Source organism: Streptomyces sp. NPDC028289 (assembly GCF_055565975.1).
The window spans coordinates 496,855-552,876 of record NZ_JBVHTI010000002.1 but is presented as its reverse complement, the minus strand read 5'-3'; the positions used below and the strand labels follow the sequence as shown (position 1 = coordinate 552,876).

Genomic DNA, 56,022 nt, shown 5'->3' with positions numbered 1-56,022 from the left:
CGATGTCGGCGGCGGCGGGGCCCTCGATGTCGAGTTCGGTCGGGGTGGCCATCAGGCCGGAGGCGCCGAGCTTGCGCAGGATCTGCGGGAAGCGCTGGTAGAGCTTGGGGTAGAGGTTGCGGGCCGCGTTCAGCGGGGCGAAGGCCGGCGTGAGGACCCCGTACTCGTTGACCTCGGCGTCCGCCTCGGCCGCGCGCAGGAAGGCCCGCAGCATTTCCAGGGTGGTGATGACCTCGGCAATGTCCTCCTGGACGTGCTGGAACTGCTCGATGCCGATGGCCTCCGTCAGCAGCGACACCAGGCCGAGGACGTACTCGGTCTTGGCGGTGGTGCGGGTGACGACCTGGTGGGTCATGTGCACCACGGACGAGGTCCGCGAGTAGAAGCCGTTGCACAGCTCGGCGTCGCCGAGGGCGAAGCAGCGCTCGTAGGGCACGTGCACGTTGTCGAAGACGACCACGCAGTCCGACTCCTCGAAGCGGGAGGCGAGGGGGTGGTCGTGGCGCGGGCGGTCGTAGTCGAGGGGCTCGCGGGCGATGTAGCGCAGGCCGGGGGTGTCGTTGGGGATGGCGAAGGCGTACGAGTACGGCTTGTCCTCAGGGGTGCCGCGCAGCACGGTCGAGGGGAAGACGAGCATCTCGTCGGCGAACGGGGCGATGGTGGCGAGCATGCGGGCGCCGTGGATCACGACCCCGTTGTCGTCCTCCTTCACGATCCGCGCGGCCAGCTTGCCCCCGGCCTGCTGGGTGCCGGCCACGGACCGGTTGACCTGCGGCGGGATCAGCGTGTGCGTGCACAGCAGGTCCTCTTCGCGGACCTTCTCGTAGTAGCGGCGGATGTTCTCGCCGAAGGCCGGGTTCGCCTGGGCGAACCAGTCGGCGGCCGAGGCGAGCGCCATGAGCGAGCTGTTCATGTAGTCGCCGGTGCGGCCGAGCATGCCGTTGCTGTGGTCGGCCCACACCTTGAACGCCTTGCGACGCTTGACCAGGTCGTCCGGGGTCTTCGGGGCGAGGAAGGACGTGCCGACCGGCTCGCCGGACGTGGGCGAGGTGTAGGTGAGGACGTCCTTGTGCTCGTCCGAGTGCTGGAGGTCGAACAGTTCGGCGTAGGTCTGGACGACGTTGCGGAAGGCGGGGTGGTCCTGGATGCCGCCGGTGACGGTCTCACCCTGGATGTGGACGGTGGGGCGGGAGGCGGCGAGGCGCTCCAGGTATTCCTTGCCGGTGCGTGCGGCCATGGTGGTTCTCCTGGGGAGGTGATCAGCGGGGTGGCGTTTCAGATGAGGTGTTCGATGCCGTCGGTGGACTCGGCCGCGGTGCCGAAGCGGCTCCAGGCGTAGGTGAGGGCGTCGCCGTCGCGGTGGCCGAGGTCGGTGACGCGGCCGACGACGAGGGTGTGGTCGCCGCCGTCGTACGCCCGCCAGGGCTCGCACTCCACCCATGCCAGGGGATTCGCGAGGCGGGGCACCCGGGCCCCGGTCACCCAGCGGGGCTCGGCGGCACCGTGCGCCCCGGCGAACAGCCGGGCCAGCGGCTCCTGTTCGGCACCGAGGATGTTGACGCAGAAGGAGCTGTCGATCAGCTGGTCGTGGCAGCGGGCGCGTCGGGCGACGCTGACGAGCACCAGTGCGGGATCGGCGGAGACGGACGTGAAGGAGTTCATGGTCGCGCCCCGGGGACCGTCCTCGCCCGCGTACGTCACGACGGTGACGCCGGTGGCGAACCGGGACATGCAGGCGCGCAGGGCGCCGGGGCTGGGAGGGGCGAGGGCTTGGGACATGAGGAGGACTCCTTGAGTCGATCGCCGACTGTGCCCGCCCCGAGAAGCCGGGGAGGGACGGCGCCTGGTCCGGCAGGCCGGGGACGAAGCGCGTGAGATCCCGACCAAAGCAGATAATCAAAGCTTTGACTATTTGGACGGTACTCGCACCGCGCGCTCTTGGGAAGCCCTCCCGATACTAGACGTACCGTTTCGGTCATGCTTTCCTGCTCGCTGTGACGCCCGTCTCGATGGCCGCTTCGTCTACGACCAGAACCTGGGGACGCGCAGAACGACCCTCTCCACGACGCATCACGGTCCTGACCGGAGAGGACCACTGAGCACTGGTCACCTCGTCCGCGCTCTTCGCGCGCTCGCATCGACCCCGTTCCACACCCCGGAAGGCACCCGCTCATGGCCGCATCACACCCCCAAGCCGCCTCCCCCGGCGGCGACAGACCCCTCCGCTCGGTTTTCGGGCTCGCCCGAATCCACCGCCACCATGGCGTCGCCCCACTGGTGGCCCGCACGCTGAGCGGGCTCGTACTGCTCCTCCACGGCCTGCAGAAGATCGTCGACGGGATCTCCGGATTCGCCGCGTTCCTGCAGCAGCAACTCGATGTACCCGATCCCGCACTGATGGCCTGGGTTGTGGCGCTGCTGGAGGCCGCGGGAGGAACCCTCCTCCTGATCGGCCTGGTCTCGCGGCTCACGGCAGCCCTGCTGATCGTGCATCTCGGCCTCGCCATCGCCCTGGTGAACGGGGACGTCGGCTTCTTCACCCCGGCATCAGGCCCGGTCTCCGGCTCCGGAGCGGAGTTCCCTCTCATGGTCATCGCTGCCCTGCTGGTGGTCGTCCTCGCCGGCCCGGGGCCGCTCGCAGTCGACCGCTTCATAGGCCTGGAACGCGGCGACGCCCTGACCGGCCCCGGGCCGGCAGGGGACAGCGAGACGTCACGGCCCGCCCCCGCCCAGCCCCCCGCCGTCCGCGCCGCGGCCGTTGGCGGCCTCATCGGCGGAGTTGTCGGTGCCGCGATGAGCGCCGTCGTCAACTACACCGCCGTCGGCATGCCCAGCGGTGTCGGCGCCAACACGGCCAACCACGCGGTCTCGGGACTGATCAGCGGATTCCTCGCGGGCTTCGTCGGGATCCTGATGCACCAGCGCAGATCGTCCGCACCTGGGGCAACGAACACCACCGCGCATGAGGTATCCGGAAGTTGACCGCAGCGCTGCCGCCGAGCCCACCCGTCTTCCGACACCGCCGGAGGGCGGGTGGGCTCGGACGAACGAAACGATACGTACCGCACATGACCAGGGGGCGGAATGCTGAGCTCCCGCCCGGCGAGATCCCCAGGGGTACGCCGTGCCCGGCCTCCGAAGGCGGGCCGGAGGCCGGGCGGTCGTCCGGCCTACACTCCTGGTGTGAATCACGAGCAGCCGGACAACGAGGACCTGCATTTCTGGTCGTTCATCGATCATGCGGTCAACCGCGCGAGCCGTGAGCTCCCGGGCGTCGATCCGCTGGCGATGCGGCTGGTGCTCACCCTCCACCGGGCCGCGAACATGCTGGTCTACGACCTGGAATCAACCGTCCACCGGCCCCGGGGATGGTCCTGGCCCGGCTTCCGCGTGCTGTTCGCGATCTGGCTGTCGAGCCCCGTCGAGGCGAAGAAGGTCGCCGAGCTGTCCGGCATGAGTCGCGCGGCCGTGTCGGCGCTGGTGAACACGCTGGAGCGGGACGGTCTCGTCACCAAGGCGCGCGCCCCGCACGACGGGCGCGCGGTCAACCTCAGCCTCACCGAGAGCGGTCTGCACGCGATCACCACGGCGTTCCAGGCGCACAACGAACGCGAACAGGAGTGGGCGGGCTCTCTCAGCGCGGACGAACAGAAAACGCTCATCGCACTGCTGGAGAAGCTCACCGCCCACTCACTGCGATTCGAGGTGAAGCAACGGACGTGACGGCGGCTACCTCACGAGGTTGCGCTGCGTGCCGAGCCCGGTGATCTCGCTCTCCATCACATCGCCCGCGCGCAGGAACCGGCCGTAGTGCGAGCCGTTGCCCTGCGGAGAGCCGGTGATGATCATGTCGCCCGGCCGCAGCGTCACCCGGTGTGAGATGTACGAGATGAGGGCGGCCACCCCGAAGATCATGTCGTTGGTGTTGCCCTTCTGCATGACCTTGCCGTTGAGCCGGAGGGTGATGTCGAGGTCCTGCGGGTAGGGGACGAACCGCGCCGGCACGAGGTAGGGGCCCGTGGGGTAGAACGTGGGCTGGTTCTTCGCCCGCATCCAGTCGGTCCCCATCATCGGGATGTCCGGTCGCGGCACCAGGCTGCGCGTCGTCAGGTCGTTGCAGACGGTGTACCCGGCGACGTGGTCCAGTGCCTCGTCACGGCTCACCTCGCGTGCCTCGCGCCCGATGACCACGCCCAGTTCGAGTTCCCAGTCGTGGTTCTCCCCGATGGAGGGCAGGATGACGTCGTCGTACGGGCCGCTGATCGCGGACGGGACGCCCACCCACACGTACGGCTCGCCGTGCGCGGCGCGTTCGTCCATCTCCCGGGCGGCCTGCTCGCGCAGTTCCTCCTCGGTGGCGTCCGCCGTCCCCAGGCGGTGCGCCACGGTGATCTGGATGACGTGCTCGCGGTAGTTGGCCCCGGCGCCGAAGATCTGGCCGGGCGGCTGGACCGGGGCGAGCACCGTCAGCTCGCCGACCGGCCGCCCGTCGCCCTCGGGTGCGTCGGCCAGGGACTGGAGCGCTTCCAGCGACGCTTCCCAGTCAGCCAGCAGGTCCAGTGTGGTCGTGGCCGCGGGCAGGACGGTCCGGGTGTCGTACACCCTGTCGTCCACGACGATGCCGGGGAAGGGACCGGACTGTCCGTCGGCGAACGTTCCCAGCGAGAAGGGGGTCTGGCTCATGGTTTCCTCATGCTTTCCGGCGGGTGTGGGCGAACTCCGCGTATTCCTGGAGCAGCGCGCTGTCGTCCACCGCGCCCAGGTCCACGACGTCGCTCAGGGAAGCTCCCTGCAGCAGGCGCTTGACCGGCACCTCTATCTTCTTTCCCGTGCGGGTGTGCGGGATCCCGCGCATGGGCACGACCTCGTCGGGCACGTGCCGCGGTGACAGCTCCTCCCGGAGCACCTGGTTGACGCGGTGCGCCACCGCTTCGGGGTCGGCGTCCTCCTGGAGGGCGACGAACAGCGGCATGTAGTAGGCGTCCTCGCCCAGTTCGGCGCCCACGACGAGGGCTTCGCGCACCTCGGGGAGCGCCTCGACGACCCGGTAGATGTCCGCCGGACCCATGCGCACGCCCTGCCGGTTCAGGGTGGAGTCCGAGCGGCCGTGGATCACACTGCTGCCGTCGGGCTCGAACTCGATGAAGTCCCCGTGCCGCCAGGCTCCGGCGTACACGGAGAAGTAGCTCTCCCGATAGCGCCGGCCGTCGGGGTCGTTCCAGAAGCAGACCGGCATCGAGGGCATCGGCTGCGTGATCACCAGCTCGCCCCGCTCGCCGACCACGGGCTTGCCGTCCTCGTCCCAGGCTTCGACACGGACGCCCAGGGCGGGTGCCTGGATGCGCCCCACGCGGACGGGCAGTGTGGGGGCGCCGCCGACGAAGATCGAGCACACGTCGGTGCCACCGCTCATGGAGGTCAGCCACACGTCGCCGAGCCGGTCGTGGACCCAGCGGAAACCGTCGGTGGACAGTGGTGACCCGGTCACCTGCACCGTGCGCAGTGCGCCGGGCTCGGGGGCGAGACCGGCCTTGAGGCAGGCGTGCAGGTATCCGGCGCTGACACCGAGTGTGTCGACGTCGTGTTCGTCGGAGACACGGAAGACGCGCCCCAGGTCGGGGCGGACCGGGTTCCCGTCCAGCAGCACGATCGTGGCGCCGACCGCGAGCCCGGAGACCAGCATGTTCCACACCACCCAGCTGGTGCTGGCGACGTTGAGGAAGCGGTCGCCGGCCCTCAGGTCCGAGTGCAGCCGCAGGACCTTGAGGTGTTCCAGGAGGACACCGCCATGGCCATGCACGATGCCCTTGGGTGCCCCGGTGGTACCGGAGGAGAACAGCACCCACAGCGGGTGGTCGAAGGGCAGATCGTCGAACTCCGGCTCGCCTCCTCCAGCCGTGACCGTGCACCAGAGCGACACGGGGCGGTCCGCCGGGGGCAGACTTCCCGGGCGCAGGTGGTCGATCCAGAGCACGTGCTCCACCGACGGCAGCCGGTCGATCACGGTGCGCATCTCGTCCGTGCGCTCGTGCGTGCGTCCGCCGTAGTGGTAGCCGTCCGTGAGCATCAGGACCTTGGGCTCCAGCTGGGCGAACCGCGAGAGCACCCCGTCCGCGCCGAACTCCGGAGAGCACACCGACCACACGGCCCCCACCGCGGCACAGGCGAGGAGCCCTACGACCGCCTCCGCGCGGTTGGGCAGGACGGCGGCCACCCGGTCGCCGTGGGCCACGCCCATCCGGCGCAGCGCGGCGGAGAGGGCGGCGACCTGGCCGCGCAGCTCGGCTCGCGAGAGCTTGTGGGACGTGCCGTCGTCGTCCACGACGACGAGCGCCTCGCCCGGGCAGCGGCGCAGCACATGCTCGGCATAGTTCACGGTTCGGCCGGGAAACCACGTGCCTCCGGGCATCTCCCGGGGAGCCACCGGGCCGGTCGGGGTACCTCCGAGCCGTACGTCCTCGAACTCGGCGACGGACTCCCAGAACCGGCCCAGGTCCTGTGTCGACCAGCGCCAGAGATCCAGGTAGTCGTCGCCGCCGTCGTAGTCCTTCAGCCCACGGCGGTAGCGAGCCAGTTCGCTGCCCTCCTGCCGGGCAGGGCTCGGCGTCCACAGGATGTCGTGCGCGGTGCTCATGAGACAGCGGTGTCGACGGGCAGGGCACCGATGAGGACGAAGGCCACGCGGCAGGTCGAGTCGCCGCGGTTGGACCAGGAGTGGCTCGTACCTCGCTGGATGATCACGTCACCGGCCCTGGCGAGGGTCTCTCCCTCGTCCGTCAGCAGCCATATCTCGCCCTCCAGGACGAGGGCGTAGTCCAGGCTGTCGGTGCGGTGGAACCAGAAGTGGCGGTCGCCGGCGGCGGGGGGCGCGGCGGCGCGGGCGTGTTCGCCGTCGATGTCGTCGAAGAGGGAGTCGGCGGCGGCGTCGGTGTAGGCGCCGTCGGGCGGGAAGCTCGCGATCCGGAAGACCGTTCCTCCGAGCTTGGGGTACATCGGCACCTGGACGTCGGCGGAGGCCGCGTCCTGGTTGCCGTCGTTGCTGACATCGCCCGGTTCGGTCTGCCAGGGGACGATCGCGCCGAATCCCTCGACGGCGTCCGACACGAAGACGTTCGGGGCCGGGCCGTCGCTGATGACCGTGGAGCGGCCGTCGGCGGTGTGGCCGGTGACGATGCGCCGCACCGGCTTGATGGTGTGCGGGTTGGTCATCTGTCCTGGTCCCGTCGTCAGTTCGCCGGCGTACCGAAGGGGTACGGGCGGGGCTCGGGCCACCAGGGTGCCTTGTCCGGCTCGGCGCTCATGCGGTTGCGCAGGACACCGACGCCTTCCAGTTCGAGTTCGACGACGTCGCCGGGCGACAGCCGCCGGTCCAGCTCCAGACCGGAGCCGTTGGGCAGGGTGCCGGAGCCGATGAGGTCGCCGGGCTGAAGCCGGTCGCTGATGGAGACGTAGGCGAGCAGTTCTTCCGGCGTGTAGATCATTCCCTCGGCACTGGTCTCGCTCCAGACCTCGCCGTTGACGCGGACCACACCCTTGAGTCCGTCGACGGAGGGCAGCTCGTCGACGGTCGTGATCCACGGACCGATGCCGTACGCGTAGTCCTTGCACTTCTGCGGGCCCATGCCCATGCCCATCTCGGGCCCCTGGATGTCACGGGCGCTGAAGTCGTTGAAGATCGTGACGCCGAACAGGTGGGCGCGGGCGCCGTCGGGGGTCAGGTTACGGCCCGCGGCTGCCACGATGAGGCCCATCTCCAGTTCGTAGTCGACGAATTCGGAGTAGCCGGGGTAGGGGATCTCCTCGTCGTGGCCGTAGACCACTCCGGTGGATCCCTTGAAGTAGCCGGGAGTCTTGAAGAGTTGGGGGTTGGGCAGTCCGCCGCCCACCTTCTCGGAGAAGCCCTTCATGTGTGCCGGGAAGGTCAGGCCGTCACGGATGACCGGCGGGTCGACGGCCGCCACCCAGGACAGCCCCTCGATCGGCAGCGAGGCGTCGTCGGCGGCCCGGTCCACGGCCCAGTGGGCGGCGTCGAGGAACGCCGGCCCGGCGGCGATCGCGGCGGCCATGCTCGACGGGAAGTGGGCGGCGGCCAGCCGGCGGGCCGCGTCCGGCGTCGCGTGCTGCGCCTGCCTGCCCAGGACATAGGCCCTGGCCAGGTCGATGACCCTGCCCTCGTCGGGCCGTACGGCGACGAGCCTGATCTGCTCGCCGTCGGGGGAAGGTGTTGAGATCCGTCCCAGCTTCATGTTTACAGCTCCTCTACCTATTCGAAACGTTTCGTATCGTATGGCGAACGAATTGCCTTGTCGATCCCCTACTGACATTGGGAGGTGAGGCCGTGCGTGGGGTAGTTTCACTTCGTGGCTGTACGAAGCGAATCGAGTCGTCGAGCGATTCTCGACGCGACCATGGACCTCCTTGTCCGCGACGGCAGGCGCGCCATCACGGTGCAGAAACTGACCATGGAGGCGATCGCCAAGCGGGCCAAGGTCAGCAAGGCGACGATCTACCGGTGGTGGCCGAACAAGGCCGCGGTCGTCATCGACGCCTTCATGGAGAACCACCTGGCGCACACCCGCATCCCCGAAGGGGTGCCGGTGCGCGAGGCCCTTCTGACGCACCTCAAGTCGCTGATCTCCCGCTACGCCGGCCCGCAGGGCAAGCTGGTCGCCCAGATCATCGCCGAGGGGCAGTACGACCCCGAGACGATGGCCAACTTCCGCGCGCGGTTCTGGCAGGAGCGCGCCGCGGCCGTCGAGAAGCTGATGCGCAGGGGAATCGACGAGGGCGTCTTCCGGTCCGACCTCGATCCGGCGTCGGCAGCCCAGATGTTCTACGCCCCGGTCTACTTCCACCTCCTCTTCGGCGGCGTCCCGCTTGACGACACGCTCGCGGAACAGCTCGTGGACCTGGGGATCCGCGGCCTGGCAGCGCATCCGTCACCGGACGAGGAGTCCTGAGCCCCTCCGCCCGGCGGCGTCACGAGCGCACCTCGGGCCTCGGGGCGGTCACACCGGCGGTGCGATGAACACCCCCCGGTCCGGGTCGTTGAACATCTCCCTGGACACGAAGTCGTTCATCGGGTTGGAGGTCCCCCACACGTCCGAGGTCTCCGGGTCGTCGGTGCTGTACAGGTGGGGGTGCCAGGTGTCCTCGTCCAGGGTCTCCAGCTCCGTGGTGTATTCCATGGTGTTGCCGTTGGGGTCGTGGAAGTACGTGAAGGTGTTGTCCCCGGCGCGGTGCCGGCCGGGGCCCCAGACCTTGTGGATCCCGTCGCGCATCAGGCGGCCGCTGCCGCGCATGTACTCCTCCAGACCGCGCATCTCGAAGGACGCGTGGTGCAGCGAGACATGGGGACAGCGCGCGATCGCCATGCTGTGGTGCTGGGGGTTGCAGCGCAGGAACCACATGATCCCGCCGAGCTGCGGGTGCACGTTGGTGTCCGAGAGCCGGAAGTCCAGGTACTTCTCGTAGAAGGCCATCATGCGTTCGGGCTCGGGAGAGTTGAGCACCACGTGGGACAGCCGCACCGGGATGTCCTCGCGCTCCTCGATCCTGCGGTGGGTGCGGGCGGCCACCTCGGTGGAGATCTCGATGGTCCGTCCCTCCACGTCGAAGAACCGGAAGCCGTAACCGCCGCCGGGCGTCTGGAGTTTGTCCGGATCGCTCACCAGCTGCACGCCGTCGGTGGCGAGGCGGGTGGCGAGGCCGTCCACCGTGGCGCGGTCGGCGGCGCCGAAGGAGACGAGGTCGAGGCGCTTGTCCGCGGAGCGACGAACCCGGACGACGTACTGCTCCGGCGAGCCCTCGGCGGCGAAGTAGGTGACGTCGCCGTCGGAACCGACCTTGGTCAGCCCCCACTGCTGCTCGTAGAAGGCGACCTGCTTGTCGTAGTCCTGAACTGCGATGTCGACGTGACGAAGGTGGGTGATGGGCTGGTCGGGCATGGTGAACTCCTGTGGGGGAAACAGTGTCTGCGCGCGGGCCGGTCAGTGCTGTGCGGTGGTCTCCTGGCGCGGCGGGCTCATCTCGCGCCGGGGCTCCAGGGCGCCCGCGAGGGGCAGGAGCCGGAGCAGCGCTTCGAGCTCTTCGGGACTGTGCGCCGTCCCGAGCACATAGCGGTCGGGACGGACCAGGACGGCAGGGGCCTCGACCGACGTGAGCAGTTGGCCGACGTGCTGGGGGGAGGTCAGTACGGCGACCTCGGGCTCCTCCTCCAGCGCCTCGCGTACGGGACCGGGCAGCCCGGCCTGCAGTTCTGGCGTGGCCGCGAGCAGGAACCGGCGTCCCACGAGGTCGTCGAGACGGGTCCCGTCAGGCAGCATCGGCTGCATCGAGAGCCGTCCGCCGTGCGGGTCGGCGGGGCCGGTGTGCACACCCGGGCCCAGGGCTGGTGCGGGCGGGTAGCTGTCGGCCGGATTGGCGCGGATGTGCGCGTCCCGCCGGGCAGCCATCACGGGGTCGGTGGTCTGGACGAGTCCGGCCATCGTCGCCGCCTGCTGGACCCAGTACCTGGCGTGGTCCTTGCGTTCGGACTCGTAGGTGTCGAGCAGGGACTCGGGGGCTCTGCCGCGTGAGACGAGCCGGATCTTCCATACGAGGTTGGCCACGTCCCGCAGGCCGGCACACAGTCCCTGGCCGAACAGCGGAGGGGCCAGGTGAGCGGCGTCACCCGCGAGGAACACGTTGCCGACCCGCCATGACGTGGCCAGCCGTGCACGGAAGGTGTAGATGACGCTGCGGTCAGGTTCGAAGTTCTGCGGCGTGAGAACACCTCGGCTCAACCGGGCGATGCCCGCCGGTGTGGCGATCTCCTCCGGGTCGTCTCCGGGGAGAACCTTGAACTCCATGCGCACCCGGTCACCGGGGAGCCTGATCCAGAGCGCAGGACGGGTGTGCCGGCCGAGGAAGACCATGTCACCCTCGATTCCCGCCGTCCCCCGCAGGTGTCCGTCGACGACGAGCCACGGATCGTCGGTGCCGAGGTTCTCGCCGGATATCCCGAGCGTGCGCCTGACGGTCGAGGTGCCGCCGTCACAGGCGACGACCCATCGCGCGGTGAGTGTCCGTGTCGTGCCCTCCGGGGTGCGGACGATGCAGCGGACCGAGTCGTCACTTTGCTGGATGTCCAGCAACGTGGTGCCGAGCCGGAGTTCCACGTCGGCAAGCCGCGCCACTTCGGTGCGCAGCAGCCCGTCGACCTCGGGCTGATGGAACAGGACCTCCGAGTGCCATGCCTGCGGCCCCATCTGCCCCGTGGCATGAGACACCAGGGTCTCGCCGGCCTCGTTCTCCATGCGGTAGTCGCACATCGGTTTGACCCGGGCGGAGAGTTCCTCGCCCAGGCCCATGGCCTGGAAGGAACGCACGGTCTCACCGTCGAAGTGCACGGCCCGCGCCTGTCGCCACAGCTCGGGCTCGCGTTCGATCCCCACGGCCCGTACGCCGGCGTGGCCCAGCAACGCGAGGGCCATCACCCCGACGGGTCCACCACCGACAACGATGACTTCACAGTCCTGTGACACCTGAACTCCATTAGCGGCTCTGGTACTTGGATGTACCGTTTTGATCTCTGCACCCCCGCGCGTCCGCCGGACGACCCGGGCGCTCGGCATCTGACGACAGGGCCTAGCGACCCGACGCGTGCCCTGACACGGCCGGTCCGTCCACCTCGTCGGTGTCCGCGCCCGCCGGACGGACGCGGTGCTCCTCGTGGCCGGCTCGTCCGGACGAACCGCCTGGGACCGGATCACTCCCCAGCGACGGCTTCTCGTCCGCCACCGCGATCCGCACCCCCCGCCCGCTGAACTCGGCGATGACGTCGTCACCCCGCCGCACCGTGACCTCACAGATCACCGAACGGCCCTTCCAGGAGCGGGTCACCGCTTCGGCGATCAGGTCGTCACCGAGGTGGCCGGGGCGCCGGAAGGCGATGTCCGCGCTCGCCGTGACGACCGGCGGACCGAAGCTGTTGACGGCACAGGCGAAGGTGGTGTCGGCCAGCGCGAACACGAGCCCTCCGTGCACGATCGCGTGACCGTTGACCATGTCCGGCCGGACCCGCATCCCTGCGCGCGCCCGCCCATCGGCTGCCGAATCGACCCGAATTCCGAGGAGTTCGCGGGTACGGTCCTCGCTGAGCATGCGACGCACGCTCTTCGCCACCGGGCCGTCGTCCGTGACGGGTCCCGCGTCATCGCGATGGCCGTCGGACGTAACCAGGTCGGGCGTCATGGACGCAGCTCCAGACCGAGCGGGCGGCCGTCGTACAGGTCGTCGACACCAGGCGCCCGGTCGGGCATCATGCCGAGCTTGTCCCGCATCGTCAGGACGCACTCCAGACCGGCGCGAGCAGGCGCCAGTGAGGCGGGGCGCGTGCGCAGCGCGGCCCGCGCCGAGGCCGGTCCGTACCCGCCTCGCGTCAGCACGTCCACGATCTGTTCGTCCTCGGTGGCGTGCAGCCATTGCCGCGCCCGGTCGAGGGCCGTGAGGTAGAGCGAGAGGTTCTCCCGTCCCGCCTGCCGCGCCGTGGGACCGGCCACGACGGCCTGTCCGGGGAAGTCCGGCACCTCGTCCTCGACCGCGAGCAGCGAGACGAACCCCTCCTGCCGGGCCAGCTCGTCCAGCGGCGGGCCCAGCCACGTCGCATCGATCTGCCGTGAGCGCAGGGCCTCGAAGCGCTCACGCACACCGCCCACCGATTCGAACTCGTACGCGTCGGGCGGGAGGCCGTGGTGGCCGAGGAGATGACGCAGCACGACGGCGAAGCCGTTGTCGGGCGCGTCCACGCCGAGCACGGCGCCCCGCAGGTCTTCCAGCCCCCTCACCGAGGGCTGTGCGACCAGCCGGAGCGGCGTCGTCGACTCGATCTCGGCGACGACCCGCAGGTCGCCTCCGCGGGAGTTCCAGACGACCAGGTTGTCGATGGCCGTGACGCCCACGTCGACGTCGTCGGTCAGCAGTCGGTCACGCTGGTCCGTCGACGACTCGATCAGCACGGTCTCGATCTCAAGGCCGGCGTGAGCGAAGAAGCCAAGCTCGTCGGCGACGACACATACGGGCGGCGGAACGAACACCGCCTGTCGAAAGCACGCCGTCATTGGAGTGCTCCTCTCTGCACGAGGTGCCCACACACTAAGTCAACCGAAACGGAACGTCTAGGATCGCAACCGGTAATTTTTTGCTGTCCGCGGTACACGGCGACACGATCACGCGACAGCACACATCACCGTCCTTGACCTGACCAAACGATGTTCTCGACGCGCACCCCTACCCCTCGGCACGCACAGTCGGAACCCCCCGGCACAGCCCGGGCAACCCTCGCTTCATTCGAAACGGACCGTTTAGCATTCCCTGCAGTGGAGAGCCGCCAAAGAGTCGGCACACCACGCACTCGTTCGCCACCTTGAGAGGTGCATGACATGCCCGAAGCCGTCGTAGTAGCCGCCGCCCGCACGCCCATCGGGCGCGCCGTCAAGGGTTCCCTGAGGGACGTACGCCCCGATGATCTCGCGGTGACGGCGGTCCACGCGGCCCTCGACCAGCTGCCCGCACTGGACCCGACACGGATCGACGACCTTCATCTCGGCTGCGCCGAGCCGAGCGGCGAGCACGGTGCCAACATCGCCCGGCGGGTGGCCGTCCAGCTGGGGCTGGACGAGGTGCCCGGTACCACGGTCAACCGTTTCTGCTCATCCTCGTTGCAGACCGCCCGCATGGCCTTCCACGCCATCAAGGCGGGAGAAGGTCACGTCTTCGTCAGCGCGGGTGTGGAATGCGTCTCCCGCTACCGGCACTTCGGATCCACCGGAGCGGACGCCGACGACGTTGCGAACCCGGCATTCGAGCAGGCCAGGGGCCGCACCGCGGAGGACGCGCGAACCAACCGCCGGTGGACCGATCCCCGCTCCGACGGCCTGCTGCCCGATGTCTACATAGGCATGGGACAGACCGCGGAGAACGTGGCGGGCCTCCGCGGAATCAGCCGTCAGGAGCAGGATCGCTACGCCCTGCGCAGCCAGCAGCTGTACGCCGAGGCCGTCGAGTCCGGGTTCCACGCCCGCGAGATCACCCCTGTCCGGCTGGCCGACGGCACGGTGATCGCGACCGACGACAGCCCACGCCCCGGCACGACGTACGAGGCCCTCGCAGGTCTTGCGCCGGCCTTCCGGCCGGGCGGCACGGTCACCGCCGGAAACTCCTGCCCGCTGAACGACGGAGCCGCCGCCGTGGTCATCATGAGCGATGTCAGGGCGCGGGAGCTCGGCGTCACTCCCCTGGCCAGGATCGTGGCCACCGGTGTGTCCGGCCTGTCCCCCGAGATCATGGGCCTGGGGCCGGTCGAGGCCACCCGACGGGCTCTCGCGCACGCCGGCCTGTCGGTCGGGGACATCGACCTGTTCGAGATGAACGAGGCGTTCGCCGTTCAGGTCATCGCCTCTCAGCGCGAACTCCGCATACCGCTGGACAGGCTCAACGTGCACGGTGGGGCCATCGCGCTGGGACATCCGTTCGGTGCGACCGGCGCGCGCATCATGACCACCTTGATCAACGGGCTGCGGACGCGCGACGCACAGTGGGGCGTGGAGACCATGTGCGTCGGAGGCGGGCAGGGTATGGCCATGGTGCTGGAACGCCTCAGCTGAGTGGCCCGTAGCCTGCGTGGGGTCGCCTGTCGGCCCGACCGGCCTCGGACGGACGCGAGGAGGAAGTCGGTCGGGTCCTGGCCGTCGTGGCCGACGCGACCGGTCCGCCGCAGCAGGCCGGTCGCTTCGGCAACCGGGTCCCCTCTCAGTCGAGGGGCCCGACGTCGTTCTCGGCAGCTGCGCCGACGGATTGCGCGGCCGGCGTGGGCTGCTGCTCGCCGGGCTGTTCGGCTTCCCACAGAGGGTGATGGCGCCTGGCCCAGGAGCGGGACACCAGGCCGGTGCGCAGGCCGGTGCGCGCCTCGGGGTCGTTGGACGCCATCCAGATATGACCGCAGACCAGGGCACCGATGAGCAGGGCCAGCCAGTCGTGGACGAACGTCGCCCCCGTGCGCAGGAACAGCGGGGTGAGACGCGGGAACCACATGATGAGGCCGGTGCCGATCATCACCAACACGGCTCCGGAGATCACTGCCGCGTACAGCTTCTGACCCGCGTTGAACTTCCCCGACCGGTGAGGACGCCGGCGCAGCGTCGCCCGCAGCCAGCCGCGGTCGTGCGGGCCGAACCGGTTCAGGCGGACGAGGTCGGCGCGGAAGGCCCGGGAGACCAGCCCGGCCAGCAGCGGGACCGGCACGGTGACCCCCGCCCACTCGTGCACGGTCACCAGCAGGCTTCGCCGGCCGATGAGCTCCGCCAGTGCGGGCAGGTAGAGGAAGGCGGCGGTGACCAGGGCGGTGCCCATCAGCGCGGCCGTGGTGCGGTGGATCCAGCGCTCCGCGGCGGTGAAGCGCCGTATCAGCTCGGACGGTTCAGCCGGTCGAGTCATCGTCGCGTCCGTTCGACCTGCCGACCCACGCGTCGATGTCGTAGCCGCGCGGCTCCCAGTAGCCGGGTATGACCCGGTCGGTGACCGTGATCCCGGCGAGCCACTTCGCCGACTTGTAGAAGTACATCGGCGCGGCATACAGCCGTACGGGACCGCCGTGCGCGGCGGTGACCGCCTTGTCCTGCATCTCGTAGGCGACGAGCATGTCGGGGCGCCGCGCCTGCTCCAGGGTGAGGCTTTCGGTGTACACGCCGTCGAAGCAGGTGAAGTGCACGGCTTTCGCCTGCGGTTTCACCCCGGCCGTCGCCAGCAGGTGGGACAGCCGTACCCCGGCGAAAGGCGTCTGCGGCACCCGCCAGCCGGTGACGCACTGGACGTCCCGGACCAGACGGGTGCGCGGCATGGCTTTCAGCTGCTCCAGTGTGTAGGTCGCCGGGCGGTCGACGAGGCCGTTCACCGTGAGCCGGTAGTCGGCGGAAGAGCGATGCGGGATGCTGTCGGCCACCGAGTAGAAGCGGAAACCCCCGCCGCCCGGCAGCAGCCCGGTCAGGCCGGTGGGGTCCTTGCTGCTCACCGTGGCGAGCAGGCCGTCCGTCACATCCTGCAGGCGCCCGCCGACGGGCACCGCGACGGCGCCGAGTCCGAGGATGCCGAGGATGACCCGTCGCCCGACCGGCCTGCCCTCGCGGTCCGCGTTCTCGGTCAAGCCCTCTCTCCCGCCCGCAGCTTCCTGACTCCGCCGACGAGGAGGATCGCGCCGACGACGGCCACGAACACCCCGATCACCAGCCACTGGGCCTGCCCGGACATGCCGCTGCCGCCGACCGCCCCGGATCCCTGCAGGCTCCACACCACACCGAAGAAGAGCAGCAGAACCCCGACGACCAACCGTATCCAGATCTTCATACCGTGTGCTCCCAGGAAGCTGTCGAAGACTCACGCGGGTCAGTACGCCGGACCCGACCCCGCCGGCACCGGGCCGGTGTGTCTGGAGCGTGGGTCATGAGGATGTTGATCATCCGCTCACAGTCACGCTATACCGGAAGACGGAGCTCAATAAGTACAACGCTCAACTTCATACGCCAAACTCACCGGTAGCACTGGTCGGCCCACCCCGCGGACGACAACGGCTCAGCACATCAGGTCCGCCTTGGAGATGCGGCCGTGGACGCCCTTGACGATGTCGACCACCTGGGAGACGTGGAAGTCGGCGGCCGCGCTGAGGTAGGCGAGGCCGACGGGGCCGGGGATGCCGAACCGGTCCGTGAGGAGGGTGAGTGCGTCGCGTACGGCGTTGCGCAGGGCCTCGTCGAGGTCGCGGTCGAGGCCCAGCACGATGTGCTCGGTCGGCGTTTCCGCGAAGGGTGCGCGCAGCCGGGCGGCCAGGGAGCGGGTCGCCGGGTCCGTGTGGACGGTGAGGCGGAGGGTGGCGCGCAGGGGGGCCTCGAAGGCGGTGAGGGCGACTTCGCCATCGCCCTGGGAGAAGTGCGGGTCGCCGACGTAGAAGAGGGCCTCGGGGACCTGGACGGGGAGGAAGAGCCGGGCGCCGGTGCCGAGGTGGCGGACGTCGATGTTGCCGCCGTGCGGGCCCGGCGGGACGGAGTGGACGGGGGATTCGGTGGCCGGGGCGACGCCCATGATGCCCAGGAACGGGCGGAGCGGGAAGGCGAGTTGGCGGCCGTCGCCCACCGGGAGCCGCCCCCGGCCGTCCTCGCCCACGGTGGCGACCAGGCTGACCGGCTCGTCCAGAGGTGTCGGCGGGTATTCGCCGGGCAGGGCGCCCTTGCCGTGCCGGTTGCTGATCACTCCGTAGGGAGCGCGGCGGAGCAGGGTCAGGACCTCGACCTCCAGTACGTCGCCGGGCCGGGCGCCGATCAGTGCCACGGGCCCGGTGACGACGTGCGGGCCGTGCGTGAGCGGCAGGTGTTCGCGTGCGGAGGCGGCCAGTTCGACGGCGTCGTGCAGCAGGCCGTTCGCGGCGATGCCGGCCGCCCCGAAGAAGGCGGCCGGATCGCGGCCCTGGTCCTCGAGGATGCCCTCGTGGCTGATGGTGTCGAAGGTGACGGTCTCGCCCGAGCGGACGGTCAGCGCCGGTTTCGCGGTGGCGTTGGGCAGCAGGCCCCAGTGCACGCGGGTCGGGTCGGCGGCGAGGTAGTGGTCACCGTCCAGGAGGCCGAGTCCGGGTTGGAGGAGGTTCACTTCAGGGCCTCCCGCAGGGCTCCGGCGGTGAGGGTGAACCCGAAGCACTGGCGGACGTTGTAGAGGGTGGCGTCCATGCAGTACGCGGGCGAGGTGGTGGCCACCGCGTCCTCCACCATGACGACGTCGTAGCCGAGGTTCGCGGCGTCCATGAGGGTGGCCAGGACGCACTGGTCGGCGTTGACGCCGGCGAACAGGAGCGTGTCGACCCGCAGGTTGCGCAGCACGCTGTCCAGCTCGGTGTCCTGGAAGCCGCTCATCCGGTACTTGGCGACGTGGAGGTCGCCGTCCGCGGTCTCCAGCCCGGCGACGATCGCGGCCGAGGGGCTGCTCCGCTCCAGTACCCGGCCACCCGGGAGCGGGGCGCCGATGCCGCCGCCGATGCCCTCCGGGTCGTAGACGTGCAGTACGCCGGGCGGGAGGTTGGCCCGGTCGGGGCGGTTGCCCCAGTTGAGCCAGATGACGGGGACGCCGGCGGCGCGCAGCGGGGGCAGCAGGCCCGCGATGACGGGGATGGGGGCACGCGCGGCGGTCACGTCCACGCCGATGGAGGCGAGCCAGCCGTCGGGCGAGCAGAAGTCGTTCTGCATGTCGACGACGATCAGCGCGGTCGCGGCGAGGTCGGCGGTCACGGTCTGTGGCAGGGCCTCGACGGTGACCGGGTGCGGGTCGCGGTGCGGGCGGGCCAGGACGACGGCCTTGCCGTTCGCCCGCCAGGCATTGCGGGAGTTCGGCCCGATCAGGCCGTGGGCCTCAGGCATGCGCGGGGTTCCTCGAATCGGTGATGAAGTCCAGCAGGGCTCGGTCGGTGCCCCGGGCGCCCAGCGCGCACAGGCCCACGGGCAACGAGCGCACCCGCAGCAGCGGGGCGACGACCGCCGGGAGTCCGGCCAGGGAGGCGAGGCAGGTCAGCCGGAGGGTGGCGGCACGGACGGCCTCCACCTCCTCGGGCGGCGCGTCGGCGAGCGGGGCGGGGCCACTCGTGGCGGGCAGCAGCAGGGCGGTCCCGGGCGGAAGTACGGCGTCCAGCGCCTTCCGCGCGTCGGACAGGACCTGTTCCGCCTGCGCCCGCTCGGCCGCGCTCACCCGGCGTCCGTTCTCGAAGCGCGCCGCGACGTCCGGGGCGAGCGCGCCCGGGTGACGGGTGATCCACGCGCCGTGCTGCTCCCAGGCCTCAGCGGCCTGGACGGTGCGGAAGGCGGCGAACCACTCCTGCAGGTGCCCGGCGGCTCCGGTGCGGGCATGCGCCAGGGGCAGCGCCGTACGCAGGGTCAGTGCCCGGCAGGCGGCCTCGAAGGAGGCGCGGACCTCGGGTTCCGCGAGCGAGACCAGTTCCTCGTCCACCATGCACTGGGTGATCGGCGCGGTGGTGTCACCCGGTGTCAGCAGCGCCTCGGCCGCCGTCCGCAGCAGGACGGGGTCGCGGGCCAGGAGTCCGGCGGTGTCGAACGAGGGGGCCAGCGCCAGCAAGCCCCCGTCGGGGGTGGCGCCGTGGGTGGGCCGCCAGCCGTACAGGCCGCAGTAGGAGGCGGGAACGCGGATCGATCCGGCGGTGTCGGTGGCCAGCCCCAGGTCCGCCCAGCCGCGGGCCACGGCGGCGGCCGGGCCGCTGCTGGAGCCGCCGGTGATCCGGCCGGGTGCGGCGGGGTTGGCGGGGGTGCCGTAGTGCGGATTGGTGCCGGCGAGGCTGAAGGCGAGTTCGTCGGTCTGGGCGATGCCGGTGAGTTCGGCACCCGCGTCGAGCAACTGCCGCACGGCATCTGCATTTTCGGGCTCTGTGCGGGCCTCGGCCAGCCAGGCGGGGTTGCCCGCGCCGACGCGCTGTCCCGCCACCGCGAACAGGTCCTTCACCGCGAGGCGGACATGGGCGACCGGGCCCTGTTCGGTGGACGCCACGAGCGGCCCGTCGGCGACCCGCCACACCGCCGGGTCCGGGCGGTCGTCCGGCGTCGGCGCGGATACGGCGCTCACGTGCGCGGCGGCGATCCGCCACCCGGCGCCGGTGTGCTGCCACACCTGCGTCTGGAGCCCGCGCGTACCGTCCTGCCGCCGTGTCTCGACGGTCACGACCGCGACCTCGGCCGCCGGACGGACCACGTGCACCCGCTCGACCACCCGGGCGGGAGCCCCTCCCCTCCCCCGCCGGAAGTCGGCGATGGCGGTGTGGCCCACCAGGACGTTGTCGCCCTCGGCGCGCAGGGTGTCGGGCGCGTCGAGGAACCAGTGGTCCAGCCCGGTCAGGTCGTTGGCGGCGAGCGCCTGTTCGTAGGCCCAGAAGGCGGCGAGGAGATCCATGCTCACGGCGTTCCCGCTCGCAGGACGGCCAGATCCTGCTCGTCCAGGGCGGCGACCGGTCCACGCTCGATGAGATCCGCGAAGCCCTCGTCGGGGGCCATCACAGTAAGGGTGTAGAGGCGTTCGGTGGCGGACGTGTTCACGATGCGGTGCTTGGAGCCGACGGGCAGGACCAGGACGTCACCGGGGGCGAGGTCGCGTTCGTGCTCGTCGCTGGCGGCGCGGCCCTGGCCGGCGAGCACGACGAACGTCTCGACGGACTCGGGGTGCCAGTTGAGGGGCTGGGCGCCGCCCGGTTCCCAGACCTCGAAGACGACCGTCGTGGGCGAGCCGTCCCGGGGGCCGGTGAGCACGGCGAGCTTGACGGTGTCGCCGGCGGTGATGTGGTGGGCGGTGACGTTGCGCAGGGGAGTGTGGAGCGGGGGGTTGGCCATGGAGGGCTCCCTCAGGAGGTCAAGGGGCGGTCGGGCAGGAAGCGCGCGCATTCCCGCAACGCGGCGGCGGCCGCGGAGACGGACGCGTCGACGAGCTTGCGGCCCAGTTCGGGCGTGGCTCCCGTGGGATCGCCGATGAGGCCGTTGCCGGTGGCGAAGTCGTCGCTCGTCCAACCGAAGGACACCGGCTTGCCGAAGCCGATGTGCTCGTACGCGGTGAGGTGTTCGGGGACGCTGCGGCGCGCCTGTGTCATGTCCACCAGGTCCGGGTGGAGGTGGAGCATGGCGGCGGTTTCCTTGTGTCCGCCGTGCACGCCCATGCCGAACTCCGCGGCCGGGGACGTGCCGCCCTGGTCGGCGGGGAGGGAGGCGTGCAGCAGGAAGGTGCGCAGGCCGTGGCGGGTGCGCAGTTCGCGCAGGGCGACACCGAGCAGGGCGCTGTTGCCGCCGTGCGCGTTGAGGAAGGCGAGTCTGCGTACGGGGCCTGCGGCCAGGGAGCGGCCGAGGTCGTCGAGGACGGACAGCAGGGTGCGGGCACTGAGCCACAGCGTGCCCGCGGACCAGGCGTGCTCGTCGGACTTGGTGTAGGCGAGGCCCGGCAGCAGCGTGATGTCGCAGCTCTCCCCCGCGAGCCGGGCGGCGCCCTCGGCGACGGCTTCGGCCATGTAGTAGTCGGTGGCGACAGGCAGATGGGGCCCGTGCTGCTCGATCGCGCCGACCGGCAGCACGGCGACGGTGTCCTCGCCGAACCGCTCGATCTCCGGGCCGCTGAGGTCGATGAAACGGGTGAAGGTCACGGCGTCTCCTGCGAGGTGGCGGGAATCTTGCCGGGGTTGAGCAGGCCCAGCGGGTCGGTGGTAAGAGCCGTCTCCCGGACCATGTCCAGACGGCGGTCGACGTACCAGTTGTGCGGGCTGTGCACCCGGACGCCCAGGGCTTCCAGGGCGGCTGTGCCGTCGTAGACGGTCTGTTCGTCCTGGTAGCGGGCCATGAGCATGCCGACCGTGCCGGAGCGCATGCCCTCCAGGTGGAGCAGGGTGTCCGGGAAGACTTTCCGGATCTCGGTGGTGTCACCGAGGAGGACGTCACCGCCGATCTCCAGATGGAACCAGCCGTCCTCGGCCGTCATGAGGTGGTATGTGGGGTGGTTGAAGGACATCGAGCTGATCAGCGCCGGGCCGTCCGGTGCGGGCCGGATGTCGAGGACGCTGCCGCCGTGCGACCGGACGATCGCCCGTGCCTGGTCTACGGCCTCCTCCTCGATGATCGCGCGCACACTCAGGGCCGTGGGGTCCAGCGCCGGGTCGGGCCGGTAGACCCCCACGAGGCCGGCCTCGTCCAGCGAGGCCAGGCGCGGTGCCGGTTCGAGGCGTACGAGTGCCGACAGCGCGGCGGTCGCGGACGCCCAGTCGGCGAAGGCCGCGAACAGGCCCGTCCAGGTGCGGGCGCGCTGGAGCCGTACGGTCGCGGTGGCGATGATCCCGGTGGTGCCGTAGGCGTGGATGTACGGCAGTGCCTCCGCGTCCCGGACGGTGCAGGGCTCGGCGTTCGCCGTGCAGGGCACGACCGTCAACTCCTGCACGAAACCATCGCTGTTGGTCTTGTGCACGAGGGACCCGGTGCCGCCGCTTCCGCCGGAGAGGAAGCCGCCGACCGTGGTGCCGAAGGTGGACGGGAACATCCACAGCTCCTGGCCCAGGGTGCGGGCGTGGCCTTCGAGGTCTGACATCCTCGCCCCGGCCTCGGCGCGGATCCAGCCGTCGCCGGCGTCGAGGATCCGGCCGCAGCCGGTGAGGTCGAGGACTGCGCCGTCGTACAGGGGGATCGCCTGGCCGTAGTTGCCGGTGCCCTTGCCGCGCGGGGTGAGGGGGATGCGGTGGCGGTGGGCCAGGGCCAGGATGCCCGGGATCTGCTCGTGCGCGGTGGGGCGCAGGACGGCCTCGGCGTGTCCGGCGGGAAGTCGCGCGGACAGGATGGGCGACATGTGCGCCCAGTCGCAGGAGGCCTTCTCCCGTGCCGCCGGGTCGCGGATCACCCCGGCGGTGCCGAGGAGTTCGGTGGCCTCGGCGCAGAACTCCTCGATCCCCGGCGTGGGCCGGCGTTCCGTCATGCCCGGAGCCCGTACGTCGTGGACGAGTTCGGTGAGTGCGGACAGGTTCGCGGTCGTCATCACTTCAGTCCGATCGAGTGGTCGATGAACTCGTCGGTCGCCAGGTCCTGCGCGGTCAGTCCCGCCTTGACCTTGGCGCCGCTCTGCTCGACGAGGGGGGTGAAGGTCTTCAGGGCGGAGGCGACGCGCTTCGTGTCGAAGCTCCCGACGCTTCCGTCGGCCTCGTTTCCGAGGATGCCGAGCTTGACCATCTGCTTCGCGGCGAAGGTGCCGGTGCCCTCGGAGTAGACCCAGCCGGTGTTGTACTGCTGGACCAGGTCGGCGATGAGCTTGACGGTCGCCGACGGCTTGGCCGCGAAGTCGGCGGCCGACTGCTGCAGGACGGGAACGAGCTTCTTCAGGCAGGGGCTGAGCGACTTCAGCTCGCCGCTGCGCACCGAGAGGGCTTCCGGGTAGACGTTGTAGCCGACGTCCGCGAGCAGCTGGTATTTGATCGGCTTCTTCCAGGCCGACACCTCGTGCTGGTAGATGTACGGCTCGGCGGTGGCGAAGCCCTGCTGGGCAATGCTCGGGTTGGACACGAAGCGGGCGGGCGCACCGTCGTAACTCCCGTCCAGCTGACTCTTCTTGATCAGGCCTTTGGAGACCAGCAGCGAGGCGTAGGTACTGCCGTCCACGTAGACGACCTTCGCGTTCGACTTTCCGATGTCGGCGATCGTCTTCCAGTCGGGGTGGGTGGCGGGGTCCCACATCAGGACCTGCGGGCTCTTCTTCATCAGTGCGGCGACGGCCGTGACCGGCTGCTTGGCGGACGCCGTGATCGCCACGTCGGTGGTGACCGTGCCGAGGGTGATGCTCTTGTCGACGTACATCTGCGAGGGGACGGTCTGGTAGCCGATGGCGGAGCCGCCGGCCCGGATCTGGATGTCGACGCCGGTGTCCTTGCCGCCGATGACCAGGGGTCCGGTGATCCGCTTCTTGGCGGTGTCGACGGTGTACCCGGGGCCGACGAGGTTGTAGAGGGGGCCGTGTTCGGCCTCGGGCTCCCAGTCGACCTGGACGACGACCGTCTTGGGGCAGACGCCGGCCAGGTTCTGCGCGGCGGGAGCCGCCTGGAGCTTGTCGGCGGAGCCGGTGGAGGCCGTGGAGCCACCGCCGCAGGCGGTGACCGATACCAGGGCGATCACGGAGGAAACGGATACGACTGCGACGCGTCTGGCGGAAGAGGGCATGACTGAACTCCCTGAGGGACGGGCGAGGAGGAGGGAGAGGCGGGAGCGGGCTACGGCCGGTCGGCCGAGGCGTGCCAGGAGCCCACGGCGAGCCGGGCCACGAGGGTGAAGACGGCGAAGACCGCGACGCCGAAGAGCGAGGCGAGGATGATCGCGGCGAACAGGTCCTCGGACTGCAACCGGGAGCGGTAGACGTCGAGCAGGGTCCCGATGCCGGGTTCACCCTGCTTGAAGAACATGTCACCGACGATCGCGCCGATCACGGACAGGCCGGAGGAGGTGCGCAGACCGGTGAAGACCGAGGGGAGGGCGGCGGGCAGTTCGAGCTTGCGCAGCCGGGCCCAGCGGCTCGCCCGCTGGAGGGTGAACAGGTCGTGGTGGGCACGGTCGACCGACTGGATGCCGAACAAGGTGTTGGCGATCATCGGGAAGAGGGCGATCAGAACACAGACGACCACCCGACTGGTGAAGCCGAAGCCGAACCAGAGGCCGATCAGCGGCACGATCGCGAGGATCGGCACGGTCTGCAGAATGACCGCGTAGGGGTACAGGGAGCGCTCCAGCCAGCGGGCCCTGCTCATCAGCACCGCCGCCGTCACCCCCAGCAGGGAGGCGATGAGCAGCCCGACGAGCGCGACCTGCGCCGTGAGCCACAGAGCCTGGAGCATCGGCTGCAGATGGGTCCAGTCGAGGAAGGACACGGTCAGGACCTGCTGCGGGGGCGGGACGAGGAAGCGACGGTCGGGGCTGAGCAGCAGGTAGCTCGCGGCGTACCAGACGCCGATGGCCGCGCCGAGCGAGCCGAGCGGGGTGAGCACGGTGGCGGGCCGGATCCGGCGCCGACGGGCCTGCCGCGCGGTCTTCGTCAACTCCGGTGCCATTACGGCCACTTCGGCCGGGGCGGTGATGTCGGCGCTCACTGGAACCCTCCACGCAGTGCGGCGGAGACCTCGCCGGCGATACGGCCGAACTCGGGGTCGTAGCGCAGCCCGGCCGGGCGGGGATGAGAGAAGGGGACGTCGAAGGAGGCGGTGATCCGCCCGGGGCGTGCCGACATCACCACGACCCGGCCGGCCAGGAAGACGGCCTCGGTCACCGAGTGGGTGATGAACAGGGCGGCGAAGCCGGTCTCGGCGTAGATGCGCTGGAGTTCCTCCTGCATACGCAGGCGGGTCATCTCGTCGAGGGCGCCGAACGGTTCGTCGAGGAGGAACAGCGAGGGCCGCGCCATGAGGGCGCGGGCCAGGGACACACGCATCCGCATGCCTCCGGACAACTGCCCCGGCAACTGCTTCTCGAAGCCCTCCAGACCCACCAGCCGAAGGGCGTCCAGCGCCCGCTCGCGCCGTTCGGACTTGGGGGTCCCGGTGAGTTCGGCGGGGAGTTCGACGTTGGCGAGGACGGTGCGCCAGGGCAGCAGGGTCGGGTCCTGGAACACGTAGCCGACCGAGTCGGTGGGGGCGTGGACCGTGCCGCCGGAAGCGGTGTCCAGGCCGGAGGCGAGGCGGAGCAGGGTGGACTTGCCGCAGCCCGAGGGGCCGACGACGGCGACGAACTCACCTGGGGCGATGGAGAGTTCGAGGCCGGTCAGGGCGGTGGTCCCGTTGGCGAAGTGTTTGTCGACGCTCTCGAATCGCAGCGTCGCGTCGAGCGTCTCTTCAGCGATGGTCGGCACATCAGCTCCCTTCAGTGCCACAGTGCGGAATGTTGATAGCATGAACATTGATTGTTTCCGGCCAGTGTCACGGCCGTATCCATTCGTCAGGACCCGGCGTTGGCCGGCCTCAGTAGTGTTCGCGGACCACCGACGTACGGCTGACCAGCCGCCCGCCGGCGAAGACGAGCCGCTCGGGACAGGACGCGCCGAGAGCCTCCGACAGGGTCTGCGCACGCACCGCCAGAAGATCGGCGACAGCACCCTCGTGCGGTCCCGCCGCAGGCAGGCCGAGGACGGTGCGGGCGCCCGCGGTGACCGCGTACAGCGCTTCGTCCGGGGCGAGATGACCGGCCGTGACCAGCAGGGACGCCGTCTCCAGAGGATCCGCCCGGCCCACGGGGTTGAACGGGTCCCTGATGTTGTCACCACCGGCCGCGACCCTCACGCCCGCGTCCAGCAGCGCGCGTACGGCGGTGAGCCCGCGCGGGGTGGACGACGGGCGGCCGCGGCCCTGGAGGTAGAGGTTCGTCAGCGGGAGGGCGACCACGCCGATCCCGGCAGCCGCGACCTCCTTGGCCGTACGGGCCGCCTCGTCCGGCTCCACCACGCCCAGGCTGACGCAGTGACTCGCGGTGACGCCCGGGACGAAGCCACGCTCCCGCACGGCACGGGCGAGCAGGCGCAGGTCCCCCGCGCCCGGGTCGAGGGTCTCGTCCGCGTGCAGGTCGACCCCGACATGGTGCTCGGCGGCGATGCGCAGGGTGCGTTCCACGGACGCGGTCGGGTCGGCGGACAGGTGGGGGCAGCCGCCCAGCAGGTCCGCGCCGAGGTCGAGCGCCTGGTGCAGCAACTCGTCCGGGGCGTCGATGTGCAGGACGGCGATCTGGAGCCGTACCCGCCCCCGGAGCTGTCGGCGCAGCCGAAGCAGGGCGCGCAGTCCGCGAAGCGGATCACCGGTGGTGCAGCCGCCGTCGTTCGTCAGGAGATCCACGTGGGTCCTGACGGCCGTCACGCCGTTCGCACACAGCTCGTCGACGGCCCGCCCGGCGCGCTGGAACACGTCCTCCTCGGTGACCCGCGCGGCGTACGCGCGCCAGGCGGTGACGGCCGAGGGCAGGTCTCCGGGCAGGGCACCCGCCAGGTCCCAGGTCAGGGCCTTGTCCAGGTGGGCATGCGGTTCCGCGGGGGCGGGCAGGAGCAGATACCCGGTCAGATCGAGTTCCTGGGGGCCGGGGGGAAGCAGGCCGGGTGGGGCCACCCGGGCGACGAGACCGCTGTCCGGGTCGAGCAGGAGGTCACGGACGTCTCCGTCGGGCAGCCGCGCGCCGCGCAGCAGCAGAGGCGGCATGTCAGCGGTCCGTTCCGTGCGGCGCGGTGAGCACCGCGAAACCGTCGAAGTCATGACGGCGTACAGGGACGCCGAACATGTCGGTGGAGGCGTACGGGCGGGTCCGGCCGTCCCGTACGGCCGCGAACGCCTCGGCGACCCGGCCCACGAAGTCCGCCGACTCCCGGTGCCGCAGGTTGTGGCCGAGCAGCGCGGTGGTGACCGGCAACTCCGCGAGGCGGCGCGTCGAGTCGGCGAAGGCGGCCACGTCGGCGCCCGGCACATGGGCGAAGAAGGTACCGCTGATCAGCGTGTCCCCGGCCAGCAGCAGCCCGGTCTCCGGCTCCCAGAGGCAGATGCCGTCCGGGGAGTGCCCGGGGGTGTGGAGGACCTGTAGGCGCCGACCGCCCAGGTCGAGGACGTCTCCTTCGCGCAGCAGGCGGGTCGGGCGTACGGCCTCGATGCGCCAGTCGGCCAGGTCGGGGACCGGCCGTACCTCGACGCGGGAGTCCGTCAGGAAGAAACCGCCGGTGTCCAGGGCGTGGAACTCCGCGTACCGCTTGCGCAGGTCGTGCGCGAGGTGCGCGTACGCCTCCAGCCACTCGTGCGGAGCCGGAGCCGTGTGCAGGGCGGCTCCGTCGGCGTGCACGGCGATGTCCTCGGCGTGCGCGGCCAGGGAGGCGTTGCCGCCGCGGTGGTCGAAGTGATGGTGCGAGTTGACGACCAGCATCGGCAGCCCGGTCAGCCGCCGCACCTGCTCGCCGATGTCGGCGATGCCCATGCCCGTGTCGTAGAGCAGGGCCGTCTCGTCGCCGAGCAGAAGGTAGCTGTTGACGTGGCCGGGCTCGCCGATCACGAAGGCGCCCGGGCCGGTCTCGGCGACCCGGAACCAGTCGGGGCCGCTCACGCGGCACCGAGCGCGTGGTAGCGGCGGTCGTGGTGCACGAGTGCGGTCGGTTGGCCGGTTCCGGTCACCACGTCCTCGACGGCCGCGACGATCAGGTGGTGGTCCCCGGCCGGGAGGTCGCGTACGACGCGGCACAGCACCGCGTACGAGCTGTGCGCGAGCAGCAGCGGCAGCCCGCCGCGCGCCTCGGCCGACCACTCCAGGTCCGCGAACCGGTCGGCGGTGCGGTCGGCGAAGCGCCGGGAGACATGCTCGCCGCCGGAGTGCAGGATGTTCAGCGCGAACCGGCCGCCGGCGAGCAGCGTGGGCAGCGAACGGCCGCCGCGGCCCACCCCGATGGCCAGCAGTTGCGGTTCGCGGCTCAGACTCATCACCGCGGTGCTGGTGAAGCCGACCGGGCGCCCCTCGGAGGTCAGGGCGGTGACGACACAGACGCCCCCGGCCAGGGCGGACATGGCGTCGAGGAAGGCGGAGTCCGGCGGGCAGGCGACAGAACGGTCGGAGGTGGCCGCGGCCATGGAGGGCTCCCTGGGGACTGGGCGGGACGAGGAGGCACGTACGACCCGTGCGACTCGATGGACTCGACGACATCTAGAATGTTCGTGTCATCAACATTGAGCGTAGAGCCTCGGTGTTTCACCGGCGTAAAACCTCGCCCTGGCCGCTTCCGGGACCTCAACGGCCCGCCGACCTCGCCCCTTAGGATTCCTGCCATGCCCGCCCAACCCGCCCACAGCACGTCGCCCGCCGCCGGGGACACGGACGCACCTCTGCGCGCCGAACTCGGCAGCGCGATCCGCAAGTTGCGCAAGGAGCGGGGCCTGACCCTCGTCCAACTGGCCGAGCGCGCCGCGCTCTCCCACCCGTTCCTCAGCCAGCTGGAGCGGGGGCTGACCCGCCCGAGCATGTCATCCCTGCACCGCATCGCCCGCGCCCTCGGTACCACCCAGCAGGCACTCATGACCGTGGCGGCGGTGCCGCATCCCGGCACCTCGGCCGACTCCGTTCACCTGGTGCGCTCGGGCGAGGGGCTGCCCGTGGCCAACCGCGGCGGCGGAACGGCGCGCATGCTCGGGGCCCCCGCCTACTCCGTCCACCCCGTGGAGTACACCGGGGTCGGAGAGCGGTTCGACGAGTACTTCGACCACCCGGGTGACGAGTTCGTCTACGTCGTGGCCGGCGAGATCGAGATCGACCTGCAGACCGCGGACGGGCCCCGCCTCCACGTGCTCGGGCCGGGAGACAGCATCTACTACCGCGGAGGGACTCCCCACCGTTGGCGCGCCGTCGGCGACGGTTCACGGGTACGGCTCCTCACCGTCCAGAACGCGACGGGCGAAGCCGACCGCCATCCCTGACGCAGACATGGCCGGACGCGTTCACAGGCGTCCGGCCGCAGGGCATCCGGCTGAGGGAAGCGGACGCCCGCGTCGTCTCGGTTCGGCTCGCCTCAGCGGGGCGTGGAGGGTTCCGTGCGCAGGAACTCCGCGAGGCCGCGGGTAGCCGTGTTGTGGTCTGTCGCGGCGAACAGCGGGTCCAGGTGGTTCATGCCGTTGTCCGACTCGTAGACGCCGTACGGCACCCGGGAGCCGGCCGCGACCTTGCGGGCGCCCTCCAGGACCGTGCCCTTGGAGTAGCTGGTCGCGAAGGCGTAGAGCGGTACGTCGATGCCGGCGCCGTGGTGCAACCGCAGGTCCAGGGAGCGGGTGAGGTCGGTGTCGGCGTAGACGTCGGTGACGTCGAGGTCCACGGAGAGCCGGGCGGGCCAGTACCACTCCCAGACACCGGGCACCGGACCGGCGTACGCCTCGGCGACGCGCGAGAGGGGCGTGATCCCGTCATCGACCCACCCCCGTACGCCATCGCTGTCCGTGCTCTCGGCGAAGTGGCCGGAGTGGACGGTGATGTCGTTGGGCCAGCCGAACCCGGCGTCGACGAGCAGGCCGAGCAGGGCCGCGTTGCTCACCGGGAACGAGGGCCGCAGCGCGTCCGGCAGCCGGGGCTGGAGCACGGAACGGCCGCCCGGGTCCTTGCGGGCGTACCACCCGGCGAGTTGGTACCAGATCTGGGTGCTCTCGGCCCGGCTGCCCAGCCCGACCCCGCTCAGGGTCATGTCGAACACGGCCCCGCTCTTGATCGCCGCGAGCCGCTGCCGGACCTCCTCCGGCGAGTCCTGCACGGGCGTACCGGTCCCGTCGAACGCCCCGAGCACCCCGCCGTCGATCACGGCGAGTCCGGCCAGGTCCCGGAACCCGGGGCTCCCCGCGAAGTCCCAGGCGGCGTACGCCAGTGCGGTGGTCGCACCCCAGGAGTGCCCACCGAGCACCACCCGCCGGGTACCGCCGGCCCGGGCGGCCAGCACGACCGTGCGCAGGTCGCGCAGGGTGAGCGAGAGCCCCCACCCGGCGGCGAAGGCGGAGGCCGCCGGGTCCTGGGATCGGTAGTGACCGTCGAGGTAGTAGGCGGCGGAGTCGGAGCCGCCGAACCCGGCCCGATCGGCCAGGTTCTCCTCCCGACGGTCGAACGCCCACACCTGCACCCCGGGCACGGACGCGACCAGATCCCTCGCCATCAGCCGGAAGTCATTGGCGGCCCCGAACATCCCCGGCACCAGGACCAGCACGGTGGCCGCGCCCCGGGGGCCGATTCTGAGCACGTGCACACGGTCGGTGGGGGCGGGGCCGCCACCAGGGGCGACGGGTATCGCGGTGTACGACTCGGGGGCTGCCGCCCGGCCGGTGGGGGCCTGCTCGTCGGCGGACACCGCCCGCGCGGTCCCGGTGGTGCCCGCGGCCAGGGCGAGACCGCTCAGCACAGTCGCGCTCATCAGAGTCCTGCGGGACGGATTCCCTCGCGTCGGACGGTTCGTCATCTTCGGTCCTCTCCTTTGGCGTTGGGGGGTGTGAGACACCGTTGATCCCCAGCTTCTCCCGAGTCCCGTGCGGGCCGGCGCCGGGGTACCGCCGTGACGCGGCACGTTGACCCAGCCGTACGAAGGCGAGAGTGGCGGGAGTGCGGGCCGCGGGGTGTCGACGAGCCGTGGATGTCGGGGGCGGTGGGGACGGCGAGCCGGGTGATGGTCTCCTGACGGCCTGTCACCCGTTCGGCAGCCAGGGAGCCAGGGCGCTGTCGACCTCGCCCGCCACGATGCCGTCGTCGAGCCGTTCGCCGTGCAGGAAGCGCTCGAAGAACAAGGGTCCGAACATGCGGGCGACGAGATCCCTGGCGTGGTCCTGGGCGCCAGGGCGGAGTTCGCCGCGTTCGACGGCGGTGGCCAGCGCGCGGGTGAGGTCTTCGTCGGCCCGGCCGAACATCTCCTCGCGGAGGCGCCGCATACCCTCGTCCCGCTCGGCCCGCTGGATGACCGTGGCGAGGATCGACACGGCGCTTGGCTGGTTGAGGCGGTGGGCCATCTGCTCCGCCTGGGTCACCAGCTGGTCACGGACGGGGCTGTCGTCGAAGGAGAGCAGGGGGCGGATGTCGCCCGCGAGTGCACGCCCACGGTGCGGCCGGAATCGCCGACGCGGTCACGGCCGGCGTGGACGGGATCGAACACTGCACCTTCATCACCCGCTCCGGGGTGCGCCCCGATCCGCGAACCGTCGACGCCATGGCCGAGGCGGGCGTGTTCGTCGGCTGCACCGTCGTCGAACCGATCGACGGGATGCCCGCCGAGGTGCTGGCGGTGCTCGAACCCATGTGGGAGAACATGGCGGCCATGCACGCGCGAGGCGTGCGCGTCGTCTGCTGCACAGACGCCGGGGTCGGCCCGTTCAAGCCGCACGACGTCCTGCCCAGGGGCCTCGTCTACTTCGCCTCGCGGGTCGGCACCAACACCGCCGCACTCGCCTCCGTGACCTCACTGGCGGCCGACTCCTGCGGCCTGGGGCACCGCAAAGGACGGCTCGCACCCGGATACGACGCCGACCTGCTGGCCGTCGGCGCCAACCCGGCGCACGACATCACCGCGACACGGGACGTCCGGGCGGTGTACCGGGCGGGCCGTCGAGCGGACCGGTCGCAACCGGCCACCTGAACTGAACGGGCGGCGGGCCCACCCGGACCGCAGGACGCGCCGTAGGGCCGCCGCTCGACACAGACCGACCTGCGCATCCCTTACGGCTGCCCCCTGTCGGTGTGCGCAGACCTTGCAGCCATGCCGATTCTCCTGCAACGGATCAAGCCGTCTGAACACCGGTTACATGACCTGCACGTTCCTCAGCAGCAGTGCCGGATCATGGCAGCTCGGCCGGGGTGCCGTCCGCACCCTCATCGCCCTCGCCACGTGTCTGGTCCGCATCCGCTGGACAGGCTCAACGTGCGCGGTGGGCCGTCGCACCGGGACATCTCTTCAGTGCTACCGGCGCGCGCATCATGGCCACCTTGATCAACGGGCTGCGCACGCGCGACGCACAGTGGGGCGGCAGGGGCAGGACAAGGCGGGCCGAGACGGAGGGCCTGGGGAACGCACCAGCCAACTCCCTCATGCCCGACGAAGCGGACCACTCCTGCCAACCCAACTGCTACGCCGAGCCAGGAGGCGCCGCATCTGTCGGCAAGGTCCGTACCGCCCGGGCGACGTCCACGCGGAGGTCGTCGAGGCTGTAGTCGGGGCCGAGAACCATGCGCCGCAGCTGGGGCATGGCGATGCTCCAGCCGGCCAGGGCGAGGGTGAAGAACACGCGGGTACGCGCGTCGCCGCCCGGACCGGCGGACTCGGCGGCGTCGATCTTGTCCTGGTAGTGGCGGGTGCGGGCCTCTTCCGCCGGGACGGGCTGCTCGCCGATCTCCAGGGCCTCCCACATCACCAGTCGCAGCGCCTCCGGGTGAGCGCGGTGGTAGTCGAAGAGGCGCTCGGCATAGCCGGGCAGGTCGTCGCTCGGCGGGACGGCCTCGGCAAGGTCGGCCAGCACGCGTTCGAGGACGACGGCGAAGAGCTTGTTCTTGTCCCCGAAGTAGTCATAGATCGCACGCTTGTTGGCCTTGGCCCCGGCGGCGATACGGTCCACCCGGGCACCGGCGACCCCATACGCGGCGAACTCCGCCGTCGCCGCCGCGAGGATGCGTTCTTTGGTCGCCGTGGAGTCGTATGCCATGCATCAAGGGTAACGAACTGGTTCGTTTGACGAATCCAAGGCCGACATGTCAGCCTCGTAATCGAACCATCCAGTTCGTTCGGTTGGGAGGAACGATGTCTCGCAAGCTGCCCCTGCTGATGGCGCTGGCCTGTGGTGTCGGCGTCGCGAACGTCTACTTCCCCCAGGCCCTCACCCCGCTCATCGCCGACGGACTGGGGGTCGCCCCGGCCACTGCGGCGATCGTCGCGACGGTGACCCAGCTCGGCTACGCCGTCGGCATCTTCCTGCTGGTGCCGCTCGGCGACCGCCTCCCCCGCCGCCCGCTGGTCACCGGACTGCTCGCCACGACCGGCCTCGCCCTCCTGGTCGCCGGTCTAGCCCCGGCCACCGGCCCGCTTCTCGCGGCCGGCACCGTGGTGGGCATCGCGACCGTGGTCCCGCAACTCCTGCTGCCCATGGCGGCCGGTCTGGTTGAGCCCGATCGACGGGGCAGTGTGATCGGCACCCTGCAGGCCGGCCTCATCGGCGGCATCCTGCTGGCCCGCACCTTCGGCGGCGTATTGGGCGAGCACCTGGGCTGGCGCGCTCCGTACCTCGTCGCCGCCGTGCTGAACGGGCTGCTCGCCGTCGTCCTCGGCCTCGCCCTGCCCAACGACGTCCCGGCCGTGCACGATCGCTATCCGACCCTGCTCGCCGACACTCTGCGGATGCTGCGCACCGAGAAGGAGCTGCAGCGCTCCGTGCTCTTCCAGTTCACCGTCTTCGGCGGGTTCAGCGCCGCCTGGACCGCCCTGGCCCTCCTGGTGACCGGCCCCCGGTACGGCATGGGGACACAGGCGGTGGGCCTGCTGGCCCTGATCGGGGCGGGCAGCATGTTCTGCGCGCCCGCGGCCGGGCGCTGGGTGGACCGGCTCGGTGCCGACCGGGTGAACCTGTGGTGCATCCTGGGCGCCCTCGCCGCGGCGGCGGTGCTCACCGGAGGCTCACTGGGCGGAGCGGCGGGACTCGTGGCCCTGGCCGCCGGACTGCTCCTGCTGGACGTGGCGGTGCAGTGCGGCCAGGTCGCCAACCAGGCCCGCATCTTCGCCCTGCGGCCAGAGGCCCGCAGCCGTCTGAACACCGGCTACATGACCTGCACGTTCCTCGGCGGCAGTGCCGGATCATGGCTCGGCACCCGTGCCTACGTCCAGTTCGGCTGGGGTGCCGTCTGCGGCCTCATCGCCCTCGCCGCACTCCTCGCCCTCGCCGCGTATCTGGTCGGCCGTCCCGGTCGGCAGGACGACCGGGACGCCCAGCCCCAGCCGATCGGCACAGCGCGGTGAACACCCTTGCTGCCGGGTTCCCTTCTGCGGGACCTACGCAGAAGGGAACCGGCCAGGTCACGCGTTGAAGCGGTACGAGCCCGCATGCGCCCGGTAGACCTTGTAGGGCGCGCCGCCCGAGGTGTTGTCACGGACGAAGGCGGCACCCCGGGGCGCGCTGACGGGCTTGCCCTGTGTGGGCACCCAGATCTCGGCCTCGGTGTTGTACGGGACGGTCACCGCGAGGTCGATCCGGCCGTCCGGGCGGCGTCCCCACTCCGAGGACACCGTGCCGCGCACGGTGTCGATCGAGGCACTGACGTGGTCGAGGGTCGCGGGAGACAGGTCGGTGTCGTCGGTGTTCTTCGGAACCCGGCTGTTGACCGGGGTCGAGGGGATGTACGGGCGGATCCGCAGCGTCCGGTAGGCGGTCGAGGTGGGCTTGATGCCGGCCAGGCTCTGGTAGAACCAGGTGGCCACGTTGGAGCGGTAGTGGTGGTCGACCGAGAGCCGGTCGGTCCACTGTTCCCACAGCGAGGTGGCGCCCTTGGCGATCTGGTAGACGTAGCCGGGGATGCCGGTCTGGGTGACCGCCTTCAACGCCACGTCCGTGTAGCCGTATTCGCTCAGGATGTTGAACTCGTAGCGCGAGCCGTACATGTCGTTCTGGAGATGGTGGTCCGCTGCCACGATGCGGTCGGCGAGGAGCTTCGCGAGGGCCTTGTTGTTCTCGGCGAGCGACTTGGTGCCGGACAGGTGGCGGGGGTCGTCGGTGTCCAGGTCGGAGCCGGGAACCAGGTCGAAGGCGATGGCCAGGGCGTTCTCGCTGGAGACACTGCCCTGGGTGAAGTGGCCCTGTGCCGTGTCCCAGTAGTTGGCGATGAACGCCTTGCGGAGCGTGTGCGCCAACTGGGCGTAGTGGGCTGCGCGTTCGGTGCGGCCGAGCCTGCGGCCCACCTCGTCCATGTAGTCGCAGAAGTGGATGTAGAAGGCGAGGCTGATGACGGCGTTGCTGCCGGGGCTCTCCGTACCGGAGTAGGCCCCGAGCGAGGCCTCGAACTTGTAGTCGTTCTCGGCGGTGAACAGCGTCTCGTAGTACGTCAGGAGCGTGTCCTGGTGGTCGTAGAGCTCGGCGAAGAGGCTGCTGTTGCCGTAGTACGTGTACAGCTCCCACGGGATGACGAAGTACGCCGAGTCCCAGGCCGGTACCGCCTTCCACGTGGCGTTCCAGCCGGGGGTGCGGTCGTAGCCGTAGCCGCCCTTGGCGATGGGGACGAACATGGGCAGCTGGCCGGTGGAGATCTGGTTGTCGGGGAAGTGGCGCAGGTAGTTGGTGAGGACGGCGTTGACGTCCCAGGTGAGGGACTCGGACTCGGAGCTGGCCATGGCGTCGCCGGTCCAGCCGTTCTTCTCGCGTGACGGGGTGTCGGTGGGCTTCTGGACGAGGTTGTTCTGCTCGGCCCACTCCAGGTTGTGCTGAAGGCGGTTGAGCAGGGCGTTGTCGGTGGTGAAGGTGCCGGTGCGGGCGAAACCGGTGCGCGCGACGCCTACGGTCAGCAGGTCCGCGTCCCGCTTCAGGTCGGGGGCCCGTCCCAGGACCGCCTCCAGGTTCATCACTTCCAGGTAGCGGAAGCCGAAGTGGCTGAACTGCTGCTCCCAGGTCTGCGTCGGTCGCTTGCCGAGGGTGTAGTAGTGCGTCTGGAGGTTGGCGTCGTGCTGGAAGTTCTCCTCCTCGACGGACAGCGGGGAGGCGGCCGTGCCGTCGCCCGCGCTGATCCGGTTGCCGCCGCGCATCCGCAGGGTGAGGCCCTCCTTGTCCTGGCGTATGCCGGTGAGCCGGAGGCGGACGAGGCCGGTGAGGATCTGACCGTAGTCCAAGACCCAGGTCCCCGATCCGGGGGCCGTCTCGGTGAGGGAGACCGGGCGCAGCGTCTGGCCGACCAGCACCGGCTCCGCCTCGTGCGCCCTCATGACGGCGGATCTGAAGCCGTCGGGAATCGTCGTGGCGGGCAGCGCGCCGTGGTACTTCGGTGAGGGGCCCGAGCAACTGCCCGGCGGGATCAGCACGGTGGCCGGGCGCCACTCGCGACCGGCGCGGTAGCCGACCGAGCGCCACTCCCCCAGTTCCTCCGCACGCCGGGCGTCATACTTCTCGCCCGAGTAGACGGAGTCGAACGTCGTGGGCCCGTCCGCGCCGAGCCAGTCCTTGTCCGTGATCAGCGTGGTGGCGGAACCGTCGGTGTAGGTCACGACGAGCTTCGCGCGCAGGCGCGGCTGGCCGGCGTAGGGCGCGAGCTGCCAGTACCACTCCTGGGGCGTCGTCAGGCCGTACCAGCCGCGCCCGAGTTCCGCGGCTACGACGTTCTCCCGTCCGGCGTGGAGCAGTTCGGTCACGTCGAAGGTGTCGTAGAGGACCGTGCGGTCGTAGGTGCTCTGGTCGGTGAGCAGTCTGGGCACGTTGGTCCGGCCCGTGGTCGCCCGCTCGCCGTCGACGGTGATCGGGTCGCCGTTGACGGTGAACGTGACGTTGCCTGCCGCACTCAGGTGCAGCCGGGCCTTGGCTATGCGGCGGCCTTTGGGAAGGGCGAACGCTCGGCGCAGAACGGGTGCCGGGTTGGCGATGGGCAGCACGCTGTTCTTGGACGGGATGAACGGGTTCTTCGGGGGGAAGGTGAGGCCGGCGAGAGTGCCGATGCCGTTCTCGAACGGGTTCGCGCCCGTGGTGAGGTCGACGGAGAAGTCGGAGGCTCCGGTGCCGGTCACCTTGACGCTGCGGACGGTGGCGCTGGTGCCGCCGGCGAAGCCGAAACTGCCGTGACGGCGGATCTGGTCGCCGGTGAGGGTGCGGCTGTCGACCTCGACGCCGTTCACGGTGGTGGTCACGGTGAGGCCGGTCACGGCGACCACCACCGTGTGGTCACGCGTGGCCCAGGTGTCCTTGGTCAGTCCGGTGGAGGCGGGGAGGGTGACCGTGCCGACCGGGACGCTGCGGGTGCCCGCGGTGGTGGGGTTGGTCTCGCTCTGCGGGTCGTAGTGGTCCACGCCCCAGTCCGGCTCCGAAGTGCCGTCGTCCACCCAGGTGTTGCCGGCGTAGTGGCTGGTCCTCATGACCAGCTGCATGTCGTCGCCGCTCTGCCGGACGGTCCAGTTGAGGCCCTCGCCCCAGGTCTTGCCGACGGGTTCGGCGCGCAGGAGCAGGGCCAGCCCGCCGGCGGTGTCGGGGCCGCCGCGGAAGACGACGGTTCCGGTCAGGTCCTTCCAGTCGTGGTCCCGTGTCTCGCGTCCGCCGATCCACCGCGCACCCGACCAGTCCTTCTCGCCCCTCAGCAGGCCGGTCTCCCACGTCGCCGGCTCACTCCACGGGCCGGTGGCTCCCGTCTCGTCCCAGGCCCGCACCCGCCAGAAGTAGGCTCGCCCAGAGTCCAGCGGCTCGCCCTGGTAGGCCACCTCGATGCTGTTCGAACTCGCCACCTTGCCGCTGCGCCAGACGTCGGCCCTGCCCGGCCCGGTACCGACCTGGATCTCGTACGCCGTCTGTCCGGCCACCGGAGGCAGCCAGCTGAACGCCGGTGGGGTCTCCGTTCCCACGGGGGCGACCCGCGAGTTGACCTGCAAGTCCGCCGGTGCGGCACGGTGCCCGCGCGCTGCAGCCGTGCCCGCCCCCTCGGCGTTGGGCGCGGCGGCGAGCGGGAGCGAGGCCCCGGCCGCCGCGGCCGTCATGATGCCGAGCATGTGTCGGCGGCTCAGCGCACGTCTGTTCTCCTCGGTCACGGCTCAGATTCCCTTCGTAGGCACAGCGCCGGAAACAGGGGTGTCCCTCCCCCTCAAGGCATTGAAACGTTTCAATACCTTCCACGCGGAAAGCTTACGAACAGGTTCGGACAAAACACAATGGTCTGGAGCGACGGCTCGCGGCGCGGAAGCCGGTCAGTGCGTCCGCCCGGCCAGGTCGGCCTTGGACGCCCACGCAGTCTCCACCGCGTCCGCGAGGGCCTCCCCCTTGGCGAAGCCGTAGTACGCGGCGAACTGCAGCACGATCTCGTCCATCTCCTCCTTGCCGAGGTCTCCGGAGTGGAGCGCGGCCCTGACATGCGTCTGGAGGGGGACGGGCGAGTCGTCGAGGGCGACGCTGGCGACCGTGACGATCCGGCGCTCGCGCCGGGTCAGCCCGGGGCGCTGCCAGACGTGCCCGAACACGAAGTTGAGAATGCCGGCGTGCCGGTACGGCGAGTTCGGGGGCGGTGCGGGCGTGAGGTTGACGTCGATGAACTCCTCCACGCCGCGTGCGAGCCGTTCGTCCCAGGCTGCGGGACCGAGGGTGTCGTCGCCCAACTGCGGCCAGGGAGGGGTCTGTTCGCCGCGTTCGCGGTGGATGCGGTCCCACTGCCGGGCGATGGCCCCCTCCACGTGGGACGCCTTGGGCCAGCCGCAGTACACCGCGAAGTGCAGGACGAACTCCAGCATGGCCTCGAGGCCGATGTCGCCGCTCGCGAGTGCCGCGTGGACGTGGTCCTCGATGGGCTGGGGCGAGTCGGCGGCGGCCACGCACGTGAGGGTGACCCAGCGGCGGTCCCGGCGGCTCAGACCGGGGCGTGACCAGACCTCGCCGTAGAGGAAGTCCCGTGCGGCGCGGCCGAACGGGGTGGCAGCCGAGGGTGGTTCGTGGGCGGGCAGGACCTCTGCCAGGGTGCGGTCCGCCTGGGTGTCGTCCATGAGGCCTCCGTAGGTTGTGAGGTGGCCCTGGCGGGCCGGATGTGGCTCGGGAACACGGCACGCTGGGCGGAACGAGGAGGGGTGAGTGAGTCGCTGAGAGGCCGTTGCCGGAACGACGAGTCGGCGATCCAGGCCTCCTGCGGCCGGATGGCGCGCCACCTTACGCGCGGATGAAGACGTTCTTGGTCTGGAGGAACTCGTAGAGGCCCTCCTTGCCGCCTTCACGCCCGTAGCCGCTCTGCTTGTAGCCCCCGAACGGGGCACCCGGCGGCTGGCCCGAGGCGCCGTTGACGAGGACGGTGCCCGACTCGAGGTGCGGGACGATGCGCTGGACGCGGGACACGTCGTGGGTGTGTACGGCGGTGCCGAGGCCGTAGGGCGTGGAGTTGGCCAGTTCGACCGCCTCGTCCTCGGTCGAGAAGGGGATCAGGGACAGCACGGGGCCGAAGACCTCGTGCCGGCCGACCTCGCTGTGCGGGTCGACGTCGGCGAGGACCGTCGGGTCGATGAAGTAGCCGTCGCGGTTGTCCGGGGGCAGCGTGGACGGGTCGGTGGCGCGGCCGCCGGCGATGACACGGCCGTCCTTGGCGGCGCGTTCGATCATGCCGAGGACGCGTTCGTGGGCCGCCCTGCCGACGACCGGGCCGAGGGCGGTCGACTGGTCGAAGGGGTCTCCGACGCGCAGGGCGCCGGCCGCCTCAGCTGTGGCGGTGACCACCTGGTCGTACACCTCGCGGTGGACCAGCATGCGGGTGGTGAGGTTGCAGCCCTGGCCGGAGAGGGTGTAGCAGGAGCGGACGGTCTCGGCGACGGCCTCTTCGAGGTCGGCGTCGGGGAAGACGATGTCGGCTGTCTTGCCGCCGAGTTCGAGCAGGACGGGCTTGAGGGTGTGGCGGGCCGCGTCGAGGATCTTCTTCGCGGTCGGGATGCCGCCGGTGAAGGAGATCTTCGCGACGTCGGGGTGGCGGACCAGCCGCTCGCCGGCCTCCGGGCCGCCGGGCAGGACGTGCAGCACGCCCGGGGGCAGCCCGGCCTCCCGGGCGATCTCGGCGAACCGGGCCACGGTGAACGGGGCCAGGTCGGGGGACTTGACGACGACGCAGTTCCCGGCGGCGAGCGCGGGGGCGACCTTCATGCCGACCGACATGATCGGTCCGTTCCAGGTCAGGATGATCCCGATGACGCCGTACGGCTCGGGGACGGTGTAGTCGAGACCCGGCACCATGCGCGGGCTGGGCGGGATGGTGACGCCCTCCAGCTTGTCGGCCCAGCCGGCGTAGTAGCCGAACCACCCTGCGGACAGGTGGGCCAGCCCCGCCGAGGTACGGAAGGGGACGCCGAGTTCGAGGGTGTTGAGCCGGCCGAGTTCGGGCACGCGCTCCAGCATCAGCTCCTCGACGCGCTGGAGGATGCGGCGGCGCCGGTCCGGGGACATCGCCCGCCACTCGGGGAAGGCGTTCTTCGCCGAAGCGACGGCCGTGTCGACCTCCTGTGGTCCGGCGAGCAGGACGGTGCCGTTGGCGCGGGCGGTCGCGGGGTTGATGTGGTCCTGTCGGCCGGCGGACGTGGTGTCGAGCCAGGTGCCGTCGACGAGGGGGCCGGTGGTGCCGAGGTCGCGGGACAGGGATGTGGTCATGTCGGTGCCGCCTTGGGGTCGTCCGGGTGGGGCGGTGGTCAGGGCGCCGGACTCCGGTCCAGCGTCGACAGGGTGTGTGTGGTGAGGTCCGCGAGCGTCCGGGGCCGGGGGGCGCGGGCCGTGTCGGCGACGTCGAGCAGGAGGCCGACGTCCTTGCGCAGCAGCGGCAGGGCCCGGCGCAGCCCGTCGGTGTTGAAGCCGGAAGCGGCGAGGACGGCCGCGGCGCGGCTGCCGCCGGTGCCGTGCGCGAGCACCTGTGCGACCGCGGCGCGGTCCATGCCGAGCCCGTCGGCGAGGGAGAAGGTGTCCAGCGCCAGGCCGACCTGGGCGGTGAACACGAAGTTGTTGAGCAGCTTGGCGAGTTGGCCGCTGCCCAGCGGTCCGAGGTGGATGACCGGGTCGGCGAAGGCGTCGAACACCGGACGGCAGCGGGCGACGTCCGCCTCCGGTCCGCCGGCCATGACCAGGAGCCTGCGTTCCGCGGCCGCTGCGCCTCCGCCGCTGACCGGAGCGTCCACCACGGCGATCTCCCGCTTGGCTGCCTCGTCGGCGACGCGTCGGCAGGTGTCGGGATGGATGGTGGAGTGGAGGACGACGACCCCGCCGGGAGCCATGCCGGTCAGTACGCCGTCGGGTCGCAGGAGGACGTCCTCGACGTCCGCGTCCGCCACGACGCACAGGCACACGATGTCGCTCGCCGCCCCCAGCTCGGCCGGTGTTGCCGCCACCGTGGCGGCCGTATCGGCGAAGGCTTCCGTGGACGTACGGCGACGCGCCCACAGCGTCAGGGGGAACGACTCCTCGGCGATACGGCGGGCCATCGGCGCGCCCTGGCTGCCCAGTCCGATGAAACCAACCCGTGTCCCGGCGCGCGTCATAGCCGGGTGACCCAGCCGCCGTCGACGCTGATGGCCTGGCCGTTGATCCACTCGCCTGCTGGGGAGGCGAGCAGCAGCAGCGTGCCGAGCAGGTCTTCGGCGGGCGCGGACTTCTTGCCCGGGATGGCGGCCGTGAGAGCGGCGCGTGCGGGGTGGTCGGCGGGGAGGCTGCGCAGGCCCGGTTCGTTCTCGACCAGGCCGGGTGCGATGGCGTTGACGTTGATGCCGAGTGGGCCGAGCGAGCGGGCGAGGCCGACGGTGATGTTGACCAGGGCGAGTTTACTGACGCCGTAGATGCCGCCGCCCATGAAGGCGCCTGCGGAGACCTGGTTGATGATGCGTCCGCCGCCTCGCTCGACCATGGAGGCCTTCACCGCGCCCGCGCAGATGACGGCGCCGAGGACGTTGACGCGCATGACGCGGTCGAACCAGTCCGTGGGCAGGTCCAGGATGTCGACCTGGGGGATCTCGGCCATCAACGCGGCGTTGTTCACCAGGATGTCGATGCCGCCGAAGGCGTCGGTGGTCTTCGCTGCCAGGTCGGCCGCGGAGTCGCGGTCGGTGATGTCGACCTGCACGCCGAGCGCGCGCAGTCCGTCGCCGGCCAGTGTCTTGGCGGCCTGCTCGGCTCCTTCGCCGTTGAGGTCCGCGAGGACGACGGCGGCGCCGGCCTCGGCGAGTGCCCGGCCGTAGACCTGGCCGATGGCGCCGGCACCGCCGGTGACGACGGCGACCTTGCCGTCCAGGCGGAGCCGGTCGAGTGTGCTGCTCATGGGGCATCCTTCGTCAGACGGGACAGATAGGCGTCGACATCGGCACCGTGCTCGCGCAGTTCGTCGGCGGCCTGCGGTGCGGTGAGGATGAGGAAGCGGTCGTGGGTGACGCCCTCAGCGACGAGTTCGCCGACCGAATCGGCGTCCAGGACCGGGAAGTCGGGGCCTCGGGGCGGTGCCGGTTCCCCGTAGAAACTGATCTGCTCGACGATGTTGGTGGCGACGCCGGCCGGGCACAGGCAGGAGACGCCGATGCCGCGCGGGCGCAGGTACAGGGCGAGCGCCTCGGACAGGCCGACGACGGCGTGCTTGGTCGCGGTGTACGGCAGGCGGTCGAATCCGTAGGGCAACAGGCCTGCCGTGGAAGCGGTGTTGACGACGTGCCCCCATCCCTGCTCCAACAACACAGGCAGGAATACGAGGTTGCTGCGGACGACGCCCAACAGGTTGACGTCCACGACGCGTTGCCACGCGTTCAGGGGAATGTCCTCGACGGGGCCGACGGCCAGGATGCCGACGTTGTTCATGACCAGGTCGATGCGGCCGAAGCGGTCGAGGGCCAGTTTCCGCACCGCCTGCAGGTCGTCGAGGCTGGTCACGTCGCACTCCGCGGCGGCGCCCCGGTCACCGAGTTCACCGGCCACGGTGTGCGCGCGCTCGCCGACGAGGTCGGTGACCACGACACGCGCGCCGCGCCGGGCGAAGGCGTGGGCGGCGGCACGGCCGATCCCGCTGCCGGCACCGGTGATCACCGCCACGGCGTTGTGCAGATCGATACTCATCGCGACGTCGTTCCTCCGCTCGCGGGTGGGAGGGCGGCTGTTCAGGGATGAAGCGGCAGGGCCGGTTCACTCGCTCCGGCCCCGGTCCCGGTCTCGGTCTCGCCGATCACGGACGAGATCGTCGAGGACACCGGGGCCTGGAGGAAGCCGACCAGGCCGTCCAGCAGGTCCCCGACGTGGACGGCGAAGGACAGCACGTGCCCGCCGCGGGCCCGGGTGCGTTCACGTTCGGAGGCGGCATGCACGCCGAAGGCCAGGGCCTGCGAGATGCGGTGGCCGCGCAACGGCTCGGGGAGGTGCGGCAGCAGGGTGCCGATCCGCTCGACGAAGTCGTTGGTGGGCTTGCTGAGTTCGACCGAAAGGCGTTCGAAGACGTCCCGGCGGCCGTGCTGCTGGAGCATCGCGACGAAGCTGAGGTAGTGACTGCCCTCCTGTTCGCCCTGTTCCAGGACGGGCAGGAGGTGGCACTCCACCCAGGTCCTGAGATCGTCCGGGCGCCGACGCGCGACCAGCAGCCTGCGTCGTTCGTTCAGCTCCGGCAGCCGGTACTCGAAGATCTCCTGGACGAGGTGTTCCTTCGTGCCGAAGTGGTACTGCACCGCCGTGTTGTTGCCGTTCCCGGCCGCCGCGCTGATCTGACGCAGAGACACCCCGTCGAGGCCGTGCTCGGCGAAGAGCCGCTCGGCGGCCAGGACGATCTGTTCCTTCACGGACGGTTGAACCACGACACCAGACTCCTTGGAGATCCATGTTGCGCAGATTCGAGAACATCATTTCCGCATGATGGGAATCTATTTTCGTCGTGGCGTGAAGTCAACTGCCTTAGCAGTCAGTCAGTTGGAGAAATGTTCAGGAGCCCGGCGGCGGGAAGACCCGCTCACCGGTGTCCGCGCCCCTGATACCGATGGCCTCGATCGGGCACGACTCGGCCACCTCCAGCACCTCTTCGGATGCCGGAAGGGTGGCGGACCTCGCATGCCCCTGGCCGTTCTCGTCGAGTTCGAAGTGCTCGGGCGCGGCGGCGGCGCACAGCCCGGTGCGGACGCACATCCGCGTGTCGACGATGACGTTCCACCGCTCGGTCGTCATCGGACTCCTTCGACGACCAGCGGCAGGGTCTTCCAGCCGCGCACGGTCGAGGTCTGCGCCAGTTCAGCGTGGTCCCAGTCGACGTCCCAGCCGGGGAACCGCTCGAGGATCTCCTCCGCCGCGATCCGGCCCTCCAGCCGGGCCAGGGCCGCGCCCAGGCAGTAGTGGGCGCCGACGCCGAAGCTCATGTGCTGGGTGACGCGGTGGATGTCGAAGCGGTCGGGGTCGTCGAAGCGGCGCGGGTCGCGGTTGGCGGCGGCCTGGATGAAGAGGACGGCGCTGCCGGCCGGCACCGTGCGGTCGTACAGCTCCACGTCCTTGGTGACGTACCGCCCGGTGAACGGCCCGGTCGGCTCGAAGCGCAGGATCTCCTCGATGGCGTTGGGGATGAGGGTGGGGTCGGCCGCCAACTCCCGGCGGGCTTCCGGGTATCGCGCCATCAGCGCGCCGAACCAGCCGATGAGCCGGCCCGTGGTCTCGTTGCCCGCGCCGGCGACCACGGAGCAGTAGGTCAGGACCTCCTCGTCGGTGAGTGTGCGCGTGACGCCGTTCTCGTCCTCGAACTCGGCGGTCATCAGCTCGGTCATGAGGTCGTCGGAGGGGTGCCGCTTGCGCCACTCGATGTAGTCCTTGAAGGCGTCCGTACTGAGAATGTCCTCGTGGTTGATCTTCCCGCCGCCGTCGGTTCCCAGCGTCTCGTCGGTGTAGTCGCGGATGGCGGGCTGGTCCGCCTCCGGGATGCCCAGCAGCATGCCGATCACCCGCATCGGCATCTCGGCGCCGACGGCCTCGACGAGGTCGAACCGCTCGGCGCCGGTCACCGGCTCCAGTGCGCGCCGGCAGTAGGCCCGTACACGCGGCTCCAGGGTGGCGATGCGGCGGGGTGTGAACACCCGGGCGAGGAGCTTGCGGTGGATGTCATGGACGGGCGGATCCTCGAAGATGAGGGTGCCGGGCGGGAGTTCGATGTCCGCCTGGATGATCTCGAGGATGTCGCCGCGGGACGAGGAGTAGGTCTGCCAGTCCGCGAGGCCGCGCTGGACGTCGGCGTGACGGCTGACGGCGTAGAACTTGTGCTGGTCGTTGTAGTAGAGCGGCGCCTCCTCGCGCATGCGTGCGTAGAGGGGGTAGGGGTCGCGGGCGAGGGCCGGGTCGTAGGGGTCCCAGTAGACGGTGTCGACAGTGGTCATGGACGCATCTCCCTGTGGTGTGCGGCTCACTTGAGCAGGGCGCCGGCGTCGATCGGCAGGGTCACGCCGGTGACGAAGCGGGCCTCGTCGGAGGCGAGGAAGAGCACGGCATTGCTGATGTCCAGCGGCTCCACCCACGGGGTGGGGAGCATGTGCATGCCCTGGGACACCGCCGCGAAGTCGTCGACGGTGGGGTTCTCCAGGTCGGGGCGGAACATGCGGTAGGTGGCCTCGTGCATCACCATCGGGGTGTTGACCTGGGTGGGGTGCACGGTGTTGACGCGGATGTTGTGTGCCCCCAACTCTCCCGCCATCGTGCGCATCAGACCCACCACGCCGTGCTTGGCGGCGATGTAGTGGCCGATGTTCGCGTAGCCCTTGAGGCCGCCGACGGAGCTGGTCAGGATGATGGAGCCGCCTCGTCCGCCCGCGACGATGTGCGGGATGGAGACCTTGGCGGACAACCAGACGCCGGTCAGGTTGACGTCGATCATGTCGCGCCAGGTCTTCTCCTCCATGGCGTCGAGCGTGGCGCCGTCGCTGCCGAGGCCGGCGTTGGCCGCGACGATGTCCAGCCGGCCGAATTCGGCGACGCCGTCGTCCACGGCGGCCTTGAGCGCGTCGTGGTCGCGGACGTCCGCCTGTACGGCGTGGATCCGACGGCCCAGCTTCTGGACCTGGTTGACCGTCTCCTCCAGATCTTCGGGGGTCGACATCGGGAACGTGACGCCGTCGAGCTGCTTGCACACGTCGACGGCGATGATGTCGGCGCCTTCCTCAGCCAGCCGTACGGCATGGCTGCGGCCCTGACCGCGGGCGGCGCCGGTGATGAAGGCGACCTTGCCTTCTACTCGTCCGGGCATGAGTGACCTCGCTTCCTGAGTAAGGGATGGGTTGGGTCGGGGCGGGGTGACGACGGCGGGGAGGCCTGGTCACCGGTCGGTGCGTCGGCGGCCGCGTACCAGGAGCACGAGAAGGAGCAGCGCGGCAAGTGCGGTGGCCGGCGGTGCGATGCGCTTGAGGGCGCCGGCGGCGTCGATGAGGTCGATGGGTTCGGCGACGACGGGATCGGAGGGACGTGCCACGGGATCCGGCTCGGTTACGGCGAGTTCGGCGGCCAGGTTCTCGGCGAACCGCCCGACGAGGGTGCCCGCGACCTCGGCGAGGGTGCCGCGGCCGAACTGGGCGGGCTTGCCCGTGATCGCGAGGTCGGTGTCCACGAGGACGTCGGTGGAGTGCGTGCCCGACGCGACCAGTCGGCACGTCACCCGCGCCTTGGCCGTCCCGTTGCCGCGGATCTCCCTTCCGCCGGCTTCCAGCACGACTGTCCTGTCCGCCGCGTTCCGCGAAAGGAACGTGATGGTGCCGTGATAGGTCAGGCTGACGGGGCCGAGCTTGACCTTGATCCGGCCCTGGAAGCTGTCGCCGTCGCGGGAGGTGAGCCTCGCACCGGGGACGCACGGAGTGACGCGTTCGATGTCGAGCAGGACCCGCCAGGCCTCCTCCACGGACGCGGGAACGGTGAGCCTGTTCTCCAGTTTCATACGGAGTCCTCGCGGTCGGCGGCGGCCCGGACGGCGGCCACGATCCCCTGGTAGCCCGTGCAGCGGCACAGATTGCCGGACAGGGCGGCGCGGATCTCCTCGTCGGTGGGTTTGGGGTTCTCGGCGAGAAAGGCGGTGACCGAGACGACGAAGCCCGGGGTGCAGAACCCGCACTGGAGCCCGTGGTGCTCACGGAACGCGGCCTGTACGACGGACAGTTCACCGTCGGGCGAGGCGATCCCCTCGACGGTGGTGACTTCGCTTCCGTCGGCCTGTACGGCGAACACCAGGCAGGCGCGCACGGCTTCGCCGTCCAGCAGCACCGTGCAGGCGCCGCAGACACCGTGCTCACAACCCAAGTGCGCGCCGGTGAGACCGCAGTTGACGCGCAGGAAGTCGGCGAGGGTGAGCCGGGGCGGCACGATGGCACGGCGTGGGAGGCCGTTGAGCCGTATCCGGATGTCGACGTCGTCAGCCATGGACCGCCTCCCGTACGGCGCGCCGCCAGGCGCGGGCCACCATGGCCGCGCCGACGCGCCTGCGATAGCCGGCCGATCCGTGCAGGTCGGACGGGATGGAGTCGAGGTCGGCCAGGGCTCGGTGTGCGATGTCGTCGGCCATGTCCTCGGCGGGTTGGCGACCCATGGTCCCGGCCTCCGCCGTGGGGGCCCGGCATGCGCTCGGACCGAGTCCGAACAGGCCGATGGCACACCGGTCGACCCGTCCGCCGGCGTCCAGGCCGACGGCGACGGCGGCACCGGCGAGTGCGAAGTCCCCGCTTCTGCGGGCGAATTCCTCGATCGCGAAACCGCGGGGCCGCCGCCAGACCGGGAAGGTGACGGCCGTGAGCAGCTCGTCCTCGGCCAGGGCGGTGGTCCAGGTCCCGGTGAAGAAGCGTGCGGCGGGGATGGCCCGGCGCCCCCGCACCGACAGCGCTTCGAACTCGGCGTCCAGGGTGAGGGCCACCGCCGGGTACTCGGCCGCGGCGTCGGCGTGGGCGAGCGAGCCGCCGACGGTGCCGCGGCTACGGATCTGGAAATGGCCGATCAGCGGGGTGGCCCGGGCGAGGAGCGGCACCAAGTCCCTTACTCCCTTGGAGCGTTGGAGAGTGGCCTGGGTGGTCGTGGCACCGATACGCACCGTCCCGTCACGGTGCTCGATGCCCCGGAGTCCGTCCACGTGGCGCAGATCGACGAGGTGCGCGAAGGCCGCGAGGCGCAGCGCCAGCATGGGGACCAGGCTCTGGCCGCCGGCGATGAGCTTCGCCTCGTCGCCCGATTCGGCGAGCAGCGCGACCGTTTCCTCGGTGGTGGTGGGGGCGTGATAGTCGAAGGCCGCCGGCTTCATGGGGTCACCGCCCCTGCCTCTTCCACGAGTTCGACGATCGATGCGGGCGTCAGCGGCAGCCGGCCGATCTCCACGCCCAGCGGTGCGAGGGCGTCGGCGACCGCGTTCACCACGGCCGGGGCGGATCCGATCGCACCGCCCTCGCCAACTCCCTTGTGGCCGCCGGGTCCTGGGCCGGGTGTCTCGATGTGGCCGAGCTCGATGACGGGCACCTCGGTGGCCGTGGGGAGCAGGTAGTCCATGAAGGTGGTGGCGAGGGGGTTGCCGTCGCCGTCGTAGGCGAGGTGTTCGTAGAGGGCGCCGCCGATTCCCTGGACGGTGCCGCCGTAGATCTGTCCCTCGACCACGCCGGGGTTGATCATGGGTCCGCAGTCCTCGCTGACGATGTACCTCAGCAGCTTCACCGCGCCGGTCACCACGTCCACCTCGCAGGTGCACAGGTGGGTGGCGTTGGCCCAGATCATGAGGTGCGGGGTGCGGTAGCGGCCGCTGGCCTCCAGGCCGGGCGGGATGCCGGGTGGCAGGGCGTGGGGCTGGAAGTAGGCGAGGTCGGCGATGTCGGCGAGGGTGAGCGCCTTCTCGGGAGCGCCCTTCACTGATGCCCGGCCGCCGGTCAACTCCACTTCTTCTACGGCGACTTCGAGCCTGTGTCCGGCGATCGCCAGGATGCGTTCCCGTAATCCGGCCGCTGTCTCGGCGATCGCGCCGGCGGTCATGGGACCCGACCGGCTGCCGCCGGTTCCGGCACCGTACGGGGTGAGTGCCGTGTCTCCCTGGATCGTGCTGACGTCCTCGATGGCCGCGCCGAGCGCGTCGGCGGTGAGCTGGACGACGGTCGTCTCCAGGCTGTTGCCGCACGATCCCCCGGCGACGTAGACGTTGACCTTGCCGGAGGGCTCGATGCGGATGGTCGCGCCCTCGGTGCCGTGGAACGGGGTGGCCCCGGCGGTCGGTTCGACGTAGGTGCAGGTGCCGACGCCCAGGTAGCGGCCCTGGGCGCGGGCCTGCTCCTGTTCGCACCGGAACGCCGCACAGTCGAGCATCTCCAGGGCCTGCTCGAAGGTCTCGTACGGGGTGATGTGGTCGTAGGGCATGCCGTTGAAGTTCGCCGTCGGCAGATCCTCGCGGCGCAGCATGTTGCGGCGGCGCAGCTCGATCGGGTCCATGCCGAGGCGGCGGGCGGCGGTGTCGAGGAGGACCTCGCGGGCCATCGACTCGAACTGCCAGGGGCCGCGATACGCCACTCGGCCGCTGGTGTTGGAGAACACGAACCGGGAGCGGAAGGTGCCCTGCGGGATGCGGTAGGGACCGGGGAAGAGCAGGCCGACAGCGAGGCCGCTCTGGACGGGGGACGGGGTCGGGTAGGCGCCGGCGTCCTGGACGTGGTCGAGGGTGGCGGCGAGGATCCGGCCTTCGTCGTCGAGGGCCAGTCTCGCCTCGCCGTGCTCGTGGCGGGCCTGGCCGGCCGCCATGAGATGTTCCTGACGGTCCTCGATCCATTTGAGCGCGGCGGGCAGCTTGGTGGCGGCGAGCATCACGCACATGTCCTCGCGCTGCGGCAGCACCTTCTGTCCGAACCCGCCGCCGGTGTCCCGCATCACCACCCGCACCCGGTGCTCGTCGACACCGAGCAGACGTGCGCAGAAGGAGCGGACCTCGTGCGGGGACTGGGTGGCCGCCCAGATCGTCATCTCCCCGGCGGGCGCGGACCACTCCGCGACAATGCCACGAGTCTCCAACGGCACCGGGCAGTACGCCTGTTGACGGATCGTCACGCCGACCACGTGCGGCGCGTCCTCGAAGACGGGGGCGAGTTCCTCCATCGGGCGTCCGGCGAGTTCGCCCACCAGGTTGCCGGGATGGGCGGCGTGGACCGACTCGGTCGATTCCAGGGCGGTGGCGTAGTCGACGACCGGCGGGAGCTCGTCGTAGTCCACGACCACCAACTCGGCGGCGTCCTCGGCCCTGTAGCGGTCCACGGCGACGACCACGGCCACCGGGTCGCCGACGAACCGCACCTCGTCCTCGGCCAGCGGCGGGCGTGGTGTGTCGGGATCTTCGCGCCCGTTCAACGTGTACCACCGCTCGTGTACGCCGGGGTTGAGGTCCTGGGCGACGAACACGGCGTGCACGCCGTCCAGTTGGAGCGCCTCCGACGCGTCGATCGCGGCGATGCGGGCCCGTGCGACGGGGCTGCGGACGAAACAGGCGTGCAGCATTCCGGGCCGTACGACGTCGTCGACGTAGGTGCCGGTGCCGGTCAGCAGCCGCGGATCCTCGACGCGCAGAGTGCGGGTGCCCGTATAGGGAGCCATCAGCCGTGCCCTCCGTTCATGTTGAACGAGTGTTTAACACGAGCGCTGAACACCTGTTTAACAGCGCCCCGCGGAGCCGTCAAGGACAATGAGCGGCATGACTGCGCCTCGCCGTATGGGCACCGAGAACTCGAAGACGCGCCAGCTCCTGCTCGACGTCACCGAGCGGCTGATGCTCGAGGAGGGGTACGCCTCCGTCGGCGTGCGCCGGGTGGCCCGCGAGGCCGAGGTCGCCCCGGCGCTGGTGCTGTACTACTTCCGCACCCTCGACGATCTCTTCCTGGCGGTACTGCGACGACGGGGCGACGAGGAGTTGGAGCGGGTGGCCCGCCGACTGGACGGCCCCCAGCCGATACGCGCCCTGTGGCAGGTCACCCGTCACCCGGGGAACGCGCTGACCACGGAGTTCACCGCGCTGGCCAATCACCGCAAGGCGATCCGCGCCGAACTCGCCGCCCGCGCCGAGCGCTACCGCGAGGTACAGCTGGAGGTACTCACGCGACGGCTCGCGGAGACCGGCGTCGAGCTGCCGCCAGGGGTGTCCCCCACCGTGCTGCTCATGCTGGCCAACGCCCTCGGCCGGATCCTCATGATGGAGAACACGATGGGCATGACCACCCGGCATGCCGAGGCCCTCGATTTCGTGGAAAAGTTCCTCCAACGCTACGAAAGCGCCCCCGCCGACGACTGAAGGGCACGGCCGGCTCCCCGACCGGCTCGGCGGCCAACTCTTACCGCACGGTTGGTTTCTGTTCAGACGCTAGACCCGCGCGGCAGACAGGGGAAGGGTGCGCAGACGCGAATCTTGACCATGTGGGAAGCTTTAAGGTCTCAGCAGCTGCGCAGGACCGTCCCGGACCGGGCTTCGTCAAGGAGAGTGAGCGCACCGTGGGCCAGGCCAAAGCGCGTGGACCGTACGCCAAGACACCTGCCCGCAGGACGGAGATCGTACGGGCGGCACGCGACAGTTTCGCCGAGAACGGCTACGCCAAAGCCTCCCTGCGCGACATCGCGGAACGAGCCGGCATCACCCACGCCGGCCTCCTGCACCACTTCCGGAACAAGGACGAACTCCTCGCCGAGGTGCTCGCCGAACGCGACGCGGAGGAATGGCAGCAGGGCCTGGAAGCAGTGGACAGCCTGGACCAGCTCGCCCCTTATCTCGGCGAGCTCATCCGCCACCACCAGAAGGCGCCCGAACTGATGCGCCTGTGGATCGAGCTCGCCGCCGCGGCCGCACGGCCCGATCATCCCGCCCACGCCTACTTCGTCGAGCGCTACGAACGCGGGCGCACCCAGTTCGCCGAGGGACTCGACAGCGAGGCCGCGCACAGCAGGCTGCGCGAAGGCGTCAGTCCGGAGAGCGCGGCGGTCCTCTTCCACGCCGTGCTCAATGGGCTCCAGTTGCAGTGGGTGCTGGACCAGGACCTCGACATCGCCGGGCCGGTCACCGACTTCGTACACCTGCTCTTCGAGAGCGACCGCGCCGACCAGTGAACGCATCGCCGAGCAACGTATCCCACACCCTCTGAAGGCCCGCCCGCGCACGACCTCGCGGGCGGCCCGGGGGATCTCACTCACACCTGGCGGCCACGAACCGCGCTCCTCGCAGGAGCGGCGGTGCCGCCACGGGTTGGACGTGTACCGCTTCCGTCCGCCCCGCTCGGGCTGACGGCAGCCCTCACCGGCCGAGACGTCGCCACATAACGTTCTGATCACGAAGCCGAGCGGCAGCCTTCCCGCCCTTGCGATCCCGGTCTACCGTCCCAACGAAAACTAACCACACGGTAAGAGTTGGTTGGTCGCACACCTGGCACCAACGAACCGACGGACCGGCAAGGTCGCAACCCGCTCTGCCGGAGAGCCCGCTCAACCCTCAGCACCCCTCCGTGCTCGGGCCGTTGCCCACCGCGCCCGAACGGCCGGACCGTGGCCCAGGTGTGCCACGAGGTCCGAACCACCGACACTCAGGAAAGCAGTCGACGATGACCGAATTCCCGCCCGCGTTCCTCTGGGGAGCCTCCACCGCACCGCACCAGATCGAGGGCAACAACCTCAACAGCGACTTCTGGGCGAACGAGGGGCGCGTTCCGGGCATGGAGCGCAGCGGCGACGCCTGCGACAGCTACCACCGGTACCGCGAGGACATGCAGTTGCTCGCGGACGCCGGGCTCAACGCCTACCGCTTCGGCATCGAATGGGCCCGTATCGAGCCGCTCCCCGGCCTGGTCTCGCGCGCCGAACTCGCCCACTACCGGCGCATGATCGAAACGGCCTTCGAACTCGGCCTGACACCGGTCGTCACCCTGCACCACTTCACCAGCCCGCTCTGGTTCGCGGAGGAAGGCGGCTGGCTCGGCGACCGTGCGGTGGACCGGTTCCGGACCTACGTCGAGACGGTCGCGCCGATCCTCGAAGGCGTCGAGTGGGTCGTCACCATGAACGAGCCGAACATGCTGGCCATCATGATCGGCATGGCGCGGGCCTTCCAGAACCCGCAGGCCGCCGGGGAGTGGCAGAGCCCCACCCTCGACAACGAGGGCCCGCGCCCGCAACTGCCTGCCCCCGACGTGGTGATCGGCCAGCGGCTCGTCGAGGCACACCAGGCCGCGCGAACGGTGCTGCACGAGCGGACGGACGCCAAGGTCGGCTGGACGGTCGCCAACCGCGCCTTCGTGGCCCGTCCCGGAGCGGAGAACAACAAGCGGGATCTCGAATACGTGTGGGAGGACCTCTACCTGGCGGGCTCGCGCGGCGACGACTTCGTGGGCGTGCAGTCCTACTCGAGCCAGTGGGTCGATCTGGACGGTATCGAGCCCCACCCGCAGCACCCGGACAACACGCTCGTGGGCACCGCCTACCGCCCCGACGCCCTGGGTATCGCGGTGCGGCACACCGCCGAGGTCACCGGCGGCCTGCCGATCCTGATCACCGAGAACGGCATCGCCACCGGCGACGACACCCGTCGCATCGCGTACACGGGCGAGGCCCTGGAGCACCTCGGCAAGGCGATCGCCGACGGGGCGGACGTACGCGGCTATCTGCACTGGAGCCTGCTCGACAACTACGAGTGGGGCCACTGGGCGCCGACCTTCGGTCTGGTCGAGGTCGACCGCGAGACGTTCGAGCGCCGCCCCAAGCCCTCTCTCCTCTGGCTGGGCGAGACCGCCCGCCGCGGCCGGATCTGACCGCACTTCCACCGGAGGGACACACCGTGCAGATATCCGTACCCGACGTCTCGTCCAAGTCCCTGACCGAACTCGTCTCCCTGGCCGGGCGGCGCGCCGTCGTGACCGGCGCGGGCCAGGGGCTCGGCCGGGCCGTCGCCGAGCGGCTGGCCGAGGCGGGTGCCGATGTGCTCGTCGCGGACATCCATGACGACCTCGCCACCGCCGTCGCCGAGGAGCTCGGCGCCCGAGGTCCCGGCCGCGCCCTGGCCGCCCATCTGGACGTCACCGACCCCGACGGCGTGGTGGCCGCCGCCGACCTCGCGGTCCGGGAACTCGGCGGCATCGACATCTGGGTGAACAACGCCGGGATCTTCCCCAGCGTGCCCGCGCTGGAGATGGCCGCCAAAGCCTTCGACGAGGTGTTCGCGGTCAACACCCGCGGCGTCTTCCTCGGCTCCCGGGAGGCCGCGCGCCGGATGAGCGAGGCCGGCGGCGGGGGCGTCATCGTCAACGTCGTCTCCACGGCCGGGTTCCGCGGGACGGCCCCCGGGCTCGCCGCGTACGTCGGCTCCAAGCACGCGGCACGCGGCCTCACCCGCCAACTGGCCCTGGAGTTCGCCCCGTTCGGCATCCGCGTACTGGGCGTCGCACCGACGTTCGTGCCGACCGAGGGGAACATGGCGGCGGCCGCCGCGGCCGGAGTGGACGCCGACTCCTTCATGTCCGTGATGCAGCCGGGCCCGCTCGGCCGGCTCGGCGTGCCCGACGACATCGCCCGGGTGGTGCTGTTCTGCGCGAGCGACCTCTCGGCCTTCATGACGGGCAGCACGCTCCTCGCCGACGCCGGCGAGACCTCGTAACCGCGGCACCGCCCCCCCCCACCGCCCCGACGACCCGGTAGGAACCCCATGCTCTCGCCCCGCACCACCCCCACCCGCGACCTCGTCGGCCTCGACGGCCTGTGGCGGTTCGCTCTCGGCACCCGGGCCGGCGCGACCCCGTGGGTGTCGCGTCTCGCCCCACCGCTCGAAGTCCCCGTGCCCGCCAGCTACAACGACCTGTTCGTGGACCCGGAGATCCGTGACCATGTCGGAGTCGTCTGGTACCAGCGCGACGTGCGCGTGCCGCGCGGCTGGACCGGCGAACGCGTGGTCCTGCGCTTCGGTTCCGTGACCCACGCCGCGCAGGTCTACGTCGACCAACGGCTCGTGGCCGAACACACCGGCGGCTACACACCGTTCGAGGCGGATCTCACCGGCGTCGTCGAACCCGGCGCCGAGTTCCGGCTGACGGTCGGCGTCGACAACCGGCTGACCAACGTGACGATCCCGCCCGGCACCGTCACGACCGGCCCCGACGGCCGCGAACGGCAGTCGTATCTGCACGACTTCTACAACTACGCGGGCATCGCGCGCCCGGTCCGCCTGTACAGCACGCCGACGACCTTCGTCGAGGACGTCACCGTCGTCACCGGACGGGACGGCGCGGCCGGCACCGTCGAGTACCGCGTGGAGACCGTCGGCGAGCACGCCGACACCGTCACCGTGCGGGTGCGTGCGGTGGACGAGGCCGGCCGGACCGTCGCGGAGGGCCACGGCCCCGAGGGCGTCCTGCGCATCGAGGACGTCACCCTCTGGCAGCCGGGCGCCGCCTATCTCTACGACCTCGTCGTGGAACTGGCCGTCGACGGCGAGACCGTGGACAGCTACACCCAGCCCTTCGGCGTCCGTACCGTCGAGGTACGGGGCACCGACTTCCTCATCAACGGCGAGCCCTTCTACTTCACCGGCTTCGGCAAACACGAGGACACCCCGGTCCGCGGCAAGGGCCACGACGACGCCTACCTCGTGCACGACTTCCAGCTGATGCAGTGGACGGGCGCCAACTCCTTCCGCACCTCCCACTACCCCTACGCCGAAGAGGTCCTGGACTTCGCCGACCGGCACGGCATCGTCGTCATCGACGAGACCGCCGCCGTCGGCCTCAACCTGGGGGTCCAGGGCGGGCTCACCGGTGTTCCGCCGACCCCCACCTTCGCGCCGGAGAACTTCGGCGGGACGACACGGGACGTCCACGCCCAGCACCTGCGGGAGCTGATCGAGCGGGACAGGAACCACCCGAGCGTGGTGATGTGGTGTCTCGCCAACGAGCCGGCCTCCAACGAGGACGGCGCGCGCGACTACTTCGAGCCCCTGGTCGAACTGGCCCGCAAGCTCGATCCGACCCGGCCCCTCACCTACGCCGCCGTCATGTTCGCGACGCCGCAGAACGACCGAATCGGCGACCTGTTCGACGTGCTGAGCATCAACCGCTACTACGGCTGGTACCTGTTCACGGGCGACCTCGCGACCGCCGAGGGGTATCTGGAGCAGGACCTGCGCGGGTGGGTCCAGCGCTTCGGCAAGCCCGTCATGATGTCCGAGTACGGCGCCGACACACAGCCCGGCCTGCACTCGGTCTGGGACACCCCCTGGAGCGAGGAGTACCAGAGCGACTTCCTCGCCATGTACCACCGCGTCTTCGACCGCATCCCCGAGTTCGTCGGCGAACACGTCTGGAACTTCGCCGACT

General features: G+C 70.5%; 53 protein-coding genes and 1 pseudogene (2 of these 54 cut by a window edge). 12 read left to right on the top strand and 42 right to left on the bottom strand.

Going from position 1 to position 56,022, the window contains the following annotated elements; translation table 11 throughout:
• A protein-coding gene (gene hpaB / locus ACZ4UV_RS10410; protein WP_316769210.1) for a 4-hydroxyphenylacetate 3-monooxygenase, oxygenase component crosses the window boundary here: on the bottom strand, positions 1–1,237 show its 5' portion. Its footprint begins 215 nt before the window's first position; the window shows 1,237 of its 1,452 coding nt (coding positions 1–1,237); it begins with the start codon at positions 1,235–1,237; the stop codon falls past the left edge of the window.
• A 38-nt stretch (positions 1,238–1,275) separates the two neighbouring features.
• Entirely contained in the window at positions 1,276–1,779 is a 504-nt protein-coding gene (locus ACZ4UV_RS10405) for a flavin reductase family protein (protein ID WP_316769213.1), read from the bottom strand.
• 498 nt (positions 1,780–2,277) lie between these two features.
• Here ACZ4UV_RS10405 and ACZ4UV_RS10400 point away from each other — a divergent pair, with 498 nt between their 5' ends.
• Both ACZ4UV_RS10400 and ACZ4UV_RS10395 read left to right on the top strand, forming a co-directional pair.
• Positions 2,278–2,982 carry a DoxX family protein gene (locus ACZ4UV_RS10400; RefSeq protein WP_451017706.1) on the top strand — a complete coding sequence of 235 codons (705 nt, stop codon included), beginning with the start codon at positions 2,278–2,280 and terminating at the stop codon, positions 2,980–2,982.
• Between the two features lie 201 nt (positions 2,983–3,183).
• The gene (locus tag ACZ4UV_RS10395) at positions 3,184–3,723 is read left to right on the top strand and encodes a MarR family winged helix-turn-helix transcriptional regulator (RefSeq protein ID WP_316769217.1); all 540 of its coding nucleotides are present in this window, start codon (positions 3,184–3,186) and stop codon (positions 3,721–3,723) included.
• A gap of 6 nt (positions 3,724–3,729) precedes the next feature.
• Here ACZ4UV_RS10395 and ACZ4UV_RS10390 read toward each other — a convergent pair whose 3' ends face one another.
• From ACZ4UV_RS10390 to ACZ4UV_RS10375, 4 genes are read right to left on the bottom strand one after another with little or no spacing between them, the layout of a single operon-like run.
• Complete coding sequence (locus ACZ4UV_RS10390) at positions 3,730–4,683, bottom strand: fumarylacetoacetate hydrolase family protein (protein ID WP_316769220.1); 954 nt, start codon at positions 4,681–4,683, stop codon at positions 3,730–3,732.
• Positions 4,684–4,690: 7 nt separating this feature from the next.
• Positions 4,691–6,634 (bottom strand): acetoacetate--CoA ligase, encoded by a 1,944-nt coding sequence (locus ACZ4UV_RS10385; protein ID WP_451017707.1) that lies wholly within the window; start codon positions 6,632–6,634, stop codon positions 4,691–4,693.
• Positions 6,631–7,209, bottom strand: a complete 579-nt coding sequence (locus ACZ4UV_RS10380; protein ID WP_316769224.1) for a cupin domain-containing protein — start codon at positions 7,207–7,209, stop codon at positions 6,631–6,633. The genes ACZ4UV_RS10385 and ACZ4UV_RS10380 overlap by 4 nt, the downstream gene beginning before the upstream one ends.
• 17 nt (positions 7,210–7,226) lie before the next feature.
• Positions 7,227–8,246 carry a fumarylacetoacetate hydrolase family protein gene (locus ACZ4UV_RS10375; RefSeq protein WP_451017709.1) on the bottom strand — a complete coding sequence of 340 codons (1,020 nt, stop codon included), beginning with the start codon at positions 8,244–8,246 and terminating at the stop codon, positions 7,227–7,229.
• A gap of 114 nt (positions 8,247–8,360) precedes the next feature.
• On the opposite strand from ACZ4UV_RS10375, the gene ACZ4UV_RS10370 reads away from it, so the two are divergent.
• Positions 8,361–8,960, top strand: a complete 600-nt coding sequence (locus ACZ4UV_RS10370; protein ID WP_316769227.1) for a TetR/AcrR family transcriptional regulator — start codon at positions 8,361–8,363, stop codon at positions 8,958–8,960.
• A gap of 48 nt (positions 8,961–9,008) precedes the next feature.
• Here ACZ4UV_RS10370 and ACZ4UV_RS10365 read toward each other — a convergent pair whose 3' ends face one another.
• The 4 genes from ACZ4UV_RS10365 to ACZ4UV_RS10350 all read right to left on the bottom strand — a co-directional run bounded on the left by ACZ4UV_RS10365 (position 9,009) and on the right by ACZ4UV_RS10350 (position 13,100).
• Positions 9,009–9,947, bottom strand: coding sequence for a VOC family protein (locus ACZ4UV_RS10365; RefSeq protein ID WP_316769229.1), 939 nt, complete (start codon positions 9,945–9,947; stop codon positions 9,009–9,011).
• A 42-nt stretch (positions 9,948–9,989) separates the two neighbouring features.
• Entirely contained in the window at positions 9,990–11,525 is a 1,536-nt protein-coding gene (locus tag ACZ4UV_RS10360) for a bifunctional 3-(3-hydroxy-phenyl)propionate/3-hydroxycinnamic acid hydroxylase (RefSeq protein ID WP_316769231.1), read from the bottom strand.
• Positions 11,526–11,628: 103 nt separating this feature from the next.
• Positions 11,629–12,234 (bottom strand): PaaI family thioesterase, encoded by a 606-nt coding sequence (locus ACZ4UV_RS10355; protein ID WP_316769233.1) that lies wholly within the window; start codon positions 12,232–12,234, stop codon positions 11,629–11,631.
• Positions 12,231–13,100 carry an ABC transporter substrate-binding protein gene (locus tag ACZ4UV_RS10350; RefSeq protein WP_316769235.1) on the bottom strand — a complete coding sequence of 290 codons (870 nt, stop codon included), beginning with the start codon at positions 13,098–13,100 and terminating at the stop codon, positions 12,231–12,233. The genes ACZ4UV_RS10355 and ACZ4UV_RS10350 overlap by 4 nt, the downstream gene beginning before the upstream one ends.
• 321 nt (positions 13,101–13,421) lie before the next feature.
• On the opposite strand from ACZ4UV_RS10350, the gene ACZ4UV_RS10345 reads away from it, so the two are divergent.
• Positions 13,422–14,645, top strand: coding sequence for an acetyl-CoA C-acetyltransferase (locus ACZ4UV_RS10345; protein WP_316769237.1), 1,224 nt, complete (start codon positions 13,422–13,424; stop codon positions 14,643–14,645).
• 145 nt (positions 14,646–14,790) lie between these two features.
• On the opposite strand, the gene ACZ4UV_RS10340 is transcribed toward ACZ4UV_RS10345, so the two are convergent.
• The 15 genes from ACZ4UV_RS10340 to ACZ4UV_RS10270 all read right to left on the bottom strand — a co-directional run bounded on the left by ACZ4UV_RS10340 (position 14,791) and on the right by ACZ4UV_RS10270 (position 28,153).
• Complete coding sequence (locus tag ACZ4UV_RS10340) at positions 14,791–15,474, bottom strand: formate dehydrogenase subunit gamma (protein WP_316769239.1); 684 nt, start codon at positions 15,472–15,474, stop codon at positions 14,791–14,793.
• Positions 15,458–16,180 carry a molybdopterin-dependent oxidoreductase gene (locus ACZ4UV_RS10335; protein ID WP_390049254.1) on the bottom strand — a complete coding sequence of 241 codons (723 nt, stop codon included), beginning with the start codon at positions 16,178–16,180 and terminating at the stop codon, positions 15,458–15,460. Before ACZ4UV_RS10335 ends, ACZ4UV_RS10340 begins: the two co-directional genes overlap by 17 nt.
• A complete protein-coding gene (locus tag ACZ4UV_RS10330) occupies positions 16,177–16,380 on the bottom strand; it encodes a hypothetical protein (RefSeq protein ID WP_316769242.1) in 204 nt (67 codons plus the stop codon). The genes ACZ4UV_RS10335 and ACZ4UV_RS10330 overlap by 4 nt, the downstream gene beginning before the upstream one ends.
• Positions 16,381–16,605: 225 nt before the next feature.
• Positions 16,606–17,673: an acetamidase/formamidase family protein gene (locus ACZ4UV_RS10325; protein ID WP_316769244.1), complete on the bottom strand. Its 1,068-nt coding sequence runs from the start codon at positions 17,671–17,673 to the stop codon at positions 16,606–16,608.
• Positions 17,670–18,434: a cysteine hydrolase family protein gene (locus ACZ4UV_RS10320; RefSeq protein WP_316769246.1), complete on the bottom strand. Its 765-nt coding sequence runs from the start codon at positions 18,432–18,434 to the stop codon at positions 17,670–17,672. Before ACZ4UV_RS10320 ends, ACZ4UV_RS10325 begins: the two co-directional genes overlap by 4 nt.
• The gene (locus tag ACZ4UV_RS10315; protein WP_467837924.1) at positions 18,427–19,968 is read right to left on the bottom strand and encodes an amidase; all 1,542 of its coding nucleotides are present in this window, start codon (positions 19,966–19,968) and stop codon (positions 18,427–18,429) included. Before ACZ4UV_RS10315 ends, ACZ4UV_RS10320 begins: the two co-directional genes overlap by 8 nt.
• 2 nt (positions 19,969–19,970) lie before the next feature.
• Positions 19,971–20,402 (bottom strand): cupin domain-containing protein, encoded by a 432-nt coding sequence (locus ACZ4UV_RS10310; protein WP_316769248.1) that lies wholly within the window; start codon positions 20,400–20,402, stop codon positions 19,971–19,973.
• Between the two features lie 11 nt (positions 20,403–20,413).
• A complete protein-coding gene (locus tag ACZ4UV_RS10305; protein WP_316769250.1) occupies positions 20,414–21,199 on the bottom strand; it encodes a creatininase family protein in 786 nt (261 codons plus the stop codon).
• Complete coding sequence (locus tag ACZ4UV_RS10300) at positions 21,196–22,572, bottom strand: FAD-binding oxidoreductase (RefSeq protein WP_316769252.1); 1,377 nt, start codon at positions 22,570–22,572, stop codon at positions 21,196–21,198. The genes ACZ4UV_RS10305 and ACZ4UV_RS10300 overlap by 4 nt, the downstream gene beginning before the upstream one ends.
• Complete coding sequence (locus ACZ4UV_RS10295) at positions 22,572–23,699, bottom strand: substrate-binding domain-containing protein (RefSeq protein WP_451016311.1); 1,128 nt, start codon at positions 23,697–23,699, stop codon at positions 22,572–22,574. The genes ACZ4UV_RS10300 and ACZ4UV_RS10295 overlap by 1 nt, the downstream gene beginning before the upstream one ends.
• Before the next feature lie 95 nt (positions 23,700–23,794).
• Positions 23,795–24,664 (bottom strand): ABC transporter permease, encoded by an 870-nt coding sequence (locus ACZ4UV_RS10290; protein ID WP_316769255.1) that lies wholly within the window; start codon positions 24,662–24,664, stop codon positions 23,795–23,797.
• On the bottom strand, positions 24,661–25,419 hold the full coding sequence (locus tag ACZ4UV_RS10285) for an ABC transporter ATP-binding protein (protein WP_316769257.1): 759 nt from the start codon (positions 25,417–25,419) through the stop codon (positions 24,661–24,663). The genes ACZ4UV_RS10290 and ACZ4UV_RS10285 overlap by 4 nt, the downstream gene beginning before the upstream one ends.
• 109 nt (positions 25,420–25,528) lie before the next feature.
• Positions 25,529–26,749 (bottom strand): amidohydrolase family protein, encoded by a 1,221-nt coding sequence (locus ACZ4UV_RS10280; RefSeq protein ID WP_467837300.1) that lies wholly within the window; start codon positions 26,747–26,749, stop codon positions 25,529–25,531.
• A 1-nt stretch (position 26,750) separates the two neighbouring features.
• Positions 26,751–27,635: an MBL fold metallo-hydrolase gene (locus ACZ4UV_RS10275; protein ID WP_316769261.1), complete on the bottom strand. Its 885-nt coding sequence runs from the start codon at positions 27,633–27,635 to the stop codon at positions 26,751–26,753.
• A complete protein-coding gene (locus ACZ4UV_RS10270) occupies positions 27,632–28,153 on the bottom strand; it encodes a flavin reductase family protein (RefSeq protein ID WP_316769263.1) in 522 nt (173 codons plus the stop codon). Before ACZ4UV_RS10270 ends, ACZ4UV_RS10275 begins: the two co-directional genes overlap by 4 nt.
• Before the next feature lie 195 nt (positions 28,154–28,348).
• Here ACZ4UV_RS10270 and ACZ4UV_RS10265 point away from each other — a divergent pair, with 195 nt between their 5' ends.
• The gene (locus tag ACZ4UV_RS10265) at positions 28,349–28,993 is read left to right on the top strand and encodes a helix-turn-helix domain-containing protein (protein ID WP_316769265.1); all 645 of its coding nucleotides are present in this window, start codon (positions 28,349–28,351) and stop codon (positions 28,991–28,993) included.
• Between the two features lie 92 nt (positions 28,994–29,085).
• Here the strand turns inward: ACZ4UV_RS10265 and ACZ4UV_RS10260 are convergent, their stop codons facing one another.
• Complete coding sequence (locus ACZ4UV_RS10260) at positions 29,086–30,462, bottom strand: alpha/beta hydrolase (protein WP_467837297.1); 1,377 nt, start codon at positions 30,460–30,462, stop codon at positions 29,086–29,088.
• A 268-nt stretch (positions 30,463–30,730) separates the two neighbouring features.
• Entirely contained in the window at positions 30,731–31,105 is a 375-nt protein-coding gene (locus ACZ4UV_RS10255) for a TetR-like C-terminal domain-containing protein (protein WP_467837923.1), read from the bottom strand.
• A 17-nt stretch (positions 31,106–31,122) separates the two neighbouring features.
• Between ACZ4UV_RS10255 and ACZ4UV_RS10250 the strand changes: the two are divergent.
• Positions 31,123–31,671, top strand: a pseudogene (locus ACZ4UV_RS10250) (amidohydrolase family protein); the annotation flags it as partial.
• Positions 31,672–32,158: 487 nt separating this feature from the next.
• On the opposite strand, the gene ACZ4UV_RS10245 reads toward ACZ4UV_RS10250, so the two are convergent.
• Positions 32,159–32,731, bottom strand: coding sequence for a TetR/AcrR family transcriptional regulator (locus ACZ4UV_RS10245; RefSeq protein WP_467837295.1), 573 nt, complete (start codon positions 32,729–32,731; stop codon positions 32,159–32,161).
• A gap of 95 nt (positions 32,732–32,826) precedes the next feature.
• Here ACZ4UV_RS10245 and ACZ4UV_RS10240 point away from each other — a divergent pair, with 95 nt between their 5' ends.
• Positions 32,827–34,035 (top strand): MFS transporter, encoded by a 1,209-nt coding sequence (locus ACZ4UV_RS10240; RefSeq protein ID WP_467837293.1) that lies wholly within the window; start codon positions 32,827–32,829, stop codon positions 34,033–34,035.
• A gap of 57 nt (positions 34,036–34,092) precedes the next feature.
• Here ACZ4UV_RS10240 and ACZ4UV_RS10235 read toward each other — a convergent pair whose 3' ends face one another.
• From ACZ4UV_RS10235 to ACZ4UV_RS10170, 14 genes are all read right to left on the bottom strand, one after another.
• On the bottom strand, positions 34,093–37,785 hold the full coding sequence (locus tag ACZ4UV_RS10235) for a family 78 glycoside hydrolase catalytic domain (RefSeq protein ID WP_451016302.1): 3,693 nt from the start codon (positions 37,783–37,785) through the stop codon (positions 34,093–34,095).
• Between the two features lie 156 nt (positions 37,786–37,941).
• Complete coding sequence (locus tag ACZ4UV_RS10230) at positions 37,942–38,727, bottom strand: carboxymuconolactone decarboxylase family protein (RefSeq protein ID WP_390049212.1); 786 nt, start codon at positions 38,725–38,727, stop codon at positions 37,942–37,944.
• Positions 38,728–38,887: 160 nt separating this feature from the next.
• Positions 38,888–40,363, bottom strand: a complete 1,476-nt coding sequence (locus ACZ4UV_RS10225; protein ID WP_467837290.1) for an aldehyde dehydrogenase family protein — start codon at positions 40,361–40,363, stop codon at positions 38,888–38,890.
• Positions 40,364–40,401: 38 nt separating this feature from the next.
• Positions 40,402–41,241, bottom strand: a complete 840-nt coding sequence (locus tag ACZ4UV_RS10220; RefSeq protein ID WP_451016299.1) for an NAD(P)-dependent oxidoreductase — start codon at positions 41,239–41,241, stop codon at positions 40,402–40,404.
• Complete coding sequence (locus ACZ4UV_RS10215; RefSeq protein ID WP_381250565.1) at positions 41,238–42,014, bottom strand: SDR family oxidoreductase; 777 nt, start codon at positions 42,012–42,014, stop codon at positions 41,238–41,240. Before ACZ4UV_RS10215 ends, ACZ4UV_RS10220 begins: the two co-directional genes overlap by 4 nt.
• The gene (locus ACZ4UV_RS10210; protein WP_467837287.1) at positions 42,011–42,796 is read right to left on the bottom strand and encodes an SDR family oxidoreductase; all 786 of its coding nucleotides are present in this window, start codon (positions 42,794–42,796) and stop codon (positions 42,011–42,013) included. Before ACZ4UV_RS10210 ends, ACZ4UV_RS10215 begins: the two co-directional genes overlap by 4 nt.
• Positions 42,797–42,837: 41 nt before the next feature.
• Positions 42,838–43,521, bottom strand: a complete 684-nt coding sequence (locus tag ACZ4UV_RS10205) for a TetR/AcrR family transcriptional regulator (RefSeq protein ID WP_451016297.1) — start codon at positions 43,519–43,521, stop codon at positions 42,838–42,840.
• A gap of 124 nt (positions 43,522–43,645) precedes the next feature.
• Positions 43,646–43,885 (bottom strand): ferredoxin, encoded by a 240-nt coding sequence (locus ACZ4UV_RS10200; RefSeq protein WP_275768977.1) that lies wholly within the window; start codon positions 43,883–43,885, stop codon positions 43,646–43,648.
• Entirely contained in the window at positions 43,882–45,075 is a 1,194-nt protein-coding gene (locus ACZ4UV_RS10195; RefSeq protein ID WP_451016295.1) for a cytochrome P450, read from the bottom strand. Before ACZ4UV_RS10195 ends, ACZ4UV_RS10200 begins: the two co-directional genes overlap by 4 nt.
• Positions 45,076–45,101: 26 nt before the next feature.
• Entirely contained in the window at positions 45,102–45,938 is an 837-nt protein-coding gene (locus tag ACZ4UV_RS10190; RefSeq protein ID WP_019074738.1) for a mycofactocin-coupled SDR family oxidoreductase, read from the bottom strand.
• Between the two features lie 69 nt (positions 45,939–46,007).
• On the bottom strand, positions 46,008–46,619 hold the full coding sequence (locus ACZ4UV_RS10185; protein ID WP_467837283.1) for an SRPBCC family protein: 612 nt from the start codon (positions 46,617–46,619) through the stop codon (positions 46,008–46,010).
• Positions 46,616–47,098, bottom strand: coding sequence for a (2Fe-2S)-binding protein (locus ACZ4UV_RS10180; RefSeq protein ID WP_467837281.1), 483 nt, complete (start codon positions 47,096–47,098; stop codon positions 46,616–46,618). Before ACZ4UV_RS10180 ends, ACZ4UV_RS10185 begins: the two co-directional genes overlap by 4 nt.
• Entirely contained in the window at positions 47,091–47,966 is an 876-nt protein-coding gene (locus ACZ4UV_RS10175) for an FAD binding domain-containing protein (protein ID WP_467837279.1), read from the bottom strand. The genes ACZ4UV_RS10180 and ACZ4UV_RS10175 overlap by 8 nt, the downstream gene beginning before the upstream one ends.
• Positions 47,963–50,281, bottom strand: coding sequence for a xanthine dehydrogenase family protein molybdopterin-binding subunit (locus tag ACZ4UV_RS10170; RefSeq protein WP_467837277.1), 2,319 nt, complete (start codon positions 50,279–50,281; stop codon positions 47,963–47,965). The genes ACZ4UV_RS10175 and ACZ4UV_RS10170 overlap by 4 nt, the downstream gene beginning before the upstream one ends.
• A 97-nt stretch (positions 50,282–50,378) precedes the next feature.
• Here ACZ4UV_RS10170 and ACZ4UV_RS10165 point away from each other — a divergent pair, with 97 nt between their 5' ends.
• From ACZ4UV_RS10165 to uidA, 5 genes are all read left to right on the top strand, one after another.
• A complete protein-coding gene (locus ACZ4UV_RS10165; protein ID WP_451016291.1) occupies positions 50,379–50,972 on the top strand; it encodes a TetR/AcrR family transcriptional regulator in 594 nt (197 codons plus the stop codon).
• Positions 50,973–51,169: 197 nt separating this feature from the next.
• Positions 51,170–51,778 carry a TetR/AcrR family transcriptional regulator gene (locus ACZ4UV_RS10160; RefSeq protein ID WP_451016290.1) on the top strand — a complete coding sequence of 203 codons (609 nt, stop codon included), beginning with the start codon at positions 51,170–51,172 and terminating at the stop codon, positions 51,776–51,778.
• 488 nt (positions 51,779–52,266) lie between these two features.
• A complete protein-coding gene (locus ACZ4UV_RS10155; RefSeq protein ID WP_467837269.1) occupies positions 52,267–53,469 on the top strand; it encodes a glycoside hydrolase family 1 protein in 1,203 nt (400 codons plus the stop codon).
• Positions 53,470–53,495: 26 nt separating this feature from the next.
• Complete coding sequence (locus ACZ4UV_RS10150) at positions 53,496–54,311, top strand: SDR family NAD(P)-dependent oxidoreductase (protein WP_451016289.1); 816 nt, start codon at positions 53,496–53,498, stop codon at positions 54,309–54,311.
• 48 nt (positions 54,312–54,359) lie between these two features.
• On the top strand, positions 54,360–56,022 hold the 5' portion of the coding sequence (gene uidA / locus ACZ4UV_RS10145) for a beta-glucuronidase (protein WP_467837267.1). 149 nt of this gene lie beyond the right edge of the window; the window shows 1,663 of its 1,812 coding nt (coding positions 1–1,663); it begins with the start codon at positions 54,360–54,362; its stop codon lies off the right edge, out of view.

Bases quoted from the DNA above. Each gene is read 5' to 3' on its own strand.
- ACZ4UV_RS10405 (WP_316769213.1), bottom strand. From the start codon at position 1,779: ATGTCCCAAGCCCTCGCCCCTCCCAGCCCCGGCGCCCTGCGCGCCTGC.
- ACZ4UV_RS10390 (WP_316769220.1), bottom strand. From the start codon at position 4,683: ATGAGCCAGACCCCCTTCTCGCTGGGAACGTTCGCCGACGGACAGTCC.
- ACZ4UV_RS10385 (WP_451017707.1), bottom strand. From the start codon at position 6,634: ATGAGCACCGCGCACGACATCCTGTGGACGCCGAGCCCTGCCCGGCAG.
- ACZ4UV_RS10380 (WP_316769224.1), bottom strand. From the start codon at position 7,209: ATGACCAACCCGCACACCATCAAGCCGGTGCGGCGCATCGTCACCGGC.
- ACZ4UV_RS10375 (WP_451017709.1), bottom strand. From the start codon at position 8,246: ATGAAGCTGGGACGGATCTCAACACCTTCCCCCGACGGCGAGCAGATC.
- ACZ4UV_RS10365 (WP_316769229.1), bottom strand. From the start codon at position 9,947: ATGCCCGACCAGCCCATCACCCACCTTCGTCACGTCGACATCGCAGTT.
- ACZ4UV_RS10355 (WP_316769233.1), bottom strand. From the start codon at position 12,234: ATGACGCCCGACCTGGTTACGTCCGACGGCCATCGCGATGACGCGGGA.
- ACZ4UV_RS10350 (WP_316769235.1), bottom strand. From the start codon at position 13,100: ATGACGGCGTGCTTTCGACAGGCGGTGTTCGTTCCGCCGCCCGTATGT.
- ACZ4UV_RS10345 (WP_316769237.1), top strand. From the start codon at position 13,422: ATGCCCGAAGCCGTCGTAGTAGCCGCCGCCCGCACGCCCATCGGGCGC.
- ACZ4UV_RS10340 (WP_316769239.1), bottom strand. From the start codon at position 15,474: ATGACTCGACCGGCTGAACCGTCCGAGCTGATACGGCGCTTCACCGCC.
- ACZ4UV_RS10330 (WP_316769242.1), bottom strand. From the start codon at position 16,380: ATGAAGATCTGGATACGGTTGGTCGTCGGGGTTCTGCTGCTCTTCTTC.
- ACZ4UV_RS10320 (WP_316769246.1), bottom strand. From the start codon at position 18,434: ATGCCTGAGGCCCACGGCCTGATCGGGCCGAACTCCCGCAATGCCTGG.
- ACZ4UV_RS10315 (WP_467837924.1), bottom strand. From the start codon at position 19,968: ATGGATCTCCTCGCCGCCTTCTGGGCCTACGAACAGGCGCTCGCCGCC.
- ACZ4UV_RS10310 (WP_316769248.1), bottom strand. From the start codon at position 20,402: ATGGCCAACCCCCCGCTCCACACTCCCCTGCGCAACGTCACCGCCCAC.
- ACZ4UV_RS10300 (WP_316769252.1), bottom strand. From the start codon at position 22,572: ATGACGACCGCGAACCTGTCCGCACTCACCGAACTCGTCCACGACGTA.
- ACZ4UV_RS10280 (WP_467837300.1), bottom strand. From the start codon at position 26,749: ATGCCGCCTCTGCTGCTGCGCGGCGCGCGGCTGCCCGACGGAGACGTC.
- ACZ4UV_RS10270 (WP_316769263.1), bottom strand. From the start codon at position 28,153: ATGGCCGCGGCCACCTCCGACCGTTCTGTCGCCTGCCCGCCGGACTCC.
- ACZ4UV_RS10265 (WP_316769265.1), top strand. From the start codon at position 28,349: ATGCCCGCCCAACCCGCCCACAGCACGTCGCCCGCCGCCGGGGACACG.
- ACZ4UV_RS10260 (WP_467837297.1), bottom strand. From the start codon at position 30,462: ATGAGCGCGACTGTGCTGAGCGGTCTCGCCCTGGCCGCGGGCACCACC.
- ACZ4UV_RS10245 (WP_467837295.1), bottom strand. From the start codon at position 32,731: ATGGCATACGACTCCACGGCGACCAAAGAACGCATCCTCGCGGCGGCG.
- ACZ4UV_RS10240 (WP_467837293.1), top strand. From the start codon at position 32,827: ATGTCTCGCAAGCTGCCCCTGCTGATGGCGCTGGCCTGTGGTGTCGGC.
- ACZ4UV_RS10230 (WP_390049212.1), bottom strand. From the start codon at position 38,727: ATGGACGACACCCAGGCGGACCGCACCCTGGCAGAGGTCCTGCCCGCC.
- ACZ4UV_RS10225 (WP_467837290.1), bottom strand. From the start codon at position 40,363: ATGACCACATCCCTGTCCCGCGACCTCGGCACCACCGGCCCCCTCGTC.
- ACZ4UV_RS10220 (WP_451016299.1), bottom strand. From the start codon at position 41,241: ATGACGCGCGCCGGGACACGGGTTGGTTTCATCGGACTGGGCAGCCAG.
- ACZ4UV_RS10215 (WP_381250565.1), bottom strand. From the start codon at position 42,014: ATGAGCAGCACACTCGACCGGCTCCGCCTGGACGGCAAGGTCGCCGTC.
- ACZ4UV_RS10210 (WP_467837287.1), bottom strand. From the start codon at position 42,796: ATGAGTATCGATCTGCACAACGCCGTGGCGGTGATCACCGGTGCCGGC.
- ACZ4UV_RS10200 (WP_275768977.1), bottom strand. From the start codon at position 43,885: ATGACGACCGAGCGGTGGAACGTCATCGTCGACACGCGGATGTGCGTC.
- ACZ4UV_RS10195 (WP_451016295.1), bottom strand. From the start codon at position 45,075: ATGACCACTGTCGACACCGTCTACTGGGACCCCTACGACCCGGCCCTC.
- ACZ4UV_RS10190 (WP_019074738.1), bottom strand. From the start codon at position 45,938: ATGCCCGGACGAGTAGAAGGCAAGGTCGCCTTCATCACCGGCGCCGCC.
- ACZ4UV_RS10185 (WP_467837283.1), bottom strand. From the start codon at position 46,619: ATGAAACTGGAGAACAGGCTCACCGTTCCCGCGTCCGTGGAGGAGGCC.
- ACZ4UV_RS10180 (WP_467837281.1), bottom strand. From the start codon at position 47,098: ATGGCTGACGACGTCGACATCCGGATACGGCTCAACGGCCTCCCACGC.
- ACZ4UV_RS10175 (WP_467837279.1), bottom strand. From the start codon at position 47,966: ATGAAGCCGGCGGCCTTCGACTATCACGCCCCCACCACCACCGAGGAA.
- ACZ4UV_RS10170 (WP_467837277.1), bottom strand. From the start codon at position 50,281: ATGGCTCCCTATACGGGCACCCGCACTCTGCGCGTCGAGGATCCGCGG.
- ACZ4UV_RS10165 (WP_451016291.1), top strand. From the start codon at position 50,379: ATGACTGCGCCTCGCCGTATGGGCACCGAGAACTCGAAGACGCGCCAG.
- ACZ4UV_RS10155 (WP_467837269.1), top strand. From the start codon at position 52,267: ATGACCGAATTCCCGCCCGCGTTCCTCTGGGGAGCCTCCACCGCACCG.